The 57,671-nt window shown below is 53.0% G+C and carries 47 protein-coding genes and 1 pseudogene (1 of these 48 running past the window's edge); 22 read left to right on the forward strand and 26 right to left on the reverse strand.

All coding sequences use genetic code 11. From position 1 onward, the window contains the following. The 4 genes from QZH36_RS20940 to QZH36_RS20955 form a co-directional block, all read left to right on the forward strand. The coding region (locus tag QZH36_RS20940) for an AAA family ATPase (protein WP_301731039.1) at window positions 1–1,045 on the forward strand (1,045 nt) is incomplete at its 5' end. After that, window positions 1,042–2,007 (forward strand): ParB family protein, encoded by a 966-nt coding sequence (locus tag QZH36_RS20945; RefSeq protein WP_253461366.1) that lies wholly within the window; start codon window positions 1,042–1,044, stop codon window positions 2,005–2,007. The genes QZH36_RS20940 and QZH36_RS20945, both read left to right, overlap by 4 nt. A 1,090-nt stretch (window positions 2,008–3,097) precedes the next feature. After that, window positions 3,098–3,340, forward strand: a complete 243-nt coding sequence (locus tag QZH36_RS20950; protein ID WP_301731040.1) for a hypothetical protein — start codon at window positions 3,098–3,100, stop codon at window positions 3,338–3,340. 1,416 nt (window positions 3,341–4,756) lie between these two features. Further along, on the forward strand, window positions 4,757–5,083 hold the full coding sequence (locus QZH36_RS20955) for a hypothetical protein (protein ID WP_301731041.1): 327 nt from the start codon (window positions 4,757–4,759) through the stop codon (window positions 5,081–5,083). On the opposite strand, the gene QZH36_RS20960 is transcribed toward QZH36_RS20955, so the two are convergent. From QZH36_RS20960 to QZH36_RS20980, 5 genes are all read right to left on the reverse strand, one after another. Continuing rightward, window positions 5,064–5,879 (reverse strand): DUF4225 domain-containing protein, encoded by an 816-nt coding sequence (locus tag QZH36_RS20960; protein WP_301731042.1) that lies wholly within the window; start codon window positions 5,877–5,879, stop codon window positions 5,064–5,066. The two genes, QZH36_RS20955 and QZH36_RS20960, sit on opposite strands and share 20 nt — an antisense overlap. 18 nt (window positions 5,880–5,897) lie before the next feature. Beyond that, window positions 5,898–6,362 (reverse strand): recombinase family protein, encoded by a 465-nt coding sequence (locus QZH36_RS20965; protein WP_301731043.1) that lies wholly within the window; start codon window positions 6,360–6,362, stop codon window positions 5,898–5,900. An 845-nt stretch (window positions 6,363–7,207) separates the two neighbouring features. Next, window positions 7,208–10,303 carry an efflux RND transporter permease subunit gene (locus QZH36_RS20970; protein WP_301731044.1) on the reverse strand — a complete coding sequence of 1,032 codons (3,096 nt, stop codon included), beginning with the start codon at window positions 10,301–10,303 and terminating at the stop codon, window positions 7,208–7,210. Further along, window positions 10,300–11,406, reverse strand: a complete 1,107-nt coding sequence (locus QZH36_RS20975) for an efflux RND transporter periplasmic adaptor subunit (RefSeq protein WP_301731045.1) — start codon at window positions 11,404–11,406, stop codon at window positions 10,300–10,302. The genes QZH36_RS20970 and QZH36_RS20975 overlap by 4 nt, the downstream gene beginning before the upstream one ends. A 403-nt stretch (window positions 11,407–11,809) precedes the next feature. Further along, window positions 11,810–12,127 carry a hypothetical protein gene (locus QZH36_RS20980; RefSeq protein WP_301731046.1) on the reverse strand — a complete coding sequence of 106 codons (318 nt, stop codon included), beginning with the start codon at window positions 12,125–12,127 and terminating at the stop codon, window positions 11,810–11,812. A gap of 742 nt (window positions 12,128–12,869) precedes the next feature. Here QZH36_RS20980 and QZH36_RS20985 point away from each other — a divergent pair. Further along, on the forward strand, window positions 12,870–13,484 hold the full coding sequence (locus QZH36_RS20985) for a response regulator transcription factor (protein ID WP_301253003.1): 615 nt from the start codon (window positions 12,870–12,872) through the stop codon (window positions 13,482–13,484). A gap of 52 nt (window positions 13,485–13,536) precedes the next feature. On the opposite strand, the gene QZH36_RS20990 is transcribed toward QZH36_RS20985, so the two are convergent. The 5 genes from QZH36_RS20990 to QZH36_RS21010 are packed head-to-tail and all read right to left on the reverse strand — an operon-like array spanning window position 13,537 to window position 20,779. Beyond that, window positions 13,537–19,098, reverse strand: a complete 5,562-nt coding sequence (locus QZH36_RS20990) for an ATP-binding sensor histidine kinase (protein ID WP_301731047.1) — start codon at window positions 19,096–19,098, stop codon at window positions 13,537–13,539. Next, window positions 19,095–19,481, reverse strand: a complete 387-nt coding sequence (locus QZH36_RS20995; protein ID WP_253461381.1) for a response regulator — start codon at window positions 19,479–19,481, stop codon at window positions 19,095–19,097. The genes QZH36_RS20990 and QZH36_RS20995 overlap by 4 nt, the downstream gene beginning before the upstream one ends. Window positions 19,482–19,533: 52 nt before the next feature. Beyond that, a complete protein-coding gene (locus QZH36_RS21000; protein ID WP_253461383.1) occupies window positions 19,534–19,779 on the reverse strand; it encodes a DUF1427 family protein in 246 nt (81 codons plus the stop codon). A 1-nt stretch (window position 19,780) separates the two neighbouring features. Further along, window positions 19,781–20,032, reverse strand: coding sequence for a DUF1427 family protein (locus tag QZH36_RS21005; protein ID WP_253461385.1), 252 nt, complete (start codon window positions 20,030–20,032; stop codon window positions 19,781–19,783). A gap of 54 nt (window positions 20,033–20,086) precedes the next feature. Continuing rightward, on the reverse strand, window positions 20,087–20,779 hold the full coding sequence (locus QZH36_RS21010; protein ID WP_253461387.1) for a hydrolase: 693 nt from the start codon (window positions 20,777–20,779) through the stop codon (window positions 20,087–20,089). Between the two features lie 303 nt (window positions 20,780–21,082). Here QZH36_RS21010 and QZH36_RS21015 point away from each other — a divergent pair, with 303 nt between their 5' ends. The 4 genes from QZH36_RS21015 to QZH36_RS21030 are packed head-to-tail and all read left to right on the forward strand — an operon-like array spanning window position 21,083 to window position 25,862. Further along, window positions 21,083–22,960 (forward strand): amidohydrolase, encoded by a 1,878-nt coding sequence (locus QZH36_RS21015; RefSeq protein ID WP_253461389.1) that lies wholly within the window; start codon window positions 21,083–21,085, stop codon window positions 22,958–22,960. 2 nt (window positions 22,961–22,962) lie between these two features. Beyond that, complete coding sequence (locus QZH36_RS21020; protein ID WP_436830572.1) at window positions 22,963–23,388, forward strand: DoxX family protein; 426 nt, start codon at window positions 22,963–22,965, stop codon at window positions 23,386–23,388. Continuing rightward, window positions 23,375–25,003, forward strand: coding sequence for an MFS transporter (locus QZH36_RS21025; RefSeq protein ID WP_301731050.1), 1,629 nt, complete (start codon window positions 23,375–23,377; stop codon window positions 25,001–25,003). Before QZH36_RS21020 ends, QZH36_RS21025 begins: the two co-directional genes overlap by 14 nt. A 37-nt stretch (window positions 25,004–25,040) precedes the next feature. Next, window positions 25,041–25,862 carry an alpha/beta fold hydrolase gene (locus QZH36_RS21030; RefSeq protein ID WP_301253008.1) on the forward strand — a complete coding sequence of 274 codons (822 nt, stop codon included), beginning with the start codon at window positions 25,041–25,043 and terminating at the stop codon, window positions 25,860–25,862. 171 nt (window positions 25,863–26,033) lie between these two features. On the opposite strand, the gene QZH36_RS21035 is transcribed toward QZH36_RS21030, so the two are convergent. Further along, complete coding sequence (locus QZH36_RS21035; RefSeq protein ID WP_301253010.1) at window positions 26,034–26,522, reverse strand: GNAT family N-acetyltransferase; 489 nt, start codon at window positions 26,520–26,522, stop codon at window positions 26,034–26,036. A gap of 94 nt (window positions 26,523–26,616) precedes the next feature. Here QZH36_RS21035 and QZH36_RS21040 point away from each other — a divergent pair, with 94 nt between their 5' ends. Both QZH36_RS21040 and QZH36_RS21045 read left to right on the forward strand, forming a co-directional pair. Continuing rightward, window positions 26,617–27,528, forward strand: coding sequence for a LysR family transcriptional regulator (locus QZH36_RS21040; RefSeq protein ID WP_301731052.1), 912 nt, complete (start codon window positions 26,617–26,619; stop codon window positions 27,526–27,528). Between the two features lie 426 nt (window positions 27,529–27,954). Next, window positions 27,955–28,179 (forward strand): hypothetical protein, encoded by a 225-nt coding sequence (locus QZH36_RS21045; RefSeq protein WP_301253013.1) that lies wholly within the window; start codon window positions 27,955–27,957, stop codon window positions 28,177–28,179. Window positions 28,180–28,419: 240 nt separating this feature from the next. Here QZH36_RS21045 and QZH36_RS21050 read toward each other — a convergent pair whose 3' ends face one another. Both QZH36_RS21050 and QZH36_RS21055 read right to left on the reverse strand, forming a co-directional pair. Further along, window positions 28,420–29,931: a putative bifunctional diguanylate cyclase/phosphodiesterase gene (locus QZH36_RS21050; RefSeq protein WP_301731053.1), complete on the reverse strand. Its 1,512-nt coding sequence runs from the start codon at window positions 29,929–29,931 to the stop codon at window positions 28,420–28,422. A 661-nt stretch (window positions 29,932–30,592) separates the two neighbouring features. Beyond that, on the reverse strand, window positions 30,593–31,273 hold the full coding sequence (locus QZH36_RS21055) for a haloacid dehalogenase type II (protein ID WP_301731054.1): 681 nt from the start codon (window positions 31,271–31,273) through the stop codon (window positions 30,593–30,595). 1,382 nt (window positions 31,274–32,655) lie between these two features. Between QZH36_RS21055 and QZH36_RS21060 the strand changes: the two genes are divergently transcribed. After that, a complete protein-coding gene (locus QZH36_RS21060; RefSeq protein ID WP_301731056.1) occupies window positions 32,656–33,681 on the forward strand; it encodes a tyrosine-type recombinase/integrase in 1,026 nt (341 codons plus the stop codon). Window positions 33,682–34,034: 353 nt separating this feature from the next. After that, window positions 34,035–35,018 carry an Rpn family recombination-promoting nuclease/putative transposase gene (locus QZH36_RS21065; RefSeq protein WP_253461407.1) on the forward strand — a complete coding sequence of 328 codons (984 nt, stop codon included), beginning with the start codon at window positions 34,035–34,037 and terminating at the stop codon, window positions 35,016–35,018. A 335-nt stretch (window positions 35,019–35,353) separates the two neighbouring features. Here the strand turns inward: QZH36_RS21065 and QZH36_RS21070 are convergent, their stop codons facing one another. Both QZH36_RS21070 and QZH36_RS21075 read right to left on the reverse strand, forming a co-directional pair. Then, window positions 35,354–36,103, reverse strand: a complete 750-nt coding sequence (locus QZH36_RS21070) for a DeoR/GlpR family DNA-binding transcription regulator (protein WP_253461409.1) — start codon at window positions 36,101–36,103, stop codon at window positions 35,354–35,356. Window positions 36,104–36,195: 92 nt separating this feature from the next. After that, a complete protein-coding gene (locus tag QZH36_RS21075) occupies window positions 36,196–37,458 on the reverse strand; it encodes a YbiU family protein (protein WP_301253018.1) in 1,263 nt (420 codons plus the stop codon). A gap of 303 nt (window positions 37,459–37,761) precedes the next feature. Between QZH36_RS21075 and QZH36_RS21080 the strand changes: the two genes are divergently transcribed. Beyond that, window positions 37,762–38,106 (forward strand): hypothetical protein, encoded by a 345-nt coding sequence (locus QZH36_RS21080; RefSeq protein ID WP_301731057.1) that lies wholly within the window; start codon window positions 37,762–37,764, stop codon window positions 38,104–38,106. Here the strand turns inward: QZH36_RS21080 and QZH36_RS21085 are convergent. The 5 genes from QZH36_RS21085 to QZH36_RS21105 all read right to left on the reverse strand — a co-directional run bounded on the left by QZH36_RS21085 (window position 38,103) and on the right by QZH36_RS21105 (window position 43,400). Beyond that, complete coding sequence (locus QZH36_RS21085) at window positions 38,103–38,672, reverse strand: C40 family peptidase (RefSeq protein ID WP_253461413.1); 570 nt, start codon at window positions 38,670–38,672, stop codon at window positions 38,103–38,105. The two genes, QZH36_RS21080 and QZH36_RS21085, sit on opposite strands and share 4 nt — an antisense overlap. 235 nt (window positions 38,673–38,907) lie before the next feature. Further along, window positions 38,908–39,153 carry a YmjA family protein gene (locus QZH36_RS21090; RefSeq protein WP_253461415.1) on the reverse strand — a complete coding sequence of 82 codons (246 nt, stop codon included), beginning with the start codon at window positions 39,151–39,153 and terminating at the stop codon, window positions 38,908–38,910. Window positions 39,154–39,552: 399 nt separating this feature from the next. Further along, complete coding sequence (locus QZH36_RS21095; RefSeq protein WP_301253020.1) at window positions 39,553–41,097, reverse strand: methyl-accepting chemotaxis protein; 1,545 nt, start codon at window positions 41,095–41,097, stop codon at window positions 39,553–39,555. A gap of 266 nt (window positions 41,098–41,363) precedes the next feature. Continuing rightward, window positions 41,364–42,395: a methionine synthase gene (locus QZH36_RS21100; protein WP_253461419.1), complete on the reverse strand. Its 1,032-nt coding sequence runs from the start codon at window positions 42,393–42,395 to the stop codon at window positions 41,364–41,366. Between the two features lie 27 nt (window positions 42,396–42,422). Next, window positions 42,423–43,400, reverse strand: coding sequence for a DUF1852 domain-containing protein (locus tag QZH36_RS21105; RefSeq protein WP_253461421.1), 978 nt, complete (start codon window positions 43,398–43,400; stop codon window positions 42,423–42,425). Between the two features lie 449 nt (window positions 43,401–43,849). Here QZH36_RS21105 and QZH36_RS21110 point away from each other — a divergent pair. Together QZH36_RS21110 and QZH36_RS21115 are read left to right on the forward strand one after the other, a co-directional pair. Next, a pseudogene (locus tag QZH36_RS21110) lies at window positions 43,850–44,002 on the forward strand (GrpB family protein); the annotation flags it as partial. A gap of 126 nt (window positions 44,003–44,128) precedes the next feature. Further along, window positions 44,129–45,142, forward strand: a complete 1,014-nt coding sequence (locus tag QZH36_RS21115; RefSeq protein ID WP_301731059.1) for a zinc-dependent alcohol dehydrogenase family protein — start codon at window positions 44,129–44,131, stop codon at window positions 45,140–45,142. A gap of 312 nt (window positions 45,143–45,454) precedes the next feature. Here the strand turns inward: QZH36_RS21115 and QZH36_RS21120 are convergent, their stop codons facing one another. Then, a complete protein-coding gene (locus QZH36_RS21120; RefSeq protein WP_301731060.1) occupies window positions 45,455–45,778 on the reverse strand; it encodes an SMR family transporter in 324 nt (107 codons plus the stop codon). Continuing rightward, window positions 45,779–46,114, reverse strand: a complete 336-nt coding sequence (locus QZH36_RS21125) for a DMT family transporter (RefSeq protein ID WP_301253023.1) — start codon at window positions 46,112–46,114, stop codon at window positions 45,779–45,781. It abuts the gene before it with no gap. Window positions 46,115–46,562: 448 nt separating this feature from the next. Between QZH36_RS21125 and QZH36_RS21130 the strand changes: the two genes are divergently transcribed. Further along, window positions 46,563–48,404, forward strand: a complete 1,842-nt coding sequence (locus QZH36_RS21130; RefSeq protein ID WP_301731061.1) for a hypothetical protein — start codon at window positions 46,563–46,565, stop codon at window positions 48,402–48,404. Between the two features lie 175 nt (window positions 48,405–48,579). On the opposite strand, the gene QZH36_RS21135 is transcribed toward QZH36_RS21130, so the two are convergent. Continuing rightward, the gene (locus QZH36_RS21135) at window positions 48,580–49,509 is read right to left on the reverse strand and encodes a LysR family transcriptional regulator (RefSeq protein WP_253461429.1); all 930 of its coding nucleotides are present in this window, start codon (window positions 49,507–49,509) and stop codon (window positions 48,580–48,582) included. A gap of 123 nt (window positions 49,510–49,632) precedes the next feature. Between QZH36_RS21135 and QZH36_RS21140 the strand changes: the two genes are divergently transcribed. After that, on the forward strand, window positions 49,633–50,199 hold the full coding sequence (locus QZH36_RS21140; RefSeq protein ID WP_301731062.1) for an NADPH-dependent FMN reductase: 567 nt from the start codon (window positions 49,633–49,635) through the stop codon (window positions 50,197–50,199). 41 nt (window positions 50,200–50,240) lie between these two features. Then, window positions 50,241–50,765 carry a VOC family protein gene (locus QZH36_RS21145; RefSeq protein ID WP_253461432.1) on the forward strand — a complete coding sequence of 175 codons (525 nt, stop codon included), beginning with the start codon at window positions 50,241–50,243 and terminating at the stop codon, window positions 50,763–50,765. A gap of 262 nt (window positions 50,766–51,027) precedes the next feature. Here the strand turns inward: QZH36_RS21145 and QZH36_RS21150 are convergent, their stop codons facing one another. Together QZH36_RS21150 and QZH36_RS21155 are read right to left on the reverse strand one after the other, a co-directional pair. Next, window positions 51,028–51,642, reverse strand: a complete 615-nt coding sequence (locus QZH36_RS21150) for a TetR/AcrR family transcriptional regulator (RefSeq protein ID WP_253461434.1) — start codon at window positions 51,640–51,642, stop codon at window positions 51,028–51,030. A 150-nt stretch (window positions 51,643–51,792) separates the two neighbouring features. Next, complete coding sequence (locus QZH36_RS21155) at window positions 51,793–53,769, reverse strand: sigma-54-dependent Fis family transcriptional regulator (protein ID WP_301731064.1); 1,977 nt, start codon at window positions 53,767–53,769, stop codon at window positions 51,793–51,795. 184 nt (window positions 53,770–53,953) lie between these two features. On the opposite strand from QZH36_RS21155, the gene QZH36_RS21160 reads away from it, so the two are divergent. From QZH36_RS21160 to QZH36_RS21170, 3 genes are read left to right on the forward strand one after another with little or no spacing between them, the layout of a single operon-like run. Then, window positions 53,954–55,402: a sugar porter family MFS transporter gene (locus QZH36_RS21160; RefSeq protein WP_301731065.1), complete on the forward strand. Its 1,449-nt coding sequence runs from the start codon at window positions 53,954–53,956 to the stop codon at window positions 55,400–55,402. Window positions 55,403–55,416: 14 nt separating this feature from the next. Continuing rightward, complete coding sequence (locus QZH36_RS21165) at window positions 55,417–56,427, forward strand: Gfo/Idh/MocA family oxidoreductase (RefSeq protein WP_301731068.1); 1,011 nt, start codon at window positions 55,417–55,419, stop codon at window positions 56,425–56,427. Continuing rightward, window positions 56,427–57,206, forward strand: coding sequence for a TIM barrel protein (locus tag QZH36_RS21170; protein ID WP_301253030.1), 780 nt, complete (start codon window positions 56,427–56,429; stop codon window positions 57,204–57,206). Before QZH36_RS21165 ends, QZH36_RS21170 begins: the two co-directional genes overlap by 1 nt. Window positions 57,207–57,285: 79 nt before the next feature. Here the strand turns inward: QZH36_RS21170 and QZH36_RS21175 are convergent, their stop codons facing one another. Beyond that, on the reverse strand, window positions 57,286–57,671 hold the 3' portion of the coding sequence (locus QZH36_RS21175) for an SDR family oxidoreductase (RefSeq protein ID WP_253461358.1). It continues 601 nt past the right edge of the window; the window shows 386 of its 987 coding nt (coding positions 602–987); its start codon lies off the right edge, out of view; it ends in the stop codon at window positions 57,286–57,288.

Genomic DNA, 57,671 nt, shown 5'->3' on the forward strand with positions numbered 1-57,671 from the left:
CCGCCGTATCGTCGAACAATCCATGAAAGAAATGGAAGAACAGGGTTATGATTTCAACAAAAAGCAGGTCGGTAACGTTGAACAATATGCATTAACAATTCAAAACGTTATAGATATCTATGCGCATCGCAAAATTCCTAAATACCGGGATATACATCAGGAACCTTATGTGATTTTTGTGGTAAACCTGAAAGGTGGGGTATCGAAGACCGTCAGTACCGTAACGTTGGCACATGCACTACGTGTACATCAGGATTTGTTGCGTCATGATTTACGGATTCTGGTAATAGATCTCGACCCTCAGGCATCAAGCACCATGTTCCTGGATCATACCCACAGTATCGGGTCGGTTCTTGAGACTGCTGCGCAGGCTATGTTGAACGATCTTGATGCGGAAACATTACGCGAAACCGTCATCCGCCCGACGATCATCCCTGGCGTGGATGTGATACCGGCATCCATTGATGATGGTTTTGTGGCCAGCCAGTGGGAGTCACTGGTTGCAGAACATCTTCCCGGCTCAAAGCCTTCTGAAGTCCTCAGGAAAAAAATCATTGACCGTGTTGCTGACGATTACGATTTTATTTTTATCGATACCGGCCCTCACCTCGATCCGTTTTTGCTTAATGGCCTGGCGGCCAGTGATTTACTGTTGACGCCCACTCCACCGGCACAGGTCGATTTCCATTCGACGCTTAAATATCTGACCCGCTTACCTGAAATGCTGGAGCGCCTGGAAGAAGAAGGCGTCGAACCGCGTTTAAGCGCAAATATCGGGTTTATGTCCAAGATGACCAATAAGCGCGATCATGAAACGTCACACAGTCTGGCGCGGGAAGTTTATGCAAGCAGCATTCTGGATTCATCCTTGCCGCGCCTGGATGGATTTGAGCGCTGCGGTGAATCATTCGATACGATAATAAGTGCAAATCCGGTGTCTTATCCCGGTAGCGCAGAAGCACTAAAAAAGGCCCGTACAGAAGCCGAACGTTTCACAAAGGCGGTTTTTGACCGAATTGAGTTCATCAGGGGAGCCGCAGAATGAAAAAGGTATTAGCACGCGGGCGTGTACTGGGAAACAGCAGTTCTGAGTTTGCCAAAATGCTCGAAGGGGAAGGTAATTTCAGGACCTTTACGCTTAAATCAGGTAAAACCGCAAAATTTGTCAGTACCGTTGTGTTTAGCGGAGATATCGAGGCTAAAACATTTGTTGACTCAGCTGTTAACGGGCGTGATCAAACCATGCTTACGCCTGAATCAGTTAGTGATATCTCGCGTACCATTAAGCTGCAACAATTTTTTCCGGCTATCGGTCGCGAAGTCGGTGGGCGTATCGAAATATTGGACGGTACACGCCGGCGTGCCGCATGTATTTTTAGCCAGACAAAATTTGACGTACTGGTCACCAAAGACGAGCTCAGCATTGCAGACGCGCGCCAACTGGCTATTGATATCCAGACAGCACGGGAACACAGTTTACGCGAGCTGGGCAAACGTTTTGAGATGATGTACGACAAAGGTATGTCCAAGGACGAAATAGCACGAGCGGAAAATATCTCTCCAGCTAAAGTTACGCGCGCGTTCCAGGCTGCTGCGGTTCCTGATGAGATGGTCGCCGTATTTCCCGTGATCAATGATATCTCCCTGGCTGACTACCAGTTGCTTCTCAAGGTGGCTGAAGATGCTAAAAATAAAGGAATGCCTGTTGCTGAACTGATGAAAAAGGTCAGGCAGCAGATTGCAGAGACTGAGGGGGCAAGTACGGATAAAGCGAAAATTATTGCGATAATTCGTGCTGAAAGTAAGAGTTTAAAACAGGCAGTGGGTAAGCAGGTTGAAACAGTAAAACTGCGCGAATTTGCCGATCGTCGTCAATATGCCAGAAAGAAAACTGACTTGAAAAAACGTCTGGTAGTCTACGAGTTCTCCCGAATTTCACCTGCTTTACAGGCGGAGATTGATGAGGCAATAAAGCAAATAATGGAAAAAATGCCTGGCGGTGAATAGAAAGTTTATCGAGTGCCGGGCGATTCCGGCATCGTCTGCCAGTCAAATTGTCCCGCCAAAAATTCGTATGTAACTGACTGAATATTAATTTTTTTCTCGGATCCTTTCATACTGAAAGTCCCGAGGTTTTTTTCTGAGCCTACAGATAACTTCATCAGCGAAGAGGTTGAGCGGCGTGTATTTGGAAAGCATAACTGTCTTAAATAGTATCATTTATGCCGCGCCAGAATGCATCGCTCATTATGCAGCCACTCATAAAATTGTCCCGCAGAATTTATGTACTTAACTTTATGATAAATAAATTATTTTTTGATTTCTTTCATATTGAAAGTCCCACTATGATCTTCTGTTTTGGTTTGTAGATTTCGTATTAATCCTTGCCTGTAGTGCACTAGGTGCGGTTTCGACGCTGCGCCCTCTGCTTGCTGCGGGCAGATTTGTCGGCATCGCATAGGTCGGAACACAGACAACTTTAATCCGGCAGGATGTCTTTATGCACATCACACTTTTTCATGCATTGGCGCTTGTCACAAATATATCTGCGCTGGAGAAGCGGGCATTATGTGACTTAAGGGTGCAGATATATGTGCCTTCAATGTGGAACGAGCAAGCATCTGAGCTACACACTATGGGCATAAGAGGATACGTATTTATCTGGCAGCCAGGATAGTTGTAAGTTTCCAAAGCCACGACTGGCACAGAAACCGGGATCTAATTAAGCTCTGGCAGACGGGATATGTACTCTATACGCGTCACAACGATCCGGATTTCAAACCAAAACCGATGCGCATACATGCGCGTTCTGAAAACCGCCAGGTGCTGGATGTCCTGTCCCACACACTGGTTGCAAACTGCGATTACAATCCCGACAGCGATTATCCGTCTGAAATCATGGCGCCATTGGAGCATATCGATGTGGCAAGGGGTATGCTTCAGGTTTATGAAAACGGACGTAAAGCCTGTAACAGCCCGCCTGAAGCTTTATCAGTACATGAACAGCTGCGCTACGTTATCGTGCTGCACGAGAAGGATAATGATAGCGGCCCGAACAAGCCATTGCGTCTTTGGTTGTCTGAAAAATTTTTGCGTTATGCGGCATCTCTGGAGAAGAGAGCCGTGCCTGACCTGGCCAGTTCCGCAACTAGGCTATCAGTACAGACCTGGCGAGGTAGGAGCAGGACAAAGTCATCAGGCAGGCGAGCCGGAAAAACGCAGCCGCCAGAACGGGGAACGTCTGGATGAACTGCTGGATGAAACGGCAGGGCAGGTGGGTTCCCTTGCGGCAGCCAAAGCGGGCAGAAAGAACGGCCATTACCATACCTGGGTCGCCTGATCATCGAAAATAATGGTTCAGCAGGTCATCGCGCTGGAATCGGTGCTGAAAACCGAACAGCCGAGGCGCCTGAATACCGATCCGGAACCCTATACTGCCCTCAAGCCTTAACATTGCCCTTTATTAACTTACTGCAGTCGGGCACGGTTTTGCGCTGGCACCGTGACATAAATTTAGCTTTGTCAGGTTTTACTAAACTAACCCCTTTTCTTATGCCTTTTATCGCATGAGTTGGTCATGTTGAAACCGAAAAATGGCGAAGGGGCATCTGAAAAGCACTTAACTTCGACACATGAGATTAGCGTCAAAAGTAGGGCCGGTAGCTATTAATTTCGAATATTAATCCTTAACACAGCATGCCCTTCAAAAAGGGTGTAGCTTTCGTGTGCCAGAGACAGCACTAAAAAGGTCGCTCCCTCCACTTACTTACCGGTATAAAACCTCGCTTTATTAAAAAACTTTCGCGGTAGCTATGAAAATTAAGGTAGTTAACTGTATACGGATGGCATTGTCCATCACATAATTAGTTACAGCATTCATGAAGTCTTTTGGTAACCTCCATGTACATCCCGATACCCGGACCCGCTTCTCCTCACTGAAAAGTTGCCCCGCTCCGGGCCATAGGCCCGGAACAGACGTGGTTTTAAATAGTATGATGTAACTAAAATCAGTACCGCTTTAAGGTTTGTCGCTTCAGGCTTCATGTACACGCCAGTAAGCGCCTGACGGCGCTTACGAGGAGCTACCGCCCGTGGCCAAAGGCCTTGCAATGACCACTCCGGCGGCGCATAAAGAGTTCTTCACCGGTACAAGCGGGTCTGGCTTTGCAGGGCGGGGGATGGGATCGGTGAAACCTGTCAGGAACAGGGCGCTTCGCGCATTACCGGCGCCGGCAGGGAATGTTCTCTCTTCAGCACAGGCAGGCGCCTTTATACCGCCAGCCTACTTGAATCCCGGCACATCACCCTTCCTCTGATGCATCTTACCTGCCACCTAATCTATCAGACAAGTGCGGTATTTTTCCCTATGAGAGATGTACTTAGGCACTACCCATGGATACCCGACTTGCAAAAATCAATATGGCTAAAAGTCATAGAGCCAGGGGATCCTTGAAAAAGGGCACAGTTTAAGGTGAGTTTTGATTTCAATGGAATGAACCGCAGGTATTACAGCAGAACATGCTAAAGAAGTATTTTATGTGCCGTAACAGTCTGGTTATCCCAAGGCCGAGTAAGTGATATTGATTGAGCGATTTGAGTGGCAATCATGTAAATAAACACGTTACAGATATAAGCGTATGTTTAATCTATAAAAAATACCAGTTTATGGTTAGATACGATCCAGCTTTGCACAGGATTTTTGTGTATACTTGCTGCAAAGAGGTCTCTACATTTTAAGGATGGAAGGTGGAATGCTATGAACGTAAGCGATTCAGCGCTGCTAAAGTCAGGCTTTAGCCATGCAGATCTACAAAAACTGAAAAACAATATTGCTAATTATGGCGGATCGCTGGATTCCGTGACCCATGATCTTGCTAACCGCTTTAACGCTTCAAAGTGGATTACTATCGTTGCCTTTATCGTACTTGCTCTCACGCTGGTGCTGGCATCCGTAGATACCAGCATCACGCTTGCGGCCACACTTGCGATTGTACTGCCTTTTATATGGTATTTGACGCCAGCAAAACTTGCATACAAGTCATGGCGCTATCGCAGATTAACGACTAGTTCTGAACCGCGTTAGTAACAGACATAAGGTCAAATATGACCTTAGCTTTAACACCATAACCGACAATCTTCATTGTGAGCTTTGGACGGCTCATGGTGTTGACTTTCCTGTAATAATCGGCGGGAAGATATCGAAATAACCGCCATGTTCCAGGGCGTCTGAACAGACCGAATATGCTATATGCATTTGCAACAAGCGAGATTGATTTATAGATTCCCAGCCCGCTATTACGGCTGAATCCCATAAATTCAGCTGTGGACATAGCAGTATCAGCAACCAAACCTTCCGAATTTTTGTTATCCATTGCGTAGTGCGCAATTTCTTTACTTATGCCGTTCGCACCATCAGTAACCAGAACAGCACCGGCCAGAACGCCCAAAGGCGTCATAGAACTTATAAGGGTTAGGCCAACAGCTATTTCAACGCCGGACAAAACCACATTAACAGCAGAAATCACATACCCGACAATTTTGTTATTTTCCCGGACAAACTCCACTTTAGCGTAAAGTTTTGCTGTCTTCATACGCAGCATCCTGCCCTGTTCTTCAAGGTTTTCGGTCTCTACTCTCAAGTTTTTGATGCATGCTATGCATTCTTCATCAGATTTCGCTCGCCGGGCAGCGGCAAATTGATGCTCGACAACCTGTTTTATTTCCTGAACAAAATTAATCCGGGTCAGACCATCCTGCAGGTGAAAGGCAGAAAGTCTGTTGGCGGTATTAACCAGTTTTCTGGCTTCAAGATTAATCATTGTTTCTGCCCAGTTTTTATTCCTTCCTGAGCGCATCATATCAAGTAATGCAGCATCCATTTATGTTCTCCCTTTTTATTACATAGCCGATGATAACCTTTTATTTTTGGCTGTAAACCGTCGTTTAAGCCGGGAATATGTCGGTCTCGATATGTCTGTTTTCTCCGAAACTACCTTAAATGAAACTCTCTGAGGAATCAGAGCCGAAGCTGTCGTCGGATGAGGCTTTCTGCCGAACCGAAAACCAGAGGCCATCGCAGCACCCCGCCCGTCATTGGTTCGTTTCAGAAAGCGCTTACGCTCAGCCTCCGCCACAGCTGCAAGGATCTGAATGATCATTTTGCCCATCGTGCCTTCCGTACTGAGACCATTTTCCAGAAAACGGATGGCACTCCTCTTTTTATAGCAGGTGTCAACGATATGAATCACCTCAGCTTTAATGCGCACGAGGCTGTGTGTTTTTAGTACAAATGATGATGTCGGCTTGTTCAGCCCGGCCAGGCACCGCTTCAGTCCTTCCCGTTCGTCAGTGACCCCGGTCATTATGTCATTAAAAATCTAATTCTTTTGCATACCGGCAGTTTTCGGTTCAGCCACCTGGAGAGTTAACATCCCGTGACTGGTTAATACCCTGGCATAGCCCAGTAAAGGATCGCCTGGAAAACGGAAATATCCTGCTTTAAGTTTCATAAGCCTAACGGGTGATTTTATTTCATTGAGCGCGAACCCTTAACTGTAAGGAATGTACGTAGTGATCACACTATCCGTTAATGGCTTCTCTTATTTTGCTACGCGGTGACTATATACTGTACGCAACGTTCAGTTTGGGATACAGAAACACAGTAGCGCTGCGATTCAAGGTACAGGTAAGAGCAGACAGGTTACAAGGTAGTCTTGGTATGGTTAATTTTCCGTTTTCCAGGCGGGCCCTTGGGGTATTGCTTCAGATTTCGTGTACACGCCCGTAAATGCCTCACAGCACTAACGCGGAGATAGAGGCCTTGCCATGATCACCCCGATGGCGCACAAGGGGTTCTTCACCGGTACTGGCAGCTCTGACTTTGCAGCGAGGAGGGTTGGTGAAATATGTCAAACCGTAGCCGCCTTTGCCGGGCTACGGTACTACTCACCGACAAAACGGCATTTAAAATCTCCTGACGCTTTCAGGCGACATCAATGGATTGGTATCGAAAGGCTTGTTATAACCGAGCGCTCCTCAGAAGCCTATACCAGACCTTATAAGTACCGCATCCGGGAGGACTGACAACGCCGCTGCCGGTCACGACAATGCGCTTTTGACTTTCAGGCGCCACAGGTTAAACCTCCTCACTCAATTCGATATAGTAAAGGGCGTGATCCCTTCTTCAGAGATCACGCCTGATTAAGCGCTATGGTCGCTTCAAGGCTTCTTCGTCAGCAGAGGTCGGTTTATCAGGACGAATGTTGAACCAGATTGCGTACATAGCGGGCAGGAACACCAGCGTGATGATGGTGCCGCCCAACGTACCGCCAATCAGCGTATAGGCCAGCGTTCCCCAGAACACGGAATGCGTCAGCGGAATAAATGCCAGAATGGCAGCCATTGCCGTCAGTAACACCGGGCGGGCGCGCTGTACCGTTGCCTCCACCACCGCATCAAAAGGTGCCAGCCCTTCCTGCTCATTATGGTGGATCTGTCCTGTCAGGATCAGGGTGTTACGCATCAGGATGCCCGACAGGGCAATCAGTCCAACCAGTGCATTAATGCCAAACGGCTGGTTAAAGAGCAGCAGCGTGGGCACTACGCCGACCAGTCCCAGCGGCGCGGTAAGAAAGACCATCACCATCGCTGACATCGACCGCACCTGCAAAATGATGATTAGCAGCGTCATGGCGATCATAATCGGGAACAGCGGCGCCATCGCTTTCGTCGCTTTACCGGATTCTTCAATCGATCCCGCCTGCTCAATGCGGTATCCGGCCGGAAGCTTATCGATGACCGGCCGCAACGCTTTCATCATTGCCGTAGAAACATCCGGCGGCTGCAGGTTGTCGGCGATATCTCCCCTTACGGTAATGGTCGGAGTACGATCGCGACGGCGCAGAACAGGATCTTCCATTCGTACCTCAACCTCGCCTGCCTGAGAGAGCGGAATGCGCTGGCCGGAAGCCCCCACTAAGGTAAAGCCCGCTATTTTTGCCGGATCGAGCCGGATATCACCTGCAGCCCGTCCCATCACCTGCACCGAACGGATATCCTCCCGCACAGAGGTGATCGGAACCCCTGAAAGCAGAAACTGAAGCTGCTGCGCAACCGCGTTTGTTGTCAGCCCTACCGCCTGAAGGCGGTCCTGATTAAGCGTGAAATGCAGCGTCGGTACCCGTGGCCCCCAGTCGGTGTTGACGGTTCTCATCATCGGGCTGGCCTGCATCACCTTCTCTACCTTATCTGCAATTTCACGCAGGGTGGCGGGATCCGGCCCCATAACCCGGTAGGCCACCGGATAAGGTGAATACGGACCGAACACCAGTTGCGTCACGCGTACGCGCGCCTCAGGTGCCAGGCCGCCGGCTGCCGCTTCGCGCAGGCGGAACTTAAGCGTCTCACGCGCATCCTGGCTGTCCGTCAGCACGACAATTTTCGCAAACGACGGATCGGGAAGCTCGGGCGCCATGGCCAGATAAAACCGCGGCGGCCCCTGCCCGATGTAGGAGGTGACGATTTTTGTCTCTTTCTGCTTTCTCAGCCAGGCTTCAATTTTCGCCGTGGTGGCGCTGGTCTCCTCAACAGAGGTGCCATAAGGCATCTGAACCTCAACCAGCACCTCCGGGCGATCGGAAGTGGGGAAAAACTGTTTTTTCACCAGCCCCATCCCGAGAACAGCAACGGCAAAGAGGGCAACAACGGTGCCGGCCACCAGCCATTTTTGCGCGATAACGCGGGTCAGCACCCGTCGAAAGCGGTTGTAATGACGGGTGTTGTAGAGGGCCGTATGCCCTCCCTCTACCGTTTTGATTTGCGGCAGCATCTTCACGCCCAGATAAGGCGTAAACACCACCGCCACAACCCAGGAAGCAATAAGGGCGATACCTACAATCCAGAACATATTGCTGGTGTATTCACCTGCTGTGGACTGTGCAAAACCGTTAGGCATAAAACCAACGGCGGTGACCAGCGTGCCGGCGAGCATCGGGGCGGCTGTGTGGCTCCAGGCATAGGCCGAGGCTTTGATCCGGTCGTAGCCCTCTTCCATTTTCACCACCATCATTTCAATAGCGATGATGGCATCATCAACCAGCAACCCGAGCGCAAGGATCAGCGACCCCAGGGTGATACGGTCAAAGTTTTTGCCGGAAGCCTCCATCACCATGAAGACAATAGCCAGCGTTAACGGCACGGCGGCCGCGACCACAATGCCCACGCGCCATCCCATACTGACGAAGCACACCACCATGACCACCAGCAGCGCGACAAAAAATTTGATCATGAACTCATCAACAGCGGAGCTGATGTTGACTGACTGATCGGTGACCTTGGTCAAGGTCATGCCGAGCGGCATACCCTCATTGATTTTGGCCGTTTCAGCATCCAGCGCGCTCCCCAAATCCAGGCCGTTCCAGCCGTCCCGCATGATGATGCCCAGCAGCAATGCCGGTTCACCCTGATTACGGATCAGGAAAGTCGCCGGATCTTCATAGCCACGCTCAACGGTTGCGACGTCAGAAAGTTTCAGGGTTCTGCCCTGCGCAACGATGGGCGTTTCCCGAATTTTTTCCAGTTTATCGAAAGCGCCATCAAGGCGGATAAAGACCTGCGGTCCCTGGGTATCAATTGAACCGGCGGGTGTCAGTACGTTCTGGCTGTTGAGGGCGGAGAAAATATCCTGAGGAGAAATGCCCAGCGTGGCCAGCCGGTCGTGGGAGAACGAGACAAAGATACGTTCCGCCTGCTCCCCGATAATATTGACTTTCTTGACCCCTGGGACATGCAGAAGGCGCTGGCGCAACGATTCCGCATCGCGGACCAGCAGTCGCTGTGGTTCCCCTTTTGCTTTCAGCGCAAAGAGCGCAAAGGTCACATCGGAAAATTCATCATTAACCATCGGCCCGATAACACCAGCCGGCAGGTTTTTGTTTTCATCACCCAGCTTTTTACGCGCCTGATAGAATTCTTCCTGCACTTGTGAAGGCGGCGTACTGTCCTGCAGCGACAGCAGGGTAAAAGCCAGTCCGGGACGCGTGTAGGTTTCACTCCGATCATACCACCTGAGCTCCTGCATGCGTTTTTCAAGCGGTTCGGCCACCTGATCCTGCATTTCCTGTGCGGTAGCGCCCGGCCAGGCAGAGATAATCGTCATCTGCTTGACGGTAAAAGGGGGATCTTCAGCCCGTCCCAGTTCGAAAAATGAAAGAACGCCCGCGACCGTAATCAGGATGATCAGGAACAGGGTGATTGAGCGCTCACGAACCGCAAGCGCTGAAAGATTGAATTTCCCCTCGCTCATAGCTGGCTCCCGGCGACGCGGGTGTCGCTTTGTTCCATGCGGACGGCCTCACCGTCGTGCAGCAAATGCGCACCCAAAGCAACCACCTGCTCGCCTGGCCTGAGGCTACCCGTTATCCTTGCTGCATCGTCACCCAAACCCAGCACCTGAACGGACCGCCATGACACTTTGGCGGGTTTACCTGAAATACTCCAGACACCCGGCCCTTTTCCTGGATCATAGATTGCCGCTAAAGGTACCTGCATCACCTGCCGGGCTGCTTTATCTTCTGCAATATGGAGCGTAACGGTAGAACCCAGCGGTGCGCCTGCCAGCGTCCCTTCCAGCACATATCTCGCCTCAAAGGTGCGCGTCACGGGATCGGCCGCATCGGAGAGCAGGCGCAGTTTCGCAGGAGATGACTGTTTTCCGCCAGCGTATAACGTGGCCTCAGCCCCGCTTCCGGGAGCCGGGCGTAACGTCTCGGGTAGCTGCACAACCGCTTCGCGCTGGCCTGCTCTGGCCAGCCTGACCACAGGCTGCCCTGCACTGACGACCTGGCCGGGCTCGGCCAGCGTATCCATGACCACGCCGTCGGCGTCGGCCAGCAGCACGGCATAACCCGTTGCGTTTTGTGCCACTCTGGCCTGTGCCCGAGCCGCACTAAGCTCAGCTTTTGCCGTCTCCGCTGCGGCTTTTATCTGGTCGTAGGCCGATGCCGATACGGCGCCTGTAGCGACCAGGCCTCGATAACGCGCCTCATCATCAGCCGCCTGCCTGGCACGAGCCTGTGCAGCCGCGACGGTCTGAAGCTGAGCCTGTGCCTGCAAACGCAGGTCAACGGGATCCAGACGCATCAATGGCTGGCCACGCTTAACGGCCTGGCCGGTATCAACCAGGCGTTCAAGGATCTTTCCCTGTACTCTGAAACCAAGATCGCTTTGAACGCGAGCGACGACAACGCCGGTAAATGCGCGGGAGGTATCGACAGCACTCACTACGGTTGCGGCTCTGACCAAAGGGGGCTGAGTACGTGGATCGCTGGCGTCAGAAGGCTCGCCGCAGGCCACAAGGGCAAGCGGCAACAGGCATACGGCTAAGGTGGCAGGTTTAAGCCTGTGCATGGGTTCCCTTTTTGATTTAACAGGACGGTGACGGCATTCTCAGACCAGTGACCATAAATGTCAATAGTCACAAAATCAGGGGGCAGGCTTCTCAGTATCAGTGATGGCGGGAGCGCAGCAGCAGCCGGCGTCTTTTAGGGCTGAACCGGACAGATATAAGGCCGCACAACCGGATATATTGCATGTGCAGCCTCGTCCGGCAGCGTTATTCGTTAAAAATCTCCCGCCTGCCGCCCGTTAGCCATGATGTACTCATTCAGTGGCCGCAGACGTGCTCAGTGTTTGCAATGCGGGCGCCTGACAGAAGATATTACTGGCCGACTGCTACTCAACGGATTAAGGATTACGTGGAATATGCAGACTATAAGGATCCTGCCGGCCTGAGTGAGCTGGCGAAAAAATTTTATTGTTCTGGCATTTCAAACCGGAGGGACTGGTAATTCTTGCGCAGATGCAGGCTCTGATACCCTGGCATAACGCCTCTGATTTCCTTAATCACAAAGCCGCTACTTATCCCGAAAGTCAGGCAGAGAATAAATTTCTTTGCAGGACTGGCGGGATCACAATTAAGACGTTTAATGAAGATATAAAACCCTTCACGGATTTTCTCGTCGGGGCTTCTCAGCCATCGGCTAAAAGAGATGAAACGGTTCAGGCCCTGGCCGACAGCCATGGGTTCTGGAAGCATGATTTCAGCATTGCAGAAGACAGCAAAACGCATGAGCCCTTTTAATTATTACCCGGGATCCGGGGCTTTATCTTCCGGTTAAAATTTATGCAATGAACAAAAAGAGGTGGCAGAGGTAATTCTTTACGCCTTTAATATCAAAACCAGGTACGAAAAAGGCATTAAAAATAAAAGTGATTATGACGATACTGGATTTTAAACAGGCCTCGAACGTACCAGCAGGACGGAAATACCATCAGCGATTTGTAGAATTCATGGTTATTTTCCGTTCCTGCTGTTCAGTCAGGCCGGGGTTAAATTACGCCAGCGTACCTTACGGCTGGCCTGTTTTTTTCTGGTATTGTGCCATTAAATATTTCTGCTATTCCGGAAAGATAGCAAATGGGCATCATGTTCGCTTTCCGCGATGGTTCCCGTTCCGCTGCTGGAGACAGTTGCACCAGTAGTCAGGCCCGACAAGGCCATACCGGGATTATCTCATTACGCTACTCTGGCAGGCTTTTTTCAGGATTGCCCATCACCATTGCGACGACCAGCCGTACCGCATCTTATAGCGAATAGCGTTTCCGCCTGTGACAGTGAATTAAGCACTAATGCCTGTAAACCCTACAGCAATGTACTTTACGGCTACATTTATGCACCGCGTAACGACAGGCAATAAGGAAAAACCTGAATCGAAACGAACTATAAGTAAGGCTGATTCTACGGTTCATCATTTCATGTTATGTTGCATTGCCTGCAAAAACAGAATTCGTAAGAATCAAAATGGATCTTTATGGATAAAACAATTTATCTTGTCGACGACGATGAATCCGTCATTAGCTCGCTGCAAAATCTTCTCAGGTCGGAAGGCTATCTGATCTCGGCCTTTACCCGCCCGTCAGATTTCCTTGAGCAGAGAGATTATCCTACGCCTTGTTGTCTGATAGTGGATTTGAATATGCCCGGATTTGACGGTTTTGATGTTTCCGTGCACCTTAACGCTCGCGGCCACGTTATCCCCACCATTTTCCTGACCGGCTACGGCACTATTCCGCTCACGGTCAGGGCAATGAAGGCCGGCGCGTTTGAATTCCTGACCAAGCCCGTTATGCCGGACGATTTACTGCGGGTGGTTGCTGACGCGCTTGCGCTGTCTGAAAAAAGCGCGGTTATCTCCCAGGAAAAGCTGGAAATTACCGGTCGATACGCTTCGCTTACTCCCCGTGAAAAAGAGCTGATGCAGTTTGTTCTTCTGGGGCTGCTGAATAAACAGATTGCCGCGGAAATGGGCATCAGTGAAATAACGGCAAAAGTGCATAAGCGCAGGGTAATGGAGAAAATGAAAGTCCGGTCGGTCTCAGAACTTGTCAGAACGGCGGAAAAGCTGGGGCTGCTGCAGGAGATGTAGTCATCCCGGCCCTCTTAAGACGCTCCCGCACGGGGCGGGAGAATATTGAGGCTTACACACCCCCCTCAACCGGCAGGGTAAACCAGAACAGACACCCGCCATCCAGGCGGTTTTCCGCCCGTAGCTCTCCTCCGTGGCGTTTAATTATCTCTTTGCTGATAGTCAGCCCCATTCCCATTCCTTCCGCTTTCGTGGTGTAAAAAGAATCGAAAATCTTTCCTGTTACTTCTTCAGACAGGCCGATTCCGTTATCGGCAACCTCAATACGGATAAGATCGCTGGCGGGATGGGAAGAGGCGATCCGTAAAGTACGCGCGCCGGCATTATTGGCCATCGCTTCAATAGCGTTGATAACCAGGTTAAGCAATACCTGCTGAATTTGTACGCTCTCGCAAAAAACCTCGTCATTTCTGGCAGTCAGATCCAGCTCCAGGGAGACGAAACGGCGTTCAAGCTCGAGCCGGGAGAGAACAATAATGTCTCGCGTAAGGCGATGCATTTTTGCTGGCGCAAACTTTGCAACCTGATTACGCGTGAGCGCCTGAAGACCGTGAATAATATCACCGGCCCTGCGGCCTTCACGGATGATTTCATCAAGGCTTTTGCTGGCGTTTTCCAGATTAGCGGGGTCGCGTTTAAGCCACCGCTGGCTGGCACCGGCGTTGGCCACGATAGACATCAGCGGCTGGTTGATTTCATGTGCGATAGAAGAGGTTAGTTGCCCAACGGTGGTTGCGCGTGCGACGCGCGCCAGTTCCGCCTGAGCGATCCTGACCGCATCCTCTGACTGGCGCTGTGCGGTAATATCCGTAAGCGTGCCGAAATACTCCGCTACTTCCGGCCAGTTTTCATTCGGCTCGCCGATCCCTTTAATGTAACGGCACTCCCCATCATCGCGGACAATCCGAAACTCTGCCTGCATGGTAACGCCTTCACGCACGCTGGTTTCGATCAGCTCTCTGAGGCAGGCAATATCATCCGGATGTACGCGCCGCTGGAACTCGGCCATGGAGGTCGCGACCTGCTCCGCAGGCAGCCCCATGATGCGTTTATATTCATCAGAGATGTACTGGATATCGGGCTCCAGATGCCAGTGCCAGGTGCCGGTATGGCTGATTTTTTCCCCGAGCATCAGCGAGGTCTGGCTGGCGCGAAGCTGCTTTTCAATTTTGCGGCGCTGAATGTTTTCATCGACCAGTTCAGCGTACAGACGGGCCGTTTCCAGCGATACCGCAGCCTGTGCCCCGAGCATGGCAACGATCCTTGAGTGATCGGCGGTGAACACGTCGGGCATTAACCGATTTTCCAGATAAAGCACGCCTACCATCTGCGCCTGTCTGAACATCGGTACGCACATGACCGCCGCGCCGGACGCCACCAGATAGTTATCCTGGCTGAACGGGCTGAACACTTCTGGCTTACCGGTACGGATTTCCTGGCCGGTACGGATCACGGCAGAAAGCACCGAAAGCGGAAGGTCGGTTGCTACGGGCAGCTCCCGCACGATTTTAACCTTAACCCCTTCAGCGGTCGTGGAGGCTCTTGCCTGAATCTCGGGCACATTGCCGTCAATCAGGCGGATCAGCATGCAATGCTGCGCCCCGGCACGCTCCACCAGCATCATCATCAGGATATGGATAAGCCGATCCAGATTGATTTCTTCTGTGAGGGCCCGCATTACGGTCACCATGCTCTGCAAATCGCTTGTGGCCGCACTCTGCTCAAAAGATACGGTGCTCAGCGCAGTCCGGGACGTGTGGCTGGCGAGGGCCGGATACTGCGTTTCCAGCTGGCGAACTTTAGCGCCTGCTCCCCAATGTTCCCAGGCCGCCATGGCGCCTTTAATATAGGCATCCCCGGCAAACGCCATCTCCCGGGCATACGCCATACGCGCGGCAAGTTCGCAGGCAAGGCCGTTGATATGATGAAATTGCTCCTCATGGGACAGCGTGATAGCTCGTTCAAACTGCTCCGATGCCCGCGCCGTTTCACCTTCAAGGCGAAGCAGCTCCGCGCGCAGCAGCGCCTCCTTGTCTGAAAACGTTTTCGCGTTTTCATTTGACCATGTCACGATCCTGTCGAGGTGCTTCCCTAACTGTAGCCGTAACGCGTCGGTCATAGAGCCGGAGCTGAGCGGTATCGTGACCGTAAGCGCGCTGTAAAGATGAAAATCGAGCATATGCACATGCCCCGGGATCAGCGCGGTAAACGGCGCGGCCTCTTTAAACCACCGTTGTGCATCGGCGTATTCGTTTGCAAAAAAATGCGCCATCGCTTTATAAAGACGCAACCAGAACTGCATCAGATACATGGGTTCAACGGCATTTTCAGGTTTAACCACCGCCAGCACCGGCGTGACGAAATGATTACCGGTGAAGAGGCCGTCCCTGGGCTTACGCAGAAAAAGAACGTAGTCCAGCTGCATCCCGAGGATCACTTCAACGTCTTTATACTGCGCCTTTCTGACAAACAGCAGTCCGCGCGTAATTGACGTATGCACCCCGTCAAGATGGTCGCCGCGGGCAAGATAGTTCATGATGAGATGGCGCAACGCCAGGCAGGCAGATGTGCGATCGCCCGTTTCCACCCCAACGTCGAAAGCGGCTTTTGCCCGTTCAATGGCATAGGTCAGCGGCATCGTCCAGACGCTGACCTGATCCAGCGGCAGCAGCGTACGGGCTTTAAAACTGACGAAGTCATGCTTATAGACCAGCTCCCGCGCCAGAAGCGTGCTGGCAAAGCCACGACTGTATTCATCATAGCGATCGCCACACACCACTCCGTACCAGGAGAGGGCCAGCGTCGAAGCTCCGCTCAGGCCGTGCGCCATCGATAAATGCAGCAGCCTGCACAGGATTATAAAATGCAGCCGCGGATTAATGAAGGCGGCAAAGGTGCTGGCGCTGGCCAGCAGATCCATCACGGCTTCCGTGTTTTTGCAGGTAACCAGCGGCAGAGAACGGAAACGGGTATAGGGATTTTTCCCTACGTCCTCCTTCAGGACGATCCTTGCTTCATCACACTCTTCCTGAGCCGGGTTGCGGTTCAGCTGGATGCCAAACACCGCAAGCCAGGCGAGCGCCGTTTCCAGCGCAAGCTTGCTGTCCGACTGGCGCATATGAATTTCGGCAATCAGGCAGGCGGCCTCCGCTTTGTCCGCGACTTCACCAGGCGAAGCGTGGATCGCCGCGCTTAATTTCAGCGCGGCTGGCAGATTACCGTTCAGGAACTCACACTCCGCTTCTTCAAGCAAAAATTCGCCGCTTTCTGCCTTACCCGCGCCCTGGTTAAGCAAACGAGCGGTTTGCAGGTAGCGCAGCGCTGAAATATAGTCGCCCATGGTTTTGGCGCGCCTGCCGGCTTTAAGCAGCAGCTGACAGAACCGCGCTGCATCTGGCGTAAGAAGAGAAAGCGTTTTGACAGCAAGCAGATGATGCGCCGCCCGGAAAAGCAAAGCGTTGGTAACATCAAGGCTGGATTCGTGAATGTAATAAAGCGCAGCAGCGCAATGGAAGCTGTCTTTATCTTCATCGTTCAGAAGATTAAGCGCCGCCTCGTGCATGGTGTCATGCATAAAGGCATATCCCGCCTCATTCAGCGTTATCAGCCGGGCCGTGACGGCCGGCAGAAGCGTTCGTTCTATTTCCGAAACGGGAACAGTGATAATCCTGCTCAACACGTCCAGCCCGCCAGCGCTGCCCAGCGACGCCAGCCTGCCCAGAAGATGCCGGGTCGGCAGCGGCAACGAGGTCAGATGCCGCAATACGCTGGCTGCAACGTTCGCCGTATAGTGGCAGTTTCTGAGGGCCTGCGGATCGCAGCTCCATTTTAATGGCGCATGATGGGTAATCAGCCCGTCCCGAACGGCCTGACGAAAAAATTCTCGGGTAGCGAGCGGATTACCGGCCGTTTTTTCGTGGATCACCCGGGCCAGTTCGCTCGTTGCCGAGCTGCGGGTATGAAAAAGTCCCGCAAGCCAGTCGGCGATGTTTTTTTCGGAAAGCGGTTCCGGCGTGATATCGGTAATGCGGACCGCACAGGCCCGTATACGATTCAGGTTGCCGGCGATGGTAGGACAGGGCAGCGAGACGCTGTCACGATAGGTAATCACCAGCAGCAGGGGAATATCTTCGCTTAAGCTCAGCAGATTCTGTAACAGGAGCAGCGTAGCCCGATCGGCCCAGTGCACATCGTCGATAAGCATGACCAGCGGCCGCCCGGAAGCCGTAAACGCCTTGACCAGACTGCAGGCTACAAGATTGAAGCGATCTTTTGCATCAAGGGGATGCGAGTGCATCTGAACGGCGGCTTTCTGGTTGAGAAGGATGCCCAGCTCGGGAACCAGGTTAACAGCCAGGCCGGCATATTCTCCCAGCAGGCGCGTAATGTGGGTTTTCCAGCGCGTCATTTCCTGGGTGGGAAGGCCCAGCACATGGAGAGCCAGCGTCCTGAATGCGGCAGTAAAAACGGCATAAGGCAGGACAGGCGAATGCTGGTCTGCCTTCACGACGGTAAGCAGCGCTTTCTTATGGCGTAGTAATTTCAGCGCAGATCCGATTAGCGACGATTTCCCTGCGCCGGGCACCCCGCTTATCGCCACCAGACTGTGCTTGCCGCTGCTGCTGACCTCATCAAAAGCCGCCAGAATATCGGTTGCCTGCGGATGATCTGTACACAGGCTATCGGGTGAATAGTCCGCCGGCTGTGAATCTTGTAGCCCGAGCGTAAAAGATGCAATCATGCCGCCCGGCATCAGCGTGGCCGCACACCGGCCGAGATCGGCGAGGACGCCCTCAGCCGTCTGATAACGGTATTCCGGCGATTTGGCCAGCAGCCTGAGAATAATTGATGACAGAATAAGCGGGACGTCAGGACGAATAAGGTGGGGCGGTAACGCTTCCGAGGCAATATGGTGATGCACCCATTCGGCGTGCCTGCCTTCAGCGCTGCCGTAGGGCAGCCTGCCGGTCAGCAACTCATAAAGCACGATCCCCAGACTGTACAGGTCGCTTACCCGACTGACGGGATGGGCAGAGCGGGAAGTGTGTTCCGGGGACATGTACGCCAGCGTTCCACCTGCCACCGGCAGACGAGGATGCTGAAGTAGATCGTTGTCGATGAATGACAGCCCGAACCCGCCAAGATAAACGGTTCCGTCATCGTTATAAAAAAAGTTTGCCGGCTTGATGTCGCCGTGCACCAGCCCCTGCTGATGCATGCTGCCCAGCGTATGGCAGAGCATCGCGGCGCTGCCAAGAAAGTCGGGAATGCCGCCTGGCGGCATACACAGCATATCCGCCAGGGTACGATAATTAAACGTCCTGTAGATCAACGCATAGCGGCCCTTAAAAAGGGTATGCCGCTGGGGCTTCAAAGCCCAGCTTTCCGCCAGGCTGGCGCGAAGGGCATACTCGTTTTTAAGCAGCTGTGTGACGTGGAAAACCGCCTCTTCACTGGCTGCCGTGGCCAGCACAAAGGTTTCGCCGGTGGTGGCGTGTCGGCACAAAAGCCAGTCGATATTGCCCTCCTGCGCCAGCTGGCTAAAAGCAATATCCTCTGACAGCATCACTTCATCGCTTTCTGCGGCATTCAACTCCTGCGGATCCATACTCATTGAGGGGCAGCCTTTGAGGAGAACTCCTGACGGATGTGTTCAAACAACGTATCAATTTCGATGGGCTTTGGCAAAAATGCGATGGCGCCCAGATGAACCGCATACCGCAGCATGTTTTCATCGCCGCTGCCGGAAATGATAATACCCGGCGGCTTTTCCAGCCGCCGGGTAAGATTGATAAAAAGCTCAAAACCATCCATGCCCTGCAGTTGCACATCGATAATAAAAAGCGCGGCAGTCGCCATCGCTGCTTCATCGCCAAGAAGAGATTCTGCCGACTCGAAGGCATCGGTAAGATAACCTTCAGACTGAAGCAGGTTGGTCAGGCCATTGCGGACAGAACGTTCATCATCGACGACGACGATGCGCTGCGGCAGCTGCATGCTATGTTCCTTTATAAAGCTAAGGCCTTGGTGAGGCGCTTCCCTGGAAGGTTTAGTCGCCCGAAGACGGTGGGTTGTCGCCAATTTTATGGTGATACTCATGGCGAAACCAGCGCAGGTTAACGGGCTGACGGCTAAGCAGACGTTTTATCAACGGGATAATATGTTCGCCGATCTGCATGCCTGCCAGGCCTGCCAGCGCAACGAACGGCGGCGCCGGAGAGCTCACGTCCAGAACGGCGTAAATAACGCCTGCCAGAACGCCGACCGCCAGCGAAACAGAATAGGTCTTTAACATATCAGCCTGCCTGTTTTGCGATAAGGGATGGCGATACCGGGCTTTTCTCGGTGACGGCCTGGATGTGTAAGCCAGAGGGTGCCCGGGCTATTGGTACATTGTTCAGCAGCTTTCCGCCCAGCGTGCTGCCGATGACCATGCCCAACAACCCGACAAGCGCCACGGCAGGCGGAGCAGGAGAGCGGACTTTGAGCAGCGAATAAACCAGCCCGATCAGCGCGCCCGCGCCCAGAGAAATGATTAAAGGACTCACAGATCCTCCTTTCCAGGATAGCCGGCCAGCCCGGTAAGGGGCCAGCCGGATCGATTAACGTACCGGTGCGTGTACTGGCGCCAGGGTACGGTGCTCGCTCTTCTGACGAGAAGGCGCTTTGTGCACCATGGTGTAGGCGTAGTCGACGCCGATGCCGTAAGCGCCTGAATGCTCTTTGGCAATGTCCATAACGGCGTTGTAAGTGTCTTTGTGCGCCCAGTCACGCTGCCACTCCAGCATCACCTGCTGCCAGGTCACCGGGATCACGCCAGCCTGGATCATGCGCTGCATCGCATAGTCGTGCGCTTCTTTAGTGGTGCCGCCGGAGGCATCAGCCACCATATAAATTTCGTAATCGCCTTCCAGCATGGCGCACAGCGCAAAAGTGTTGTTACAGACTTCGGTCCACAGGCCGGAAACCACAATCTTCTGCTTGCCGTTGGCCGCCAGCGCATCACGAACTTTCTGGTCATCCCATGAGTTCATTGAGGTGCGCTCAAGAATGTCCTGGCCCGGCAGCGCGTCCAGCAGTTCCGGGAAGGTATGACCGGAGAAGCTTTCGGTCTCAACGGTGGTCAGTACGGTCGGAATGTTGAAAACTTTGGCCGCTTTAGCCAGCGCAACGACGTTGTTTTTCAGCACCTGACGATCGATTGACTGGACGCCAAAGGCCATCTGGGGCTGCTGGTCGATAAAGATAATCTGGCAGTTCTGCGGCGTCAGTACTTCAAGTTTACGGTTAGTCATATTTTGGCCCATTGAGGTGAGTGTTCCGAAGGAAATACGGCGGTTAATCAACGGCCCTGAAAACGTTATCAAATGCCGTCTTTACGCCGGGTAACTGTCTGCTCGCAGTGTAAGAACCTTTTTATTTTCAAACTATTATCTATAGGTATAACTATACGAACGTATACTTATCCCTTTGTATAACTAGACGCTCTCATGGCCTCCTGAACATAATCCTGCCATCCCACCAGCCTGCTTTACGGCAGGAAAATTCTCTGTCCGCAGTGGTTACCGCCGCTTCGGCACTCTCATTCAGGAGCTTTTATGGTTACCCTTGGTAAAGCCGACGTCATTCTCACTAACGGCCGATTTCACACCGTCGATCGCGAAAATCCTGTTGCCGATGCCGTGGCCATCCGCGACGGTAAGTTTCTGGAAGCAGGCAGCCTGGCGGAAGTCATGCAGCATCACTGCGAAGGCACCAAAGTCATCGACCTGAAGGGCCACGTTGCCGTGCCGGGCCTGAACGACTCGCATCTGCACCTGATCCGCGGCGGCCTGAACTACAACCTTGAGCTGCGTTGGGAAGGCGTGCCTTCCGTTTTTGACGCGCTTCGTATGCTTAAAGAGCAGGCGCTGCGCACGCCGTCGCCTCAGTGGGTACGCGTAATAGGCGGCTGGACCGAGTTCCAGTTTGCCGAGCGCCGCATGCCAACGCTGGATGAAATTAACGAAGCGGCGCCCGATACGCCGGTATTCGTTCTGCACCTGTATGACCGCGCGCTGCTCAACCGCGCCGCGCTAAAAGTCGTGGGCTATACCAAAGAGACGCCGAACCCGCCGGGCGGTGAAATCCAACGCGACAGCAACGGTAACCCGACAGGGATGCTGATCGCCCGCCCTAACGCCATGATCCTTTACGCCACGCTGGCAAAAGGGCCAAAGCTGCCTTTAGAGCAGCAGGTAAACTCAACCCGCCAGTTTATGCGTGAGCTGAACCGGCTTGGCCTCACCAGCGCTATCGATGCGGGCGGCGGTTTCCAGAACTATCCGGAAGATTATGCAGTGATCGCCGAGCTGCATGAGAAGCAGCAGATGACCATTCGCATCGCCTATAACCTTTTCACTCAGCGTCCGGGACACGAGCTGGAGGATTTTGAAAAGTGGACGGACATGCTTACGCCGGGCCAGGGCAGCGACTATTTCCGCCACAACGGCGCGGGTGAAATGCTGGTTTTCTCTGCGGCCGACTTCGAAGACTTCCTGGAGCCGCGCCCGGATCTGGCGCCGGGCATGGAGGATGAGCTGGAGCGCGTGGTTCGTCATCTGGTGGAGCACCGCTGGCCGTTCCGCCTGCATGCCACCTATGACGAGTCGATCGGCCGCATGCTGGACGTCTTCGAGAAGGTCAACCGCGACATTCCGTTTAATGGCCTGCACTGGTTCTTCGACCATGCCGAAACCGTCACCCAACGCAATATTGACCGTATTAAGGAGCTGGGCGGCGGTATCGCGGTACAGCATCGCATGGCGTTCCAGGGAGAATACTTTGCCGAACGTTACGGCATTGAGGCTACCCGGCATACGCCGCCGGTGGCGCGCATGCTGGAAACCGGCGTGCCGGTCGGTCTTGGCACCGACGCCACGCGCGTCGCCAGCTATAACCCCTGGACCGCGCTCTACTGGCTGGTCTCTGGCCGCACCGTGGGCGGGATGCAGATGTATGACGTCAATGCCCGGCTGGATCGCGACACCGCATTAATGTTGTGGACACAGGGCAGCGCCTGGTTTTCTAACGAACAGAATAAAAAAGGCCAGATCAAAGCCGGCCAGCTGGCCGACCTGGTGGTACTGAGCAAGGATTACTTCAGCGTGCCGGATGAAGAGATCAAGGGCATTGAGTCGGTACTGACCGTAGTCGATGGCAAAATCGTTTACGCTGCCGGCGCTTTCAGCAGCGAAGCGCCGCCGTCGATACCGGTATTGCCCGAATGGTCGCCGGTGGTAAAGGTGCCGGGCCACTATCGCAGCGCGCCGCCAGCCACGACAGCGCGTGTGGGAATGCAGCAGATGCCTCATCAGTGCAGCGGCCCGTGCGGCGTGCACAGCCACTCGCACGGCATCGCCCGTGGCGCTAACCTGCCGGTATCCGAGGAAAACGCCTTCTGGGGCGCGCTCGGCTGCAGCTGCTTTGCGTTCTGATAATGATGAAACCTTTATTTTCTCAGCCGCCCCGCATCGATGCGGGGCTGTTCTTCCTGCGCCTTACCGGCTGCCTGCTGTTGCTGTATGTACACGGCCTGCCAAAGGTATTCCATTTCAGCGAAGAACTGACGCGTATCGAGGATCCCCTTGGCCTCGGTCCTTATATGAGCCTGCTGCCGGCTATTTTTGCCGAAGTGATTTGCCCGCTATTTATCCTGGCCGGCGTATTCACACTCCCTGCCTGCCTGGCCGTTATCGGCGTGCTGCTGGTCGCCATGGTGTTTGTTCATCCTGACTGGAGCATGGCGGAAGGTCAGTTTGGCTGGCTGCTGTTGATTATCTTCACCACGCTGGCCATAACCGGCCCGGGACGGTGGCGGCTCGGTGGCGGTACGCGAAGAGAGGTACGTTATGGCGCAGGTTAACGATATTAACGATGTGACCGGGAGCGAGGAGATCGCTCCCGCTCCGGCGATCGCGTCCCCCTGGCAGCCGCTGCGTCAGCCGGTGTTTCGCATGCTGTGGCTCGCCACGGTTGTCTCCAATATTGGCTCATGGATGAACGATGTGGGCGTCAACTGGACTATGCTGACGCTCAGCGCCGATCCGCTGAGCGTGGCGCTGGTTCAGGCGGCAAGCAGCCTGCCTATGTTCCTGTTCGCGCTGCCTTCCGGCGTGCTGGCCGACATTATCGATCGCCGTAAATACCTGCTGTTTTCTCAGCTCTGGGTATTCATCGCGGCAGCGGGTCTGACAGTGCTTTCGTTTACAGGGCACGTCACCCCACTGGTGCTGCTGATCGCCGCCTTCCTGATGAGCATGGGCGCCGCCATGAGTTCGCCGCCTTTTCAGGCCATCGTGCCGGATCTGGTGAAAAAGGCGGAGCTGGGGCCGGCTATCGCGCTGAACTCGCTGGGTATTAACATCAGCCGCGCCATCGGCCCGGCGCTCGGCGGGCTGATCCTGTCTTTTGCGGGGCCGTGGATGGTGTTCCTGCTCAACGCCCTCTCCGTGCTGGGCGTCGCCTGGGTGCTTTACCGCTGGAAAGAATCCCCCAACGTGCAGCGCCTGCCGCCGGAGCATTTCTTTTCGGCGGTGCGCGCGGGCCTGCGCTACGTGCATGCTGCGCCGGTGCTGCGTAACGTGCTGGTCCGCACCGTGGCGTTTTTTGTGTTTGGCAGCGCCGGTTGGGCTTTGCTGCCGCTGGTTGCCCGTCGCGAACTCGGTCTGGGACCCGGTGGCTACGGCATTATGCTGGCCTTTATCGGCGTAGGCGCCATCTGCGGGGCGGTGCTGCTGCCTCGCCTGCGCAAGCATTTCAGCGCCGATCGGCTGATGGTGCTGGCCAGCCTGCTGTTTGCCATGACCCTGCTGGCGCTGGCGTTTATCCGCCATTTCTGGCTGCTCAACGCCTTTGAGTTCTTTACCGGCTTTGCCTGGATCACCGTGCTCTCCACCCTGAATCTGGGGGCGCAGCGCAGTGCGGCAAGATGGGTTAAAGCGCGTGCGCTGGCTGTTTATCTGACCGTGTTCTTTGGCTCGATGACCGTGGGCAGCGCGGTCTGGGGGCAGCTGGCTTCGCGCTACGGCATTCCGCTTTCGCTGTGCACCGCAATGCTGGGGATGGTGCTGGCCAGCCTTACCGTGCTGCGCTGGCGACTGGATAAGGATCCGGATCTGAATCTGGACGTCAGCGAGCTCAGCGAGCCGGTTCCGACGCTGAACATTCATCACGATCGCGGGCCGGTCAGGGTGAGCTACGAATATCAGATCCGCGCAGAAGACGCGCACGCGTTTACGGTCTGTATGCAGGACATGAGGCGCGTTCGCCGTCGCGGCGGCGCCATAAACTGGGCGCTTTATGAATATATCTTCCAGCCCGGCATTTTCGTTGAAACCTTTGTGGTCGGATCCTGGATGGAGCAACTGCGGCAGCTTGAGCGCTACACCATGAACGATCGCAAAATTCAGAGCCGTGTTTACGCATTTCACCAGGCCGAACAGACGCCCGTTGTACGGTATCTGATTGCGCCTGAATAACCGCTGCTTTTTCATTCAACATCGCAAGGAAAAGACAATGAGCACGATTAAAACTGCTGACGGTACGCAAATTTACTTTAAAGACTGGGGCAAGGGTAAGCCGGTGCTGTTCAGTCACGGCTGGCCGCTGGACGCGGATATGTGGGACAACCAGCTGAACTTTCTGGCTGAAAACGGCTATCGCGTCATCGCTTTCGATCGCCGCGGCTTTGGCCGTTCGGATCAGCCGTGGACCGGCTACGATTACGATACTTTCGCCTCGGATATCAACGAGCTCATCACCAGCCTTGATTTGCAGAAGGTGACGCTGGTCGGCTTTTCGATGGGCGGTGGCGACGTTGCGCGTTATATCAACAACTACGGCACCGCGCGCGTGGATGGCCTGGTGCTGCTTGGCGCGGTAACGCCCGCCTTCGGTAAGTCCGATGATTTCCCGCAGGGCGTCGACCAGTCCGTTTTTGCCGGCATCCTGGCGGGATTGCGCCAGGATCGCGCGCAGTTCATCAGTGATTTTGCCGTACCGTTTTACGGCACTAATGCCGGCCAGACGGTTTCAGAAGGCGTACTGACCCAGACGCTGAATATTGCGCTGCTGGCTTCGCTCAAGGGCACGCTGGACTGCGTTAAGGCATTTTCCACCACCGACTTCCGTCCGGATATGGCGAAAATCGACGTGCCCGCGCTGGTTATTCATGGCAGTAACGATCAGGTGGTGCCGTTTGAATCAACCGGCAAGCTTGCCGCGGAGATGATTACAGGCGCGCAGCTGAAAGTGTATGACAATGCGCCGCATGGCTTTGCGGTCACCCATTCCGACCAGCTGAACGTGGATCTTCTGGCATTCCTGAAATCCCTTTAAGGACAGCGTAAGGCCTTGGTTTTAGGCTTATACAGGAGCACAGACCGGCTTTTCAGCCGGTTTTTTGCTTCGTGCTTCTCTTGCACGGGCAGCTGCAGACCTGCAGTCGGAAACCGGCACATCCGGAAGGAAATCACCTGCAATAACGTTCAAAGTCGGCCTCGCGCTGGCTCAGAGAGCTTCCTGCGAAGCGAATCTCTCCAGGGCCGGGCCGTCAAGCCGGTATCGAACCCATTCGCTCAGAGGAAGCGCATCAATACTGCGGTAGAAATCTTTGGCTGACTTATCCCACTCCAGAACGTTCCATTCGATCCGGTTACAGCGGCGGCTAACGGCCAGCTGAGCGATATACTGCAACATGGCTTTTCCTGCGCCTCGTCCCCGGTAATCAGGAGTCGAATAGAGGTCTTCCACGTTAAGGCTGTAGCGACCTGGCCAGGTTGAATAGCCCAACGAGATAACCGCATAGCCGGCAATATCCCCCTCAATCTCGCAGAGATAGGCCTCCGCTGCGGTATCGGCAGAAAACAGGAACGTTCGGATTTCGTCAACATCTGGCATAGCCTCCGGCGGGCTTTCGCGGTAAACGGATAAGCCATTTATCATATTACAGATAGCATCCATATCTTCCGGACCGGCCTGCCGAATAATAACGCTCATAAACTTTCTCTCACCAATATAGTTTGCTGCCTGCAAGGATAATCGGTATTGTTCGATGAAATAAGTGCAATAAAATCAATGGCAGGTGAATTTCATGCATCATGTACTACGGCGTCTTGATCTCAACCTGTTGCCGGTTTTCGATGCTGTTTACCGACACCGCTCGGTCAGGCTTGCCGCCGCTGAACTTGCCATGAGCACTTCAGCGCTGAGCCATGCTTTGACGCGCCTGCGTGAATTTCTCAAGGACCCGCTATTTTATCGTGAGGGGCATAAGATGTGCCCCAGCGTATTTGCCTGCCAGCTGGCGCCTTATATAGCGGGATCGTTATCCACGCTCAATCAACACCTCAGCCCGTTACAGCCCTTCGATCCGCTTGCAAGCACGGAAACGTTCAGAATTGCCGTGACGGATTACACCGCCTTTTGCATATTTCCCGGGTTAATGAAGGAAACAGAAAAAATGGCGCCGGACATTACTTTCGAGTTGTGCCATTTGCCATATAACCCAGCGCTAAAGGAACTGCTGGCAGGCGAAATTGACCTCGCGTTGAGTTTCAGCGAAGCGAATGAGGGTAAACATCAGGATTTAGAGGAGGTTGATTTATTTAGCGATGAGTTTGTCGTTATCAGTAATATTAATCGACCCAGCATGACGCTGGAGGAGTACCTGTCAGCAGGGCACGTAGTGGTCACCCCGTGGAATGAGAAAAAAGGTTTACTGGATGCACACCTCGCGCGTCTGGGGCTGGAACGCAGGATCTCCCTGAGAACGCCATCGATGCTTGCTTCGCCACATATTATTGCTGAGAGCGATCTGTTGATGGCCATTCCTGCCTTTGTAGCCAGCAAGATTGCCGAGCTGGCCAGTATTAAAACCTTTCCCTTACCTTTTTATGCGCCTCCTTTTACGGTAAAAATATATTCTCACAAACGAAGCGGTAAAAAATCATCTACCGACTGGCTTAAAAAAGTTATTTTGCAAAGCATAAAAGAGAAAAAATAGCTTAAAACCTTCCATACGAGGTTGATGGTTTAGCATTACCCTGACTTAATTTTAAGAGCCTGCTCTGATATCTTTTTCCCCGAGGCGGCGGAGTTAGTAGCAAGGTAAGGGTTTTCATTCCAGCAATAAACCTGGGGAATAGTGTATTACAGGAAAAACGGCCTGATTTTTATTACTATCCACCGTAAAACACCGGCCGTTTTTTTTTGCTTCTCTTTATTTAGAGGGCACCCGGGTTTTCTACGCAGATAGACGAATAATTAAGCCATGCGCATAAAACAACGTCAATCCGGTTTTGTTTGCTGCGCAAAAGCGTAACGGCAGGTAAGCAAGTTTTAGATTTATGCATTTTGACGACGCGGCGTGCGCGGATTGACTATGCTCAGAAGCGTTCAGGCTTCCTCCACTTACTCCAGGAAAAATATTATGAAAAAATTATCTGTAATCGCCATCACTGCCGGAATGCTTTTGGTTATGAGTTCACAGGCTGATGCAAAAGGGTGCCTGAAAGGAGCCGCTGCCGGAGGCGTGGCAGGCCACGTTGCCCATCATGGCGTAGCTGGTGCAGCAGCAGGCTGTGCGGTTGGCCATCATATGGCTAAAAAGAAAGAAAAAGAAAAAGAGGCAAACAGCAAGCAGGAGCAGAAATAACAGCCAGGCCGATCAGATGTTTTTCGCCATTCGGCGGCGATCGCATAACAACCGCGCCACAGCAGTGGCATTATCCGTCGCTTTCAGGCAACGGGTAATGCCAATGACATCCGAACCGACGCGTAGTTAGCTAATGCTGACGGCTATCTGTCAGAGTTGCTTTGACACAGCAGCCAGACCGCCTTCTTTTCGAACCAGGGCGTCAGGGAAAAGGCCGCCCGCTCTGGGGGTAAGCGCGTCTTATGGCGCAGATATCAGCTTATCGGTAAAACATGCCTGAACACTCGCTGTGGTAAGCAGAGCGGCAGCCCGATCTGCCGGTACGGGGCGGCTGAAAAGATAGCCCTGGCCGTAATCACAGCGTCGTTTTTGCAGCCACTCGAGAGTGATAGCGTCTTCGATTCCTTCTGCCGTCACCGTTACCTTCAGCTCCTGACACAGCGCCAGGAGAGTTTCCACTACCTTTTGCTGCTGCGAAACGCTCACAACGGTGGAGATAAACGAGCGGTCAATCTTGATCCGGGTAATACCAAGGCCCAGCAGAACCGACATATTGGAGTAACCAGTGCCGAAATCATCCAGCACCACGCCAATACCGTCGTCCCGCAGGGCACGAATAGCTCGTCTGGCCTCTTCTGAAATGGTCATCACGTTCTGCTCCGTCACCTCCAGCTCCAGCTGTACCAGTGCCGCTTGCCGCATGATGCCGGACAGGCGATCTGTCAGCACCGGGTTGAGCAGCTGCTCCGGCGTGATATTCAAAGACAGATGCAGGCCTGCCGGCCAGCCTGGGGTGATGCGAACGACGGCCTGCAGCAGTTCAACAGTCAGAGTGTCCATCAGGCCCAGCTTTTCCACTACGGGAATAAACACCGCAGGTGCAATAACCTTACCGGGGCCGGGTATCCAGCGCGCCAGGATCTCGAATCCGGTAATGCGGCCCGTTTGCAGGGAGACAATAGGCTGCAAAAAAGGGACGATGGTATGGCTTTTGATAGCCTCGGTAACGTCGTGCTCGAGCTTTTCCCTCTGGAGAAATCGTTGCTCCATATCCGGTGAGAAATGGACCAGATGCAGCGTTTTGTCCCGTTTAGCTTCGTACATGGCCAGGTCCGCCGCCCGCACCACGCCAGAGCTTCCGCTACAGGTTGAGCAGGCTACGCCTACCGACAGGCCCAACATGGTATCAGGCCCGGTCCGGATCTCCGCAGCGCGCTGACGGAGGGTTGCAGCAGTTCTGACCGCCTCTTCAGGCTGCCCGCCCCCTGAAGTCATAGCAAATTCATCACCGCCGATGCGGAATACATGGGTTTCCGGGCCGGCAGCTTCTGCCAGCAGGCCTGCCAGAGAAATCAGCGTGGCATCCCCCTGATGATGCCCGTTCAGGTCGTTGATGCTTTTAAAGTCGTTGATGTCGAGTAATGTCAGAAAATAAGGCTGCCCGACCGCTTCAAGCTGGGCAATACGAGCGCTGAATGCTCTCCGGTTACCCACGCCGGTCAGCTCATCGGTATCGGCCAGCCGAAGAGCATTTTTTTCAGCGGCAAGCATTTTGCGTATGAGCCTGCCGATCAGCAGGCCAGGAATGATCATGGCCAGCAGAGCAAAGGCAGAGGACGTCAGGATAAACCTGAGCCTTTCGCTGGTTTCAAAATCGGCGCTATAGCCCAGACCGAGCAGCACGGAAATCTGCGCCTCAAGTCCGTACTCCCATAAGGTGGAAAGCAAAAATATGGTTACAATATTAAGCATTGCTAACCATAAAAGTTTCAGGTGCATCCGAGAACCCCGGCAATATAATTAGTTGAATATTCAGTAGTTATCACTAAAAAACGCAATTTAATTCCGCATAATATTGATAGCATGCCGGAAATCATGTTATTTATAATGAAATAAATCTATTGGAATAAGTATTTACCTCTGGCAAGTTGCAGACGCCCTGCCCATCCTTTGCCAGGCGCGATAAAAGAAACCCGATCCTATATCGGCAGAATTTGCCAAATTAACAGGCCATGTCGGTAAATTTTATTCACTATTGCAGATTGGTGCTGTAAATTTGCCTTATCAGGCGAAACGGCCATAGAAAAAGTCAGGCTATTTTCGTGAAGAAAAATAACCGCTACCGACGACTTTTTCGGTTTCTGTTTCAGGTCCCGAGAAGGCGATCGGAGAAATATGCTGATGTAATCCGCACAGAGTTATAATGATTATGATTTATAACTCAAGAGACTGCTTAGATTTACCTTTAAAATGTCGATAAAATAAAAAGCAAAGGCCACCCTATTACCAGGTGATTTTAGAAAAACTTATCTTACTTCACCTAAGGGCATATTTAATTCTTGTTCAGGCCCTGAAATCCGCAATCCATTTTCAGGCCAGATTACGGATCCCACGCTTAAGCGGCCAATGCCATTTACTCTGGCCTATCAATAATGATGATGCGATGAGCAACGGCGATAAGATCTTTTTCAACAATATCAGGCTGTTTGCCAACGCGTAATACCGCATTGCCCGGACGAGCAACCAGTGCACCTTTCCAGCCGCAGGCTGTTGCGCCCAGGATATCCCAGGTATGCGCAGCGACAAGCCGCAACAAATCGGCATTCACGCCGAGCCTCTGTGCCACGCTGGTGTAATTCTCCGTGGCCGGTTTGAAACGTTTGACCTCTTCAACCGAGAACTGCTTTTCAAAAAAGTGAGCAAGGCCCGATTGTTCCAGCACCTTCTGGCCAGCCTGAGTGGATGAATTGGTGAGCGTCACCAGACGAAATCCGGCTGCCCGCAGCATTTCCAGCGCGGGCAACGCATCCGGGTGAGCAGGAAGCGTCGCCAGACGCTGTCGGAATTCATTTATGTCTTGCTCTGAAAGTATGGTACCTCTTATCTCAGCCACCATTTGCAACACGGCTACAGCAAGCTCGCCAAAGGGCATGTAACTGCCGCTGAGAGTAAGCGACTGGGAGTAAATGATTAATTCAGAGAACCATTGGCGCAAAATTCGTTCGTCACCAAATACCCTTTCAAAAATGGGGTTCAGCGCCCCTGTATCCAGAAGCGTTTCATTGACATCAAAAACTATTATCTTATTGCACATTATTTCCCCCTCTGATTAAAGGTTAAGTGTAGATGCAGATTGGGTGATGGCAACATTTTGGAAGTATTGTATCGGTTAACAGGGAACTCTTTCCGCTTAAAAATATAAGTCACCCTTCCAATTTTCACTAAACATATATTAAGGATGTGTTTATAAATTATATTGTAGTTATTTTTATTTGGAAAATTACATCTGAACGAAGAAAGCGTTAATACCTATGGACGTGATTATCCTTTCCTGTTTGTTCAGAAAACCGGATATCCTGAATACAATATTTTATGTAAATCACCATAGAGATTTATTATTTTCAGGCATTTAAAATTTCTTATTTTACCTGTTAGCGGCTGCTCAAAAAAAGCAACGCCGACTGTTGATGTTTACAGGAATGCGCTAACAGATAACGGGATTATAAATCCGTTAGTTAACGGCATTGCCAGCATGATGGAATCAAGAGCAGAGGGTAAAGCGCTATTATCTCCATTCAAATCCAAATCATGAAATTGAAACCTATAATTACTTTGTCGGCCAGGATAATCAATCTGTTAATCTGCATTCTGGCGGGCACCAGCGTATACAAAAGGTAACTAAATAAAGCGCGTTCACTCTGATGGTGGCAGAACAACATCAGGATAGCAACATCTCATTTTCATAGATAAAAAACCAAATAGTTCATGATGTTATTTTTTTTATAAAGTTAAAAAAATAAAATTAAAGGGTGGCTTTTAGAAAAGACGATTTTATTGCCGACCTGACTATACCTGTTTATAAAAACCGGCCCATGTATACAGGGGAATGGAATGATAATCATGTCACAAAAATTGAGATCGTTCACAAAAAATAATGGCGAAGCCTTTTTATACTTAGCAACCGATGCAAACTGGCATCATCTTTATAATAATATGCACTGGGAAAGCGATACATTACCTTATCAAAGCTAAGCTTATTCTGAAAAAATCAGATTTTTTAATCATCCTTATCATGAGTCCTCTGTACCAACGGCTATCCTGCTTTAGCCCAACGAATGACTATTGTGGGAAAAAACCGGCTCCGGCATTAACGGCAACAGGCTATCAGCTGTAGCGCCTGTTTTAACCAACCGTTATCACTTTGGGTGATTTTTAACCTTTCAGCCGCCTTCAGCCGTAAATTAATGACTTTATATAATGGGACTTATATAAAGCCAGGACATCAGGCCCGGAAGCAGGTATGCTTTTCCAGGCGGGTTCACAGCAAAAAGCGACTGTGTATCTCTCGGCATACGTGATTGAAATGCAGCCTGTAAACTGGCATCGCTACGTAAATTATTAGGGGATTAGCCCCTCTTACTCATGCAGAATTCACGTAGCGCGATCGGAAAAAATTGAGGAGATTATCAGACGAAAATGGGTGAAATCATAGCCAACGGTATGGTATCGGCCCTTACCGCCGATGAAGATATTGCAGCACGGCTAAAGGAGTTTGTGCAGGACAAAGATGCCTTTTCATCCAATACCTGGCGGCAGCTACTTAGCGTGATGCGTGTCTGCTATCGCTGGGCCAGGGAGAATGCACGCACCTTTTTGCCTATGACTGACGCCGATCTTCGCGATTATCTCAATTTCCTACAGCTGACAGGGCGAGCTTCTTCGACGATTGCTACTCATGCTTCACTGATTTCGATGTTACACCGTAACGCCGGATTGACGCCACCAAACACTTCGCCGATCGTTTTCCGTACTATCAAAAAGATTAACCGCGTGGCTGTCGTAGGCGGCGAGCGTACCGGTCAGGCGATCCCTTTCCGACTCGCTGACCTGATGAAGCTTGATAGCCTGTGGTTTAATTCCTCTTTACTGAGGGAGAAACGCAATCTGGCTTTCCTCCATGTTGCGTATAATACACTGTTGCGCGTCAGCGAACTCTCCCGCCTTCGGGTCCGCGACGTCACCTTTGCCGATGACGGACGCATTATTCTTGATGTGGCCTGGACAAAAACTATCGTACAGACGGGCGGACTGATTAAGGCACTCAGCAATCTTTCTACCCAGCGGCTGATGGAATGGATTGCGGCTGCGGGGTTGGCCGCAGAACCGGATGCTTTCCTGTTCTGTCCGGTTCATCGTTCTAATAAAGCGGTAATGATCGCCGAGCGGCCGCTCAGCACCCCCTCTTTTGAAACTATTTTCGCCCATGCCTGGCGAACGTCAGGGCATTCAAAATCAGCGAAGCTGAACAAAAACCGCTATGGCGGCTGGAGCGGCCATAGTGCCCGCGTCGGTGCAGCGCAGGATATGGCGAAACAGGGCTATGCCGTGGCGCAAATAATGCAGGAAGGAACCTGGAAAAAACCGGAAACGTTGATGCGCTATATCCGTAACGTTGATGCTCATCAGGGAGCCATGGTGGATTTAATGGAGAAGAAACTCTGATTTGCCCGCTATGCAGTTGCGCCGCCCCCCTAACGCTGGCGCATAAAATGCCCGTTAGCGGTCCAATCCTGACAGGCATTTTATCCACAGAAAAAGTGGATAGCCTGTGCACAGAAAAGTATGGTTTTATGCCAGCGGTCGATTATTTACAGTAATCCCTGTGGATGGCCCAGCCCGACAAAGAGTTTGAGCTACCGCCTTTTAAGCCTGCTGTTGTACCAGCCAGGAGGCGGTTGTACTATACAACCGGTTAATTAACAGGGATTTTCCAATCAAATAAGGGAGGGGGCTGATGAAAGCTTTACGGTCAATGTGCAGCCAGTCCGTTCACCACGCATGCAGTAAAAACAATTATGTCTGATAAAAAAGCAAAGGGCGGAAAGAAAACCTCTCCAACGCCACACGACCTGGCATTCAAACAGTTCCTGACCCATCCCGATACCGCGCGGGATTTTATGCAGCTGCATCTGCCGTCAGAACTGCAGGCCGTTTGCGATTTCAACACGCTAAAACTGGAGTCCGGGAGTTTTATTGAGGAAAATCTGCGCCCCTATTTTAGCGATGTGCTTTACAGTCTGAAAACAGCTGCAGGTGACGCCTATGTGCATGTTTTGATTGAGCATCAGTCCACACCGGACAAGCACATGGCCTTCCGGCTTTTCCGCTATGCAATAGCGGCTATGCAGCGCCATCTGGACGCCGGTCATAAAAAGCTGCCGCTGGTGATCCCGGTTTTATTCTATACCGGCCGGCGCAGCCCCTATCCTTACTCCACGCGCTGGCTGGATGAATTTGCCGATCCGGTGCAGGCTGAAAAGCTCTATAGCGGTCATTTCCCCCTCGTCGACGTTACGGTTATACCTGACGACGAGATCATGGAGCACCGCAGTATGGCGGCCCTGACGCTGCTGCAAAAACATATCCACCAACGCGATCTGGCCGAGCTGCTGGATCGGCTGGCGACGCTTCTGCTGAAGGAACATGTTACAGGACAGCAGCTGGCATCGCTGATAAACTACCTTATACAGGCAGGCGAAACTTCAGACGCAGAGGCCTTTGTACGTGAACTGGCACAACGGGTGCCGAAACATGAGGATGCACTGATGACCATCGCGCAACAGCTTGAACAGAAAGGCATTGAAAAAGGGCGGGCCGAAGGTATTCAGCTCGGCCGACAGGAAGGCAGATATGAAGGCAGGCTTGAAGGAAAGCTCGAAGGCAAGCTAGAAGGAAAGCTTGAAGTAGCCCGCACTATGCTGCAAAACGGCCTCGATCGTAACACCGTGATGAAAATGACCGGTCTTGGCGAAGAAGAACTGGCGCGGATCAGGCATTAATGGTGGCAGGTGCTTAGGCCAGGGTTACGATCGCTGCGGGTGCCGAAAAAATGTACCCTGTTGGCTGGCTGTGCAATACGCCAGGCCGCGTTATTATACCTGGCTCCGACGTATTGCATTGAAAAGTATGCAGAAACCGCACCTGAAATCACTTTTCGATTTAAATTATTCCACACATCCCGCATGCTATACCTGCCTTCAGCACCCGATTTTCCCAATGACCAAATCCAAACGGGCACGTAGGTTTGTATAGCCCAATCCGCCCTTACTAAACCTCTTATAGCGTTGCAATATATCGCGAGAGAAAACGGCGCTGCCTGTCGATAAACCCAGGCTCAGACGGGACCAATAATATCCAGACGCAGCCCCTGCGCCTGAAGAATTTCTTTGCAGGTATCGGGTAAATCAGTATCGGTGATGACGTGACTAAAAGGGTGTTCAGGGGCGAGCGGATACGGATGGATCTGACCAAATTTCGACGAGTCGGTCAGCGCAATAGTATGGGTGTTTTTAGCCATCAGGGCGTTAACGACATCGCAGCGCAGCATATTACGACCGGTAAAACCGGTCAACGCGTCCCAGCCATCTATGCCGATAAAGACCTTATGGAAGTTGAGGTGCTGGATACAAAGTCGGGTCAGCGGCCCTACCACGGATTCGCTGCTTTTTTGATACAGGCCGCCAAGAATAATAACCTCCCCACCCGTCTCCCTGAGCAATCCGGCAATATAGTGGCTGACCGTAATAATGGTAATGTCCCGTCTTTCACTCAGCTCCCTGGCCAGCAGCGCGTTGGTACTGCCTCCCTCAATGAAAACCGCCTCTCCGGCATTCACCAGTGAAGCCGCATGCTCTGCGAGACGTTTCTTGACGGCATAGCGGGTGCGCATCCTTGCGCCCACATCATCACTTTCAGGCGCAACGGCCGATCCGTGCACGCGACGCAGAAAACCGCCTTTTTCCAGCACGTTCAGATCCTGACGTACCGTTACCTCGGAAACACCAGTGATTTGAGAAAGTTCGCTGACGCTGACGCTGCCGCGTTCACTGACGAGCTGAATAATATTCTGATGACGTACGTTCATGGTGCCTGCCGGTAAGCTTTTTTAGCAAGCTTACCAGAAAGACAGGCCGCTACAAATGCTGCCGATCCGCCGAAAGCGGGTCGGCAAGGGTCTCATTCCAGTCCGAGACTGCGGCGCCCGTTCGCGTTCAGCTTTTCAGAGGTGAAGCGACCTTTCCAGGTGACTTCATAATCTTCCTGTGGAAAATCGGCGGGCGATTCGCCTGATGCCAGCGCCTGCGCAACGGCGGCCGCGCAGACGGCGTTCTTGTCACAGAGAGGCGCGGCCGGGATATACATTACATTTCCCCAGCCCTGCTGATTTTCTACCGGGGCAACGGAATGAATAACATCACAATGCCACCAGACTGAATCCCCTGCCTGGAGTGAAGGTATTGAGCACAATCCCTGAATCAGTTCAGGATGCCATTTTTCCGACACCGGCAGCACTTTCCCGGGCGCAACGCCGCACAGCTCCTCCTCCGGGACATCTTTCAGTAGCGGGCGCAACAGCAAATAAGCCATTGCTTCGGGTACCGGCACGACATGCAGCAGCCCCTGCCCGACCTGCATATCAGAAAGCGCCGTCCAGCCCTGAAAGGTACGAAATGCCGAACATTTTGTTGTGGTGCCGGCCTGGTACTCATAAACATCGGTACGCCAGGCTGCGTCCCACGGATCGTATTCATTAAAACGGTTCGAGAAAATTTTGCGGAACACTTTTTGATAAGCAGGAAGCAACCACCGCTCCAGCGCGCCTGAATCTGTATGCGCACCCAGCCCTTTTGAGGTTGTGCCCGGCAGACGACGTCGTATGCGGTCGGGATAGATGATGTTCACATCAGGCTCAAACCAGCGTATACCTGCCGATTCGAATTTCCAGAGCCGGTTCAGGAAAGCCTGAGTTTGCGCCATGGCGTCGCTCTGCCGCGCTTCCATCTGAGCCGGAGACCAGTAAACAGGGTAGATTTCAGGGCGTGAAGCGTCGAGGCTACCAAAAAAGTTGTCGCCAGGCCCCTGGTACACGCCATCGAAATCGTTGGCGTCCAGGTAGTCGAGCATCGATTTATCCCATCCCAGCGCCTGCTCACGGTTGAAAGTTTGCCTGACCACCACACACCCCCTGCGGCGAATATAATTCCTGGTCTCTTCCGAAACACGTCCTGCGGCAATCTCTTGCAGGCTGACTTCCGGCCATGCGGAGCCCTGCTGCTGTTCTTCGGTACGTGCCGCCTTGAGCTCGCCGACAATCTTCGCTCTTACCTGTTCGAATAATCCTTCCACATCGCCAATTTCTTCCCTGAGCGCCTTTTTCATCAGGCGTATATTTTGCTTAGCGTCTTCTGGTTGATCGACTGAAGTGAAGCTGGTGTCCATGGTGCTCTCCGCTGCTTTCGCCATCTTTGTTTCGAATGAAACAAATATAACCTTCATTCACAATAAAGAACCAGTATTCAACATCTGTTTAACAATGAAAGTCTGATGAAGATCACATTAAAGGGCTTAAAAACAGCGCAAGGGCATTTGGATGAAGGGTAGTCAGTAATAAAGAAGGGTTATCGGCCGTGTTTTAAGAGCATTTTTCACTGTTGTGCACGGCCGAAAGGCCCGTAAGCGGAGGCATAAATGAACGCGCTGTCATAAGCATGGATCGGGGAAGCTACGAAGAAAATTCATCAGTTGATAAGTCTGGTTCTGGAAACTGACCCATTATTTCCTTATCAGGCTGGTGCCCATTTATTATCTCTTACCAGTGCGGTGTTGTCAGATGACAGCCAGTGGAAGGCGCGGAGGTTTAAAGGATCTTCAGCCGGGAGGGAGAGCGAGGGGGAGCCATTGTCTGTAACATCAGCAGGTGCGGAGAAGATTAAACAAATATTTTCGACGGTTTGTACTGCTCAGCATAAAGAAGTCTGTCAGGAAAAATCTGTGTCACAGCGTGGTCCTGGCAGCCCACGCTATGATCCTGTAAATATTTTTCCTGGCCCGAAGGCTTATATATTGCAAATCCAGAACCGGCGTTAATTTTTAGCCAGAACGTTCTTATCGTCTTCATCATAATTAAATGATATCCGGGCACCGTGTTCGTTCGGCAACCTGCGCGCTTCCAGAAATACCGATTTCCAGTAAACGTTATCCAGTGACGATCGCATTACGCCACGGCTGGCCGAAGCGTGAAGGAAATGCCGGTCCGTATCATAAAAGCCTACGTGCATCTGCCGGTTAATACGGAAAAAGACCAGGTCGCCAGGCTGCAAACGATCGGGCTGGATACGTTTTCCCATATGGATCAGCTGGCTGGTGGTGACTCGCTTCATGGGTAAATTGAACCGGTCTTTAAGGGTTCGCCAGACAAAGCCCGAACAGTCCACGCCGGAGAGTTCCGTACCGCCCCACTGGTAAGGCGTCCCTTCCCATGCGTACATCTGGTCATGTAATGCCGCGATAACCGGAATAAGATCGGGTTCGCCAGCGCGATGGGTGGTATCGGGACTATTATCGTTCGCTTCATCGGGCTTATGGGAAGAACAGCCCGCCACAATCATCAGCGCCAAAACCGTTATCGTGCGAAGGGGGAGTAATGGTGGCATCTTTTCCTGTCCGGCTCCTGAATTTTAGCCCTGAATAACGGGGTAAATAACGGTTAAATTTGGCTTAATATCATCGGTTCGTTATTGTTATAAATCATTCGTTTTTACTTAAATTTACAGCGATTTATTTCCGATAAATATTATCACACAGGGGTACTAATTTTCGCTCAGTAAAGTTATCTGAAAAAATTGCTGCCGACACAGACAAGCAGCCTTAACGGCTGCTGTGACAAAACTACTCGTTGCCCCACTGATTAAGAAACGAGGCGATATCATCGATACGGCTCTCGTTGATACCGGCTTCTTTAGCCATCTCTTTCTGCGCGTCTTCACCGATCTCTTCATTATTTGATAAGCGATCGAGCAGCAGCTGGAAATAGTGCGCCAGGGATTTACGCTCTGCCTCAGCCACGGGTGCTGCGCATTCTGTCGAATACTCATCCACGATGTCGTAGTATTTAAGCGGGATTTCATCGTTCATAAGCTACTCCAGATATTTAATTTAACGTCAATTTTAGCTGCTTTCTGCATCGTCCGGGCCGATTTCATTACTGCTGTCAGACGACAAATGTAAGAATGGCATCACCAGGCACCGGCCCGGCCTTAAAGATTGCTAAGATTAACACGTAGCATCCTGTTTTATCTCAATAATTTTACTGCATTCGTCCAGCCTGTACACCGGCATTGACTGGCCGACACAAGGGCAACGTTGCGCGATCGGCTCCGGTTTCAGGCCCGGCATTGGATATCCTCTTGAGAGGCGTCATGACCCGCCGTGCACGCAGTCAAAGGACAGAAGAAAAGCGTCGGGGATGGTTTATCGGTTGCATAGCGAGCCAGCCGGGAGCGGCTTTTTAGCCTGCTCCCGGGGCTCTCCTCTTCAGACGCGGAAGGTATCCACCATTCCTCTCAGGGCATGAACCTGCTCCGCCAGCGATTGAGAAGCGGTCGTGGACTCCTCTACCAGCGCGGCGTTGCTCTGGGTTACGCCGTCCATCTGGCCCACGGCCACGGTCACCTGAGAAATGCCCTGCATCTGCTCGTTTGAAGCCAGCGCGATTTCATCCATTGCCTCAGCCAGCTCGCTGACCTTCCCGGTCACGCTCATGATATTTTCCGCAGTGCCGTCGGCCACTACCACGCCAGCCTCCACCATGGTCACCGCGTTTTCAATCAGGCCTTTGATGTCCCGCGCTGCCGTCGCGCTACGCTGCGCCAGCGTGCGGACCTCGCTGGCCACCACGGCAAATCCCCGCCCCTGTTCGCCAGCGCGTGCGGCTTCAACCGCCGCATTCAGCGCCAGAATATTCGTCTGGAAGGCAATGCTCTCAATGGTGCCGGTAATATCGCGAACCTTCGCCGCGCTGGCAGAGATATCGGCCATCGTTTCGGTCATCTGGCGCACGTTTTTTTCACCGTCACGGACAAGCGCGGCCGCCTCCCGCGCCGATCCAGCCGTATAAGTGGCGCCCGCCGTGTTGCTTTTCACCGTCGCGGTTAACTCTTCCATGCTTGCGGCCGTTTCCTGCAGCGCAGCTGCCTGCTGTTCAGTACGGGCCGAGAGTTCGGTATTCCCTCTGGCGATTTCATCAGAGGCAAGGGCTACGGAAGCCGAAGCGTCCTTAATCCTCGATACCAGTTCGCCCAGGCGATTCTGCATTCGGGCGAGCGATGCCAGCATGCTGGTATTATCGCCGGGACGAAGCATGACCTGAGACGTCAGGTCACCGTCGGCTATCGCTGCCGCCAGTACCTGCGCCTGCGCCGGTTCACCGCCCAGCTGGCGCATCAGGATCCGTATAGTCATGAAACCGGTGCCGCCAGCAAGCAGCACAGATACCAGCACCAGGCCGACCAACAGAAGCCCGGCGCGACGGCTTTGATCGCTGCTGCTTTCCACGGCGCTGCGGGCATTTTGCATCTGCACCTCTGTCAGGGTATTGAGGGCTTCCTGCAGCGACCGCTGCGCCGGGCGAGAGACGGTCATCAGGTAAGTCACGGTCTCCTGCTGCAGATTCTGCAATCCAAGCTGACCTGCCTTTTCAAAGCTTGCCAGCGCCGGTCCTTCTCTTTCCACTATTTTCCGGTATGCCTCCCGGCCCGCCGGTACCGAATCCGTTTCCATCAGCCGACCCAGCTCCTCACGGTTTTTGAGGAACAGACGTTTCTGGGTCTGCACGCGGTCCCATTCGGGCGCCATTTCCTTCGGGTCGGTCAGCAACGCCAGGTTTCTTACCGCGATAGACAAATCACGTACGCTGGCGCGCATATCCAGCGCAAGCTGGAACTTTTTCATTTTGACGTTTACCACGTCACCCATATCGTCCCGGGCGTGGTTAAGAGCATTGATAGCCACGCCGGCGCAAATGACCAGCAGCAGTACCATGAGGCCGAAGCCTCCGACAATACGGGTTGAAACTTTCATGGGAGAATACCGAAAGGCAGATGATTACTGTTTGTATCGTCATCGTGAAGAAACTCTTGAGAGTACCGATTAAATTATGTGGTGTATTTCACAATGCGCAGGTAAAGGTTGCAGACAGGGAGCGCTGAATGATCCGGGATGAACAGGAGATAGCTGGGAGACGTCCTGGCAGGGAATAACGTTGCTGAATACGGTATTTATCACTCAGTCCGGCTGGCATGGCCCAATCCGGACTGAGTTTTCAGAAAATTAGCTGGTCAGCAAGGTTACCTGGCCAAAATTTCTCTACGAACGATTTCTGCGCCGGCGCTGAGGGCATTCAGCTTGCCCCTTGCTACCTGACGGGATAAAGGCACCATGCCGCAATTGGTGGAAGGATAAAGCTTGTCGGCATCGACAAACTGGAGCGCTTTACGTAGCGTATTGGCTACTTCTTCGGGCGTCTCAACGGCATTGGTCGCCACATCGATAGCCCCAACCATCACCTTTTTGCCGCGGATCAGTTCGATAAGATCCATTGGTACATGAGAGTTCTGGCATTCCAGCGAAATGATATCGATAGCCGACGTTTTCAGCTTAGGGAAAACCTCTTCATACTGTCGCCACTCTGAACCCAGCGTTTTTTTCCAGTCCGTATTGGCTTTAATGCCGTAGCCATAGCAAATATGCACGGCGGTTTCACATTTAAGCCCTTCGATGGCTTTTTCCAGCGCGGCAATTCCCCAGTCGTTAACCTCATCAAAAAAGACATTAAAAGCCGGCTCGTCAAACTGGATAATATCGACACCGGCCGCCTCTAACTCTCTGGCTTCCTGATTAAGAATTTTGGCAAATTCCCAGGCCAGCTTTTCGCGGCTTTTATAATGGCTGTCGTAAAGCGTATCGATCATGGTCATAGGGCCGGGCAAGGCCCATTTAATAGGCTGTTGGGTTTGCTGACGTAAAAATTTAGCATCTTCAACAAATACGGGCTTTTGCCGGGTCACCTCGCCCACGACCGTAGGAACGCTCGCATCATAGCGATCGCGGATTTTGACGATCTGACGTTTTTCAAAATCCACGCCGCTGAGGTGCTCAATAAACGTCGTGACAAAATGCTGGCGCGTTTGCTCGCCATCGCTGACGATATCAATGCCTGCCTGCAGCTGATCGTCAAGGCACAGGCGAAGGGCATCCTGCTTGCCCTCAATCAGTTCCCGATCCTGCAATTTCCAGGGTGACCAGAGCGTCTCCGGCTGCGCAAGCCAGGAAGGTTTAGGTAAGCTGCCAGCAGTGGATGTCGGTAAAAGCTTTTTCATAAAAGATGACCTTATATTTTCGGTTTATCAAAGAGCGGAATTGGCAGACCACTGCTCAAGAATAGTCTGGTAGGGTTTAATGAAGTGCTCTTCAGTAAACCTGCCCTGCTCAACAGCCAGCTGGCTGCGCTCTTCTCGATCATAAACAATTCGGGTTAACGAATAATCCTGGTGTGTCAGGTTGGGCTGATACAATGCCCCTGCGGCGGAATTAGCATTGTAAATCTCAGGCCGGTAAATTTTTTGGAAGGTTTCCATCGTGCTGATCGTGCTGATTAGCTCAAGATTGGTGTAATCACTGAGCAAATCACCATGAAAATAAAAGGCCAAAGGCGCAACGCTGTTGGGCGGCATGAAATAGCGCGCCTGCAGCCCCATTTTGGCAAAATAGATATCGGTCAGAGAAGGCTCATCCTGCTGATATTCAAAGCCCAGTACAGGATGCTGATTAGTCGTGCGGCAATAGGTGTTTTTAGTGGAAACGCTCAGGCATATCACAGGCGCTTTATTAAAATTTTCCGTGTAGGCCGCTGAATTAACGAAGCGTTTAAATATATTACCATGCAGCTTGCCAAAATCTTCGGGGATAGTAAATTCGGGCTGGCTTTTATTGTGCTCCGGCAGCCAGACGCTAAAGTCGTAATCGCGTACGTAAGAGGAAAAGTTATTGCCTACGATACCATCGATACGTTCACTGGTGCTTTTATCAATAATGGTAGGTTTTAATATTTCAATCACCGGAAAGGCATTGCCTTTCACTTCAACGTTTAACTCAGCGGAAATAATTTCAAGCTCAACGGAATAGCGATCCGCTTTGGGATTATCCCAGTGCGCCAGCGCATTGAAGCGATTATCAATCATCACTAAAGCGTTACGCAGATTCTCCTGACGTCTCTCACCTCTCGCCAGATTGGCAAAGTTGGTGGTGATGCGCGTACTCCCGGAGGGGTTATAGTTTTCGTCGAAACGAAGGCTTTTAATGGTAAAGGTAAACGCTTTGTTCATGGCCGTCTGGTATCCTGGTTTGTTATAAATCTGATTTATTTGTTGCCTTTCAGGGCATCCCAGATTTCATATTATCTAAAGTTATTAACAATCCATACTTTATGCCTGAGTCGCTGGTTGAGGAAAAGTGATTTGTTTTCAATGAACATGAACCTTCTTCATGATCAAAACTGAGACAGGACTACCGTTGCGCAAAGATCCCTGTCAAAGAGGATGCACAGCTGGCAGCCGGGTGGCGGCCCGCTAAGCATGTACCGCATTTTTTCTGGTTCACCTTCTTCTCGCTGCCGCCCTGGAGAGAAACAGAGCGTTTCCGTGTGCAAGCTACAATATGGGGCATGGTAATAAGCAAAAAACCTTCCTGTCGGCCGGTCTGCGAGCCAGGCATCCAGCCTTCATTAAGGCGATATCCAGGCAATGGGGAAGAGCAAACATGCAAAAAGTAACGATTGTTGCAGTGGCCTGCGCGCTGTGAAGCGGAAAGCTTACTGCTACAGATAACGCTGGATAACGTTATTGCGCAGATCCATCACATTGGCAGCACGTCAGTACCGGGTTTAGCTGCTATACCCGTTATAGATATATTGCTGGAAGTGGCCAGCCGGGCAGCTTAAACGCTTTTTATAATTCCACCAGTGTAACAAAAGGCCCTCTTCGACAGCGTGACCCTGTAATTATGTTTAAACTGGGTTATTACATAAAACGCATGCCCAAACAGGAGATCCCCGATGAAAGCAATACAGCTTAAAGCCCCCGGCGGCCTGGATAACATTATCGTGTCAGATATTGACGATCCGGGCAGGCCCGGCAAAGGTGAAATTCGGGTTGCGATTAAAGCCAGCTCGCTAAACTTTCATGATTTAATCGTCGCAACCGGGCAGTTTCCTACTGAAGATGGACGGATCCTGCTGTCAGATGGTGCGGGAATAGTAGAGGAGGTTGGAGAAGGCGTTGAAGCGTTTAAAGCAGGCGAACACGTGGTTTCTACATTTTTTCCCAACTGGCTGGCCGGCAAGCCTGTACCCACCGTGGGCGGCTTTGCGCACACGCCCGGCGACGGTGTTGATGGCATGGCCAGTGAATACGTTGTACGTTCGGAAAACGCCTTTACCCATGCGCCGAAGGGGTGGAGCCATACAGAGTCAGCCACCATCACCACCTCGGCTTTGACGGCCTGGCGGGCGCTGGTAACAGACGGGCACCTTAAGGCAGGAGAAACGGTGCTGGTTCAGGGAACCGGCGGCGTCTCCGTCGCTGCTTTACAGATAGCTAAAGCAATGGGGGCCAAAGTCATTGCTACCTCATCCTCCGATGAAAAGCTCGCCTTTGTGCGCGAACTGGGCGCTGATGAAACTATCAATTACAGAACAACGCCTGCATGGGGAGATAAAGTTCTTGAGCTGACCCAGGGGTTTGGCGTAGACCATGTGGTCGAAGTAGGCGGACCGGCAACCCTGAATGAATCCCTGAAATCGATCAAGGTAGGCGGTCATATTGCGCAGATTGGTATCCTTTCAGGCGATGAGGCTGCCTTGTCTGTCCTTTCCCTTCTGGCGAAGCAGGTGCAAATTAAAGGCGTGATTGTGGCAAGCCGCCAGGATCAGTGTGATTTTGTTAAAGCCCTTGAGATAATGAACAAGAAGCCGGTAATCGATCGTGTTTTTAAATATGAGGAGCTTGGCGAGGCTTTCTCTTATCAGCAAAGCGGCGCTCACGTGGGTAAAATCTGCGTTGAATGGTGACGTTTCTGGCCGTAAGGAAGCCATTTCCTTACGGCCGTCGCCTGAAACACTGACTGATGCCGTGAATAACCGCGCGTTGGCGCAGGCAGTCAGGCTACTGCGGGCGCTCTAGATGTATAACAGGCTTGCCGCCACGCGCGTGCGGTTAACGGCATAATTTTTTCTTGCGTTACTTTACCCAGGCTTCAGTAGCCCGAAAGATGCGGTGGCTGCCACTCTGGCGCCTTAGCGGACACAGAGGCAGGGCAAGAAGCGCCTGCCAGCTGGGTGAGTTGAAGCAAAAGAGAGTATTGTGGCAGGTTTAAAATATTATCACCCAAGCTCAAGCAGCAGCAGGCCTGCCGTAATCATAAGCAAGCCAGCGCAAGCTTTGCGACCAGGAGGTTGCCTGAAAATAATCCATCCGGACAGTGCGGTTAAAAGAATGCCGCAGCCTCCCCATATGGCATACGCAGTGGCCATCTCCAGGCCTTTCAAGGCCTGCGCTAACGCAGTAAAGGATGCAAGAATAAGCAGTATGCCCACTGCGCCCGGGATCTTTTTGGCCATACCGGCCGAAAGCTGAAGAAAGACGTTAGCCGTTACTTCAAGCAGGATGGCTATCGCAAGATAGTAATAGGGGATAAATATCGACATTTATTCATTCTGCGCGTTTTCTGCGATATTAACGACTACAACGCCCCCCAGCAACAGGCCAATTCCCGTAAGCTGAAGTACGCTCAGATGCTCTCTGAAGAAGAAGCTGCCAATAACGGCTATCGCGAGCAGACCCAGTGATTCCCAGGTTGCGTAAGCTACCGCAAGTGAGATTTTTTTCAGCGCAAGCGCCATAAAAGTAAAAGACAAACCGATGGCGAAATACATAAACAACATGCCCGTAAGATTGCCTTGCGTCGAATATAATTTCATCAATATAACGCTGCTTACTTCAGACACTATTGCCATTAAAAGAAAAAACCAGGCCCGGGGCACATAGACTCCATATTGTGGTGATTTGAATCCAGCTCGCTAGTGTACACCGCAACGGCACGCTGAGGGCATATCCCTAAAAATTATAAATCAGACACAGGACGAAAGGTTATTCAGCAGAAACGGCGAACGTGATAACAATTTTTTATTGAGCATGAGCAACGATGCATGCTTCGGGCATTCTGCGTTTGCTATTGGCGACCTGGCGCCGATCACAGATGGTGAGCCTGATAAACAAATGCTTGAAGTTTTACGGCAAAAACACATTACGGTGCTTTAGCAGGATGATGAATTGCTTCAGGTTGATTACGGGGTGTATCCGTACAGAAGGCCAGATATGGCGCACACAGGGCCTTTGAGGTTATTTTTTCCGATGGTGATGGTTGATAAAGGAACAAAATAAACTTTCCAACCACTTTAATAGTCCTCACCAATATGAACAAAGAAAGCCATGTATATTTCCGGTCATAAACATACTCATAATCAGCCTCCTGTCAGTGACTCACCTTCCAGTAATACGTCTGCAGATGAAAGTCGCCTGACAGCGGGCGCGGCCTCCGCCCGTGACAGCGAACCGCCTACAGAGCCCTCCTCTGAGGCGAAACAGCACGGTCATCATCCGGAAGCAGACAAGGGGATTTCCGGCAACAGAAAGTTGCTTGTGGGATACAAAGATGCACTGTCCCGTAGCATGGTGGAAGGCGATAAAAAACATCTGGCCAGGTTTGACAATAATCTCCGTCCCCCATCGGTTTTGCTGCCGCGCGCAGCCTCGTCACCAGATGTCATTCATGACAGCGATGTCCTGAATGATTTTCGCAGACAGGCTTCTGAGCGTGGAAGACGTTATGGTGCCAGTGCAAAGACCGTTGGGAAAAATCAGGAAGCCTGGATCGATAAAAAAACAGGGAAGGGAATACTCAGCGGCACACTCTGGCCCCATGATGAAGCGGTATGGAACACCATACCGGATATCAAAAATCAGCCTTCCGCTGTATTCATGCCGGGTTATGCCGTGGGCGATCGGTATTCTGCCATTCTGACAATGCTGACGTATCCGGAAATGAAGCTCACCATCGGCTACAGCGAGAAGCAACCGGTACTGCCTGCTGAAAAAAAATACGCCATGGAAGCATTTGAAATCATTACGGATGCCCTGAAAAAGTCTGGCGTGAGTCAGGAAAATATCAACAAACGGCTTTCCGTAGTGCGCTATGACGGTGAAACCCCGCTGAACCACATTAGCGGCAGTTTTAACGATCCGGAGAACCGGAAAAATTTCACCACGGTACTGGGAGAAAAATCCGCCATTTGTGAACCACAGAATGCCTCACCCGACAGCCATCTCTTCCATATCTCCGCAACGACGGTAATGATGGCAAAACACTGGGAAGACAATGATGATCCGGTGCGTTCCGGCGCTGAAATCAGAAAGCTGGTTTATGGCCTGGTTAATGAAGAGGCCCGGGCAGAGCTTGACAGCCTTGTTGACAGCACGATTAAGGAAACGGGCCTGAAAGATAACTCCGTCTTATTATGGAAAACAAACAAGCCATTTGAGACGCCGGTTCGTGACGCCGCCTCTGCCCGTCAGAAAGAGGCGTTTGCCAATCCCCGTATGTTTGAGCTTATCCACGCTGCGCTGGAAAAGCAGGGAACGCCGGTAGCCTATATCGGGGACGGCTTCCGAAATGAGTACAAAAATCGCATTGAAGATCGCCATCCCTGGGAAAATCGCAGTACGCCCGACCTCAGCAAATTCTGGCATAAATCTGCGCTTCTGAAAGAGCGTGTCAATCAGTGGTATTTTCTTGATCGGATAATGCAGAAATCAAACGGGAAAGCCTTCATCGGCGTGCGCAGCGGCGCGCTTGAACCGCTGAGTCTGTTAGGGCATAACGTCGTTTACCTTGAACCTAAATCCCTGTTCACGCCTGAACGCCATGCTCCCTGGCAGGGACGTATCCCCTATAACCGTCTGATTACAGAGGCATCAGCGGGGTATATTGATAATGACACGGAGGTGGAGCTGAAGAATCTGGGTAAGGAAATTGTTGCTGACAACCTGAGGGCCAAACTTTCTCTTGGGCCGGGTGACGGCGATCGGCAAGCCCTTGTCAAAAGCCTGTCGGAAAATAATCTTGCTGGCAGGGAGAAAATTGACCGGCATGACCGCATTGAAAATAATATCGCACAAGGCATTCTTTCACCGGCAGAGCTCAGCCTGATGTTGCGTATGGTCGAAACCGGCCAGCCTGCGCATTTACTTATGGACAGTGAGAAAAGCGGATAGCCGTCATCTTTTATTTGCCGGGTCTTATAAGCAGGCTGACTGCTGAGCTGCCGACGTAAAGTGATGACGGCGCAGCTCGATCGGCCTGTGTGTACCCGTATACGGGACGGCCAGAATATAAGCCTGCCGAAAGTTAGTAAACAGGCGTGAAATCAACTGCGTATTGACAAAAACGCTACCTGAGCTCGCCGAAATAGCCCTCGTCGGCTTTTTTCAGCAGTTCGTCCACAATAATCCGGACTTTCGGAATGAGATGGCGCGTCCGGGGCCAGACTACGCTAAGCGCAACCGGAACCGGCATGTGATCGGCCATGATGGTAACAAGATGGCCGGCGGTGATATGGCTGCCCACCATCGACTCCGGAAACTGCGCAATCCCCGCCCCTGCCAGACAGGCCAGCAGCATGGCATCGCCGTCGCTTATCTGATGCGCCGTACCGGATATAAACTTTATTTCCCGCTCTGCCACCGGACGTAGCCGCCAGGCAAGGGGCGCCCCGCGCCGGAAGCCCATTATGCAGCGGTGCTTTTTCAGCGCTTCAATGTCGTCAGGCACGCCGTGTTGTTCAAGATAACCGGGGGACGCGCACAGGAAAAGACGCTGCCGGCTCAGGCGCCGGGCAATCAGCTCATCCGTGCTCTGCAGTTCGCCCAGGCGCAGCACCAGATCCACCCCCTCCTCAACCGGATCGATAAGACGGTCATTAAAGGTCAGCGCCAGCCGCAAAGCCGGATAGCGGGCTGTCAGCTCCAGCAGTATCGGCATCATCAGGTTGCGACCAAATGATGCCGGCATATCGATACGAACCGTGCCCGCAGGGTTGTCCTGACGTCTGCTGAGCATGTTTTCAGCAGAGTCCAGGATTTCCAGCGCCGACAGGCAGCTTGTCAGATAGGCTTCTCCATCGCTGGTCAGGCTCAGTTTACGGGTTGAACGGTGGAACAGCCGTGTACCCAGCCTTTCCTCCAGCCTTGCCACGCTCTTGCCGACCGCGGATTTTGTGATGCCCAGCTGCTCTGCGGCCTCGGTAAAACTGCTCGATTTTGCCGTGATAACAAAATTCGTGATCCCCCGCAGGGATTCGGCCGTTAATTCGGTAGACATAAAGTTTACTCACTGGCGACTTATAGCGTGTTTATCGATGTTTAATTCTATACCAGACTGAAGTCAGCATATAAACACACGACCGGCCACGGCCGGAAAATTCGTCTGAACCAGGAAATCGTTATGTCACAGGCAAAACCCCTTACGTTCGTGTCCCTGCTGGGCAGCCTTCGGGCAGGGTCTTTCAATGCGGTTGTGGCGCGAAATCTTGCTGCGCTGGCGCCGCCAGGCGTGGACATCAGCCCGCTCGGCTCTGTGGGCGATATCCCGCACTATGATGCCGATCTGCAAGCCCAGGGATTTCCCGAGACGGTGATGGCAATGGGCAAAGCGATCTCGGCAGCGGACGCGCTGATTATCGTCACGCCTGAATATAACTATTCCGTGCCGGGTGCCCTTAAAAATGCCCTGGACTGGCTTTCACGCCTGTCCGACACGCCGGTTGCCGGCAAACCCGTCGCCATACTGACGGCCTCGCCCGGTGCCATAGGCGGCGCCCGGGCACAATATCATCTGCGTCAGATCCTGGTCTTTCTGGACGGCAGCGTCCTGAACAAGCCTGAAGTGATGATTAGCCAGGCTTCATCCCGGCTCGATCCGCAAAGCTGCACCATAACGGATGCGGATACCCGCAGCCTGATTGCGGCTCAGCTCAGCGCGCTGGCAGAAATGGCGGCAAAGCAAAGCTGAGCAACACCTTTACCCTGTCTGTAAAATCTTCGGAGGAAATTATGTCTACCGGCACCGTTCGCGGTATGGACCATGTTGGCATCACCGTTTCTGATATTGAAGAAGCAACCCGCTTCTTTTCAGAAGCTTTTGGGGCTGAAGTTATCTACGACTCCGTGTCGCCCTCGGACGACGACGTGAAAGGCGAAGAGACGGAAAGTATCCTGAACCTGTTTCCGGGAACCAGAATCACCACGGTCAGGATGATGAAACTACAGCACGGCCCCGGCCTTGAGCTGTTTGAAATGCAGGGGCCGGAGCAGCATCAGCCCGTACGGCCCAGCGATTACGGCATCCAGCATTTTGCCGTTTACGTTGATGACATTAACGAAGCCATCGGCCTGTTTGAGCGTGCCGGCGGGAAAATGTTTACGTCTCCGCAGCCGCTGATGTTTCCGACCGAGGCAGGAGACAATAACTTTTTCTGCTACGGCCGGACGCCCTGGGGCAGCGTAATTGAATTAATCTCACTGCCCTCCAGGCTTCCCTATGAAGAAAGTACTTCCCTGCGACGCTGGAAGCCGTAAATATCGTGGTTGCGCAGGCCTGACTTTTTCTAAAAGCCAATAACGGGGGCAATTCACCGTTGCCCCGACTCCCGCCGCATCTCTCTGCTGAGTGCTTTTAAGGTCTGTCAGCGCCTCTTGACGCAGCCTGGCCGCGCTGGCTGTCGCCACGCGCGGTCAGCAGGCAGGCGGGCAAAAAGGGATCGGGCCAGCGCATAAGTTATCTTATTTAATAGCAGCATAAGTGCGCCCTTCTCTGAGCCATGCCCCAAAAAATAGGCAATCAAGGCGCAAGGCTTCTCAGCACCAGCGCAGCCAGGCGGCTGGCATCTTCTTTGGCCGTATCAAGGGCGGCCTGCAGCTGCACCGGATCGGCGTAGGGCCTGAGCACCAGATAAACAGCGGCAGCCGTTTCGTCCAGCGGCGTTTTACGCTCAAACTCTCCCGCCTCGCGCCCCTCGCGCAGAATGGCAACGGTGGTTTCGCGCAGCCAGGCTTCATACCGCTCTGCCGACGACCAGCGATCGCGCGAAGCCGCAGCAGCGATATCAAAAAGGCGGCGTTCCCGAAAAAACAGCTCGCTCCCCGCCACCGTAAGCGTCTGAAAAAGGCACTGCATTTTCTCCGTGGCCGAAGGCGCCTCTTCCAGCGCGGCGTTCAGACGTTGGGTTATCTGCGTAAGGCAGCTGGCGCAGATGACTTCACCTATCTCCTGTTTTGAACTGAAGAACTTATAGATATACGCCTTGGAGAAGCCCACCGAGCGAGCCAGATCGGACACGGTGGTTTTCTCAAAGCCGTAATGGCTGAAGTACTCCATGGCGGCATTGACAATCTGGTCACGAAGGGTGTGATCGGACGGGCCGCGCGTGGCGGCAGGAAGTTTTTGTTCAGTCATTTTTTTTAGCTTCGCTCAGTGAGCTCCCGTTAACGAAATGTGACCGCAATATAGTCTGGTCACCATTTTAACGCACATCGGGCCCGCTTAGTGTTTTTCCGGCACTGACGTTGTACGCGCTGTGCAACTGTGCCGTCATGCTTCACCAGCCTACACCGGGCTGCGCATGTTTTTGCGCAGGGCAATGAGATCCACCTGCCACTGATTTAATTTATTGTAAAGCGCAGTGCGTGAAATTCCCAGAAGCCGGGCCGACTGACGCATATTTCCCTTATTTGCACTCAACACCTCGAGCACGTGCTGGCGCTCTTTTTCATGCAGCGAAGCCTGCCCGGACGCTGGCTGAGCAACAGGATCTCCCTGTCGCATCTCCTCGGGCAGATCCTGCTGGCTGATTTCCATCCCCTCGCATAAATTCACCATCCGTTCGACCAGGTTTTCCAGCTCGCGCACGTTGCCGGGCCATTGCCAGGCCTGTAAACAGGCCATCGCCTGCGGTGAAACAGCCGGGGCGATGCGCTTCAGCCGGTTACAAAGCGCCTGAATGAAAGTATTTACCAGGCCCGGAATGTCTTCACGCCGCTCGCGTAGCGGGGGAATATTGAGGGAAACAACATTGAGGCGATAGTACAGATCGCGGCGGAAAGCGCCTTTCTCCACGGCATCGGACAAATTACAGTGGGTAGCGGCAATAATACGGACGTTGACCTTAAGAGGATGCGCGGCGCCAATACGCACCACTTCGCTTTCCTGGATCACCCGAAGCAGGCTGGTTTGTGCTTCCAGCGGCATTTCGCCAATTTCGTCGAGAAACAGCGTTCCGCCGTCGGCAAGCTCAAATTTTCCGGCCGATCCGCCTCGCCGCGAGCCGGTAAATGCGCCATCAGCGTAGCCAAACAGCTCGCTCTGTACCAGATCCCGCGGCAGCGCGCCACAGTTCAGCGCCACGAAAGGCTCCTGCTGGCGCGGGCCGGCATTATGGATCGCCTGGGCAAACAGCTCCTTACCCGTGCCGCTTTCACCCGTCAACAGCACGGTGCTGTCGGTGCGGCTACTGGCCCTTGCCTGCTGAATAGCCTGCTGCAGCGGCAGCGAATAGCCGCGGATCATATCGAACGTATAGCTGGCGCTCACGCCCATCACCCGCCGGGTAATGGCGCGGATACGCTGGTTTTCGCGCAGAGACAATACGCGCCCGCCGTCAGGCGCGGGCATCAGTGAAACCAGGCAGGAGACCGGCTCTTTGCCGCCGGGCATAAAAAGCAGCTCGCGATCGTTACAGAAAGGCAGGCTGAGCAGCGAGACGTCCTGCGGACGCAGCAGCGCATCAATGGATCCCGCTTCCGGATCGAGGCCACAAAAAATCTGGCGGGCATAGCGATTAAGCGTTTTGATGCTGCCGTGGCGGTCACAGACGATTACCCCTTCATTCAGCGTTTCCAGGATAGATTGCTGCTCGGCGAGCAAATGACGCAGCTGCAGCTGTTGGCCTATCGTCTCCGCCGCTGCCTGAACGGTGCCCAGCGTGTGCGTGTTGAACTTATCCGGCGTGGCGGTAAGCGTCAGTACGCCAGCCAGCTTGCCGTTCTTATCGCGCACCGGCGCGGCGGCGCACTGCCGATGCCTTCTACGCAGATCCAGCTTCCAGTTTTCACCGCTTAACACGTATACCAGCCGCTGTTCGATCAGGCAGCGCGCGGTACAGTTGGTGCCCAGCACCTCCTCACGCAAAATGCTGCCAACGGGCGTCAGATCGGCACCGCAATAATACAAGGTTACCCCGTCAGCATCCGTCAGGTTGATATGGCCGTCCGGATTATAGGCCAGCAGGTTTTCCATAATGCTGCGCGCAACCTGAATCATCTCTGCATTTTGTTCCAGGATAGCGGCCAGTTCGTCTGGCGATGGGGAAATATAGCTGAACGTTTCCGGATCGATATTAAGCGCCCGAGAACGCTGCCAGGAATGCAAAATGCTTTGCCGCATCCAGCCCGGCTGTTTGCCGCCCGTAAAGCTGTGCCAGCCTTGCCACAGCAGGCTGTCCCACTCCGTGACTTCCGTGCTGTCCGGCAGGCTGAAGATAGGATCGCTCTCGTCTTTAAAGGGTAGCCGGCTCAGGTTTTTCATCTACACATCCTTTCAGGTCTGGAATGTCCATTTTATTTACATGTTAAGTTGACATGTAAATTTTGTTTCCAGTTTGTGATCTCTAACTGTGTGGTACTTCACATTACAGGCCCCTACCGGTTGGCATCCCCTTTGCAATACCTCTTACAGACACGTTGAAAGCGTTAAAAGGAAAGGGGTTTTGATGCGTAAACATAATATCCGGTTGATTCTTTTCATCTGTTCCATTGCTTCACTCAGCGGCGTGATCCTTGGCTATGACGCTTCGGTGATCTCCGGCGTAATTGAGCCTTTAACAGAACATCTCAACCTTTCTGCGTGGGAAAGCGGCTGGGCCGTTTCAAACGTTATTCTGGGGTGCGTGGCGGGCGCATGGGGCGTGGGATACGTTTCAGACCGTATCGGGCGCAAGTCCACGTTGATTATTACCGCCGTACTCTTTGTTATTTCCGCCGTGGGATCCGCTCTCGCCCATTCGCTGACGGGTTTTGTGCTCTATCGACTAATTGGCGGGCTGGCGGTAGGAATGGCGTCAGCGATTACCCCTCTCTATATCGCGGAAATCTCCCCCAAGGACTGGCGCGGCCGTATGCTTGGCCTGCAGCAAATGCTGATGGTTGGCGGCCAGGTCACGGTGTATATCGTTAACTATCTGATTGCGCGCGGTATGCCGCATGCCTGGATCGTCAGCGAGGGCTGGCGCTGGATGCTGGCTTCCGGCGTGGTGCCCTGCGCGCTGTTCCTGCTGCTGGTGCCGTTGATGCCGGAATCTCCCCGCTGGCTGGCGCTGAAAGGTAAAACGGATCGCGCTCGCCAGGTGCTGACCCGCCTGTCCAACGCGCAACACGCCGAGCGTTTACTCACGGAAATTCTGGCTTCTTCTCAGGACGCACCTGCCCAGTCCAGCCAACGCGGCATCCTGCGCGACCCGCGTGCACGCTACATTTTGCTGACAGGCTGCGCGATCGCCATTTTGCAGCAGGTTTCCGGTATCAATATCCTGCTTTATTACGCGCCGTCCCTGCTGCAGAACATTACCGGCAGCACCCAGGATTCGCTGTTCCAGAGCATTTTTCTGGGCGTGGCGCTGCTGGCGGGCGTGGCAGTCTGTCTGAGCACCATCGACCGCTTTGGCCGGAAGCCGCTGCTGCGCTGGGGCGCAATAGGATGCGCGCTGTGCCTGATGTTCACCTCATGGGCGTTTATCGCGCAGATTGACGGCATGCTGCCGGTGATTGGGCTGGTGGCCTTCGTTCTGATTTTCGGGCTGTCGTGGAGTCTTGGCGCGTGGCTGCTAATTTCAGAGATTTTCCCTAATCGCATGCGCGCCGTGGCGATGGGGTTCTCCTTCTCTTCCATGTATGTGGCGAATTTTATCGTCACGCAAAGCTTCCCCATGATGAACCGCAGCGCCCTGTTGATGACGCATTTCCACGGCGCTTTTCCGCTGATGCTGTGCACGGTGGGATGCCTGGTAGCGTTCTGGTTCGTACAGCGCTTCCTGCCGGAAACGCGTGGCGTCTCTCTTGAACATATCGAACCGCTGATGCTTTCCAAATCCCGCCGCTTCGCAGCCAGGGCGACGCGGCCCGCTGAACAATCTTCCCTGCCCGACTGGGCAAACACTAAATAATAAGGAGTGCTGTGATGATGAAAACTGTACGAGTGGGACTTATCGGTGCAGGAAGGATGGGCAGTTTCCATGCTGAAAACCTTGCCTGGCGCGTGCCGGGCGCGACGCTGGCGGCCGTAGCCGATCCGCAGCCCGGCGCGGCGGAAAAGCTGGCGCAAAAGCTCGGCGTGGCAAAAGCCTACAGCGATCTTCATGCGCTGTTGCAGGACCCGGACATTGACGCCATTGCTATTGCTGCCCCCGCACGTACTCATGCTGAATGGGTCATAGCGGCCGCCAGCGCGGGAAAACACGTCTTTTGCGAAAAGCCGATGGCGGTAACCCTTGAGGAAGCGGACCGTGCGATCGCGGCGGCCAGCCATGCCGGTGTGGTATTGCAGGTCGGCTTTAACCGTCGTTTTGACGGCGGCTTTGCCGCTGCGATTGCGGCGGTGAAATCGGGCGTGAACGGCACGACTCAGTTAAGCCGTTCGGTCACTCGCGATCCGGCCTTGCGCGATCCGGCCCCCATCCCGCAGTGGACCATTTTTCTTGAAACGCTTATCCATGATTTCGATACGCTGCTGCATTTTAACCCCGGCGCAAAACCGGTGGAGGTTTACGCATTGGCCGACGCGCTGGTGCGTCCGGATTTTAAAGACAAAGGCCTGCTGGACACCTCTGTAGTGACTATCCGCTTTGACAATGGCGCCATCGCGACGGCGGAAGCCAATTTTCAGGCGGTCTATGGCTATGACGTCCGCGGTGAAGTCTTTGGCAGCAAAGGCATGCTGCAGGCGGGCAATATCAACGCTACCAACTGCGTGCGCTATCACGAGGGCGGCATTGTTATTGAAACTTCCCGCATGGATTCCGAGCTGCTGCGTGAAGCCTATGTGACGGAGATGGCCGAATTTGCGCGCTGTATCCGCACCGGCGAAACGCCGCGTGCTACGGGCAAAGATGCGCGTAACGCGCTCGAAATTGCGCTGGCCTGCATTGAATCAGTTAAACAATGTCAGCCCGTCAAACTGGACGCACGCTAATGAACAGCTATCAGCTTTCCGTTTGCGCCGAAATGGTCTTCCTCGATCTGCCGTTTGTGGAGCGGGTAAAGCGTATTCATGCGCTGGGGTTTGGTGTCGAAATCTGGGGATGGGCCGGTAAAGACATTGATGCGCTGGCCGCCACCGGCGCGCGCTTCACCTCCATGACAGGCTATCTCAGCGGTAATCTGACCGATGACGACGATATCCGGCAGCTGCTGCAAAGCGCTGAAGCCTCGCTGGCGATCGCAGAGCGGCTACGGTGTCCGGCTTTAAATCTTCACGGAACCGGTCTGGATGACAAAGGATTACCGGTAAAACCGGTCGAGGTGGTGACTGGTGCGATGTGGCTTAAGGCTGTGGAAACCTTACGTCAGCTGGCGCGAATGGGCGAACGCGCCGGACGAATATTTACGCTGGAAAACCTCAATCTGCCCGTTGACCATCCGGGAACGCCGTTTGCGTTGGCGGCCGATACGCTGGCGCTGGTCAGCGCCGTTAACAGCCCCGCGCTGAAAATGAATCTCGACCTGTATCACGCACAGATCGGCGAAGGCAACCTGATTGAGCTGATCCGTAAAAGCCAGAAACATATCGGTGAGATTCAGGTAGCTGACGTACCGGGCCGTAAAGAGCCCGGCACCGGTGAGATCAATTACAAGGCGGTGGCGCGAGCGCTTCGGGAGATTGACTATCACGGCACGGTCGCGCTGGAAGGCTGGGCATCGGATGATTCGGCAGCGGCGCTGGAGGCCTTCCGCGAGGTCTTTACGCAGTAGTTTTCGCGGTAACTGGCGCTCTGTGAGCGCCTTTTACTCAAAAATTGCGATATGCTCACCTCCTGCCCGTGCAGAGGCTTTAACGGCGCCGCAAGCTGCGTAATCCCAGCCAGGCCACGGCAGCAACGCCCAGAATGGTCAATCCGGGGTTGTTGACGTTCAGATTAAGCGCACGCTGCTCCGCTTTTTCATCAAAACGGCCGTGACTGCGGTGCAGTCCTTCGACGGACTGATGCAGGTTATCCGGCCGGCCAGCGACCTCCGGCTCCTCGGTAATCTGGCCGCTCCAGCCCTGTTTTGCCATCATACGATCCAGCAGGCCCGGGAACAGCATATTGCCCACGATGGACTGGAATGTGGAACGCCCGACCCACACTTCCCGCGGCGCATGGCGCGCGGCTTTAAGAATGGCTCTGGCGGCGACCTCCGGCTGGAAAATGGGCGGCATAGGCTGAACGGTGTTGC

The organism is Erwinia wuhanensis (genome assembly GCF_030484085.1).
Taxonomy (GTDB): domain Bacteria; phylum Pseudomonadota; class Gammaproteobacteria; order Enterobacterales; family Enterobacteriaceae; genus Erwinia; species Erwinia aeris.

Coding starts and splice junctions, on each gene's coding strand:
- QZH36_RS20945 (WP_253461366.1), top strand. CDS start 1,042: ATGAAAAAGGTATTAGCACGCGGGCGTGTACTGGGAAACAGCAGTTCT.
- QZH36_RS20950 (WP_301731040.1), top strand. CDS start 3,098: ATGCGGCATCTCTGGAGAAGAGAGCCGTGCCTGACCTGGCCAGTTCCG.
- QZH36_RS20955 (WP_301731041.1), top strand. CDS start 4,757: ATGAACGTAAGCGATTCAGCGCTGCTAAAGTCAGGCTTTAGCCATGCA.
- QZH36_RS20960 (WP_301731042.1), bottom strand. CDS start 5,879: ATGGATGCTGCATTACTTGATATGATGCGCTCAGGAAGGAATAAAAAC.
- QZH36_RS20965 (WP_301731043.1), bottom strand. CDS start 6,362: ATGACCGGGGTCACTGACGAACGGGAAGGACTGAAGCGGTGCCTGGCC.
- QZH36_RS20970 (WP_301731044.1), bottom strand. CDS start 10,303: ATGAGCGAGGGGAAATTCAATCTTTCAGCGCTTGCGGTTCGTGAGCGC.
- QZH36_RS20975 (WP_301731045.1), bottom strand. CDS start 11,406: ATGCACAGGCTTAAACCTGCCACCTTAGCCGTATGCCTGTTGCCGCTT.
- QZH36_RS20980 (WP_301731046.1), bottom strand. CDS start 12,127: ATGCGTTTTGCTGTCTTCTGCAATGCTGAAATCATGCTTCCAGAACCC.
- QZH36_RS20985 (WP_301253003.1), top strand. CDS start 12,870: ATGGATAAAACAATTTATCTTGTCGACGACGATGAATCCGTCATTAGC.
- QZH36_RS20990 (WP_301731047.1), bottom strand. CDS start 19,098: ATGAGTATGGATCCGCAGGAGTTGAATGCCGCAGAAAGCGATGAAGTG.
- QZH36_RS20995 (WP_253461381.1), bottom strand. CDS start 19,481: ATGCAGCTGCCGCAGCGCATCGTCGTCGTCGATGATGAACGTTCTGTC.
- QZH36_RS21000 (WP_253461383.1), bottom strand. CDS start 19,779: ATGTTAAAGACCTATTCTGTTTCGCTGGCGGTCGGCGTTCTGGCAGGC.
- QZH36_RS21010 (WP_253461387.1), bottom strand. CDS start 20,779: ATGACTAACCGTAAACTTGAAGTACTGACGCCGCAGAACTGCCAGATT.
- QZH36_RS21015 (WP_253461389.1), top strand. CDS start 21,083: ATGGTTACCCTTGGTAAAGCCGACGTCATTCTCACTAACGGCCGATTT.
- QZH36_RS21020 (WP_436830572.1), top strand. CDS start 22,963: ATGATGAAACCTTTATTTTCTCAGCCGCCCCGCATCGATGCGGGGCTG.
- QZH36_RS21025 (WP_301731050.1), top strand. CDS start 23,375: ATGGCGCAGGTTAACGATATTAACGATGTGACCGGGAGCGAGGAGATC.
- QZH36_RS21030 (WP_301253008.1), top strand. CDS start 25,041: ATGAGCACGATTAAAACTGCTGACGGTACGCAAATTTACTTTAAAGAC.
- QZH36_RS21035 (WP_301253010.1), bottom strand. CDS start 26,522: ATGAGCGTTATTATTCGGCAGGCCGGTCCGGAAGATATGGATGCTATC.
- QZH36_RS21040 (WP_301731052.1), top strand. CDS start 26,617: ATGCATCATGTACTACGGCGTCTTGATCTCAACCTGTTGCCGGTTTTC.
- QZH36_RS21045 (WP_301253013.1), top strand. CDS start 27,955: ATGAAAAAATTATCTGTAATCGCCATCACTGCCGGAATGCTTTTGGTT.
- QZH36_RS21050 (WP_301731053.1), bottom strand. CDS start 29,931: ATGCTTAATATTGTAACCATATTTTTGCTTTCCACCTTATGGGAGTAC.
- QZH36_RS21055 (WP_301731054.1), bottom strand. CDS start 31,273: ATGTGCAATAAGATAATAGTTTTTGATGTCAATGAAACGCTTCTGGAT.
- QZH36_RS21060 (WP_301731056.1), top strand. CDS start 32,656: ATGGGTGAAATCATAGCCAACGGTATGGTATCGGCCCTTACCGCCGAT.
- QZH36_RS21065 (WP_253461407.1), top strand. CDS start 34,035: ATGTCTGATAAAAAAGCAAAGGGCGGAAAGAAAACCTCTCCAACGCCA.
- QZH36_RS21070 (WP_253461409.1), bottom strand. CDS start 36,103: ATGAACGTACGTCATCAGAATATTATTCAGCTCGTCAGTGAACGCGGC.
- QZH36_RS21075 (WP_301253018.1), bottom strand. CDS start 37,458: ATGGACACCAGCTTCACTTCAGTCGATCAACCAGAAGACGCTAAGCAA.
- QZH36_RS21085 (WP_253461413.1), bottom strand. CDS start 38,672: ATGCCACCATTACTCCCCCTTCGCACGATAACGGTTTTGGCGCTGATG.
- QZH36_RS21090 (WP_253461415.1), bottom strand. CDS start 39,153: ATGAACGATGAAATCCCGCTTAAATACTACGACATCGTGGATGAGTAT.
- QZH36_RS21095 (WP_301253020.1), bottom strand. CDS start 41,097: ATGAAAGTTTCAACCCGTATTGTCGGAGGCTTCGGCCTCATGGTACTG.
- QZH36_RS21100 (WP_253461419.1), bottom strand. CDS start 42,395: ATGAAAAAGCTTTTACCGACATCCACTGCTGGCAGCTTACCTAAACCT.
- QZH36_RS21105 (WP_253461421.1), bottom strand. CDS start 43,400: ATGAACAAAGCGTTTACCTTTACCATTAAAAGCCTTCGTTTCGACGAA.
- QZH36_RS21115 (WP_301731059.1), top strand. CDS start 44,129: ATGAAAGCAATACAGCTTAAAGCCCCCGGCGGCCTGGATAACATTATC.
- QZH36_RS21120 (WP_301731060.1), bottom strand. CDS start 45,778: ATGTCGATATTTATCCCCTATTACTATCTTGCGATAGCCATCCTGCTT.
- QZH36_RS21130 (WP_301731061.1), top strand. CDS start 46,563: ATGTATATTTCCGGTCATAAACATACTCATAATCAGCCTCCTGTCAGT.
- QZH36_RS21135 (WP_253461429.1), bottom strand. CDS start 49,509: ATGTCTACCGAATTAACGGCCGAATCCCTGCGGGGGATCACGAATTTT.
- QZH36_RS21140 (WP_301731062.1), top strand. CDS start 49,633: ATGTCACAGGCAAAACCCCTTACGTTCGTGTCCCTGCTGGGCAGCCTT.
- QZH36_RS21145 (WP_253461432.1), top strand. CDS start 50,241: ATGTCTACCGGCACCGTTCGCGGTATGGACCATGTTGGCATCACCGTT.
- QZH36_RS21150 (WP_253461434.1), bottom strand. CDS start 51,642: ATGACTGAACAAAAACTTCCTGCCGCCACGCGCGGCCCGTCCGATCAC.
- QZH36_RS21155 (WP_301731064.1), bottom strand. CDS start 53,769: ATGAAAAACCTGAGCCGGCTACCCTTTAAAGACGAGAGCGATCCTATC.
- QZH36_RS21160 (WP_301731065.1), top strand. CDS start 53,954: ATGCGTAAACATAATATCCGGTTGATTCTTTTCATCTGTTCCATTGCT.
- QZH36_RS21165 (WP_301731068.1), top strand. CDS start 55,417: ATGATGAAAACTGTACGAGTGGGACTTATCGGTGCAGGAAGGATGGGC.
- QZH36_RS21170 (WP_301253030.1), top strand. CDS start 56,427: ATGAACAGCTATCAGCTTTCCGTTTGCGCCGAAATGGTCTTCCTCGAT.